A 57671-nucleotide genomic window follows, 5' to 3' on the forward strand; every position below is an offset into this window, starting at 1 on the left:
CTCCAAAATCGGTTACCAGCGAGGTTTTACCGGCAATGCTCTCCAGCACCTTCCAGTTTACCACCGCTCCTTTTTTGGCGCCATCCAGGTCTACCAAATGAAGGCGGCGCACGCCTATCGCTTCAAACTCTTTGGCCACTTCCAGCGGATGCTCGTTATACACTTTCTGCTGGCTGTAATCGCCCTGGGTAAGCCTTACACATTTACCACCGATGATATCAATGGCAGGTATGATCTCAAATTTCTTAGTTGTCATATTTTGCTGATCCAAAGACAGTTCCATTCTAACAAAGGTGATCCCTCCTTTTACAAAGTAATCGCCTTTTCTTGTATAGCCCAGTCTGTCATAAAAAGTTACCGCGGTGTCCCGTGCATTACACCAGAGCAGTTTTATTTTTTCTTTTTTGCAGATGTCTGCCAGGTGTGCGAGTATCGCCCTGCCAAAGCCTTTTCCCTGCGCAGCCGGTGCAGTAGCCAGTTTACGGAACTGCGCGCTTTCACCGCCGGGAAAAAGAGAGACCACTGTTACCAGCTGCCCCTGGTCAAAAACGCCAAAATGAAGCCCGTCCTCATCATGGTCTACCTTTACAGCATCCAGCGTTTCGTTGGGATACAGTACATCCCTGCGGAGCTGCAAAGTATCATCTGCGCTGATCTTCCGGATATTCATCTTAAAGGTTCAAAAAGTTTTCAATGATACGCGCGCCGGCCACTGCGGATTTCTCCGGGTGGAACTGCACCGCGTAAAAATTATCCTTCTGCAGGGCTGCGCTGTAGTTGATCACGTAATTGGTAATAGCTACTGTATCTGCACCAAGCGCTGCATAATAGCTGTGCACAAAATACATGTAGGCATTTTCCGGCACATGCTCAAACACTACGCTGTGCAAACCGGTAATATTATTCCAGCCGATCTGCGGTATTTTCAGGAGGTTTTCTACGGGCGACTGAAACCGTTTCACATCCACATCAAATATGCCGATACATTTGGTATCGTTTTCTTCCGAATGTTTGCACAACAATTGCATTCCCAGGCAAATACCCAGTACAGGCTGCTTCAGGCCGGCAATCACCTCATCCAGTTTTCTTTCCTTCAGGTACTGCATCGCCGTACTGGCTTCTCCCACACCGGGAAAAATCACCTTGTCGGCAGCCATGATCTCTTCATGATCATCCGTAACAGTACCGTTTACGCCTAAACGCTCCAATGCAAACTGCACAGAGCGGATATTACCGGCGTTATATTTTATGATAACCGTTTTCATGTTATTACTGAATTATTCCCGAAATAAACGTTTTCACCGTTTCGTCAATATTAGTACTGTGCTCAATAGCTTTTATAAACGCAGTACCTATAATGGCGCCATTGGCATGCGCAGATGCCGCCTCAAAAGTAGCTTTATCTTTTATACCAAACCCAATTAAAACCGGGTTCTTCAGCTGCAGCTGTTTCAGTCGCTCGAAATAAGCCTGCTGGTCCTTCATATCCTTGTCTTTTCCTGTAGTGGAAGATGAGGATACCGCGTAAATAAAGCCTTTGCTCAGGCTGTCTATTTTACGGATACGTGTTTCGCTGGTTTCGGGTGTTACCAGGAAGATCAGGTGCAGGTTATATTTTTCAAAAACAGGTCTGTATTCATTCTCATATTCAGCCATCGGCAGGTCCGGTACAATAATACCATCCACACCTACTTCCGCGCATTTGGCACAAAACGCTTCCACACCATACGTTAGTACGGGATTGAAGTATCCCATGAGGATCACCGGTACCCGGATACTGCTTCTGAAACCGGCAAGCTGCTCAAACAGCTTCTGCAGGCTCATCCCGTTCTGAAGCGCTTTGGTGCTGCTGTCCTGGATCACAGGGCCATCCGCCAGCGGATCGGAGAACGGCATTCCCAGCTCAATAAGGTCCGCGCCATGTTGTTGCAGGGCGGTCATCACCGGTAAAGTGTCGTTCAACTGCGGGAAACCAGCCGTGCAATATATATTTAAAACGCCGTGTTGCTTCTTGGCAAACAGTTGATCTATACGATTCTGCATAATCCATTTTATTTATTCATGTGACGGATATAGGTATCCAGGTCTTTATCGCCGCGGCCTGAAAGGCATACCACCACTACATCATCCGTGTTCAATGGCAGGTCTTTCAGTTTAGCCAGGGCATGTGCCGATTCCATAGCGGGAATAATTCCCTCCAGCAGGCTCAGTTCATAAGCCGCTGCCAATGCTTCCTCATCGGTGGCTGAGAGGAACTGTGCACGGCCCGATTCGTACAAATGCGCATGCATAGGTCCTATACCCGGGTAATCCAATCCTGCGGAAATTGAATGTGGCTCCACGATCTGTCCATCTCCTGTTTGCATCAGCAGCGTTTTGCTGGCATGGATGATCCCAATGGTGCCCAGTTGGGTGGTAGCAGCGGAAAAACCGCTGTGCACCCCTTTCCCGCCGGCTTCTACGGCTACCAGTTTTACATTTTCCCGGTCGAGGTAATGGAAGTAAGCGCCGGCAGCATTACTGCCTCCGCCAATGCAGGCCACTACATAATCAGGATCCTCGCTGCCGGTCTTCTCCAGCAGTTGCTTCTTTATTTCTTCACTGATCACGGATTGAAAACGCGCCACCATATCAGGATACGGATGCGGCCCTGCAGCGGTGCCCAGGATATAATGCGTATCCACGGGATTGTTGATCCAGTCGCGGATAGCCTCGTTGGTAGCATCTTTCAGCGTTTTGCTACCACTGGTGGCCGGTACTACAGTAGCTCCCAGCATTTTCATACGGGCTACATTGGGCGCCTGTCTTTCTATATCAATACTACCCATGTACACCACGCACTCCATGCCCATCAGAGCACATACCGTTGCAGTAGCCACGCCATGTTGCCCGGCCCCTGTTTCCGCAATGATGCGTCGTTTGCCCAGTCGTTGCGCCAGCAGGATCTGCCCGATGGTATTGTTCACCTTGTGGGCACCTGTATGATTCAGGTCTTCTCTTTTAAGATAGATTTTTGCTTTATATTTTTCAGACAAACGTTTGGCGAAATACAAAGGGGAAGGCCTTCCTACATAATCCCGTAGAAGGGCTTCAAAGTCCTGCTGGAAAGAAGGATCACTGAGAATACCAAGGTATTGTGACTGCAATTCTTCTACATTGGGATACAGCATTTCAGGAATGTAGGCTCCGCCAAATCTGCCATAATAACCATTCTTATCCACCTGATACCTGGAGTTGCCGGTATTGATCGCAATATCCATGACCGTTTATTTTATAATTGATGAATGAATTTGTTTCACGAATTGTTTTACCAGCGCCAGGTTCTTTACACCCGGACTGTCTTCAAACCTGCTGTTCACATCTGCGGCAAACAACGCAGGGATCTGCATTTCACCGATCTCTGTCCCCTGCTCGGGCGTAATGCCCCCGCTTAAAAAGAAGGGCTGATCAAACGGGTAGGTTTGCAGCAGCTCCCAGTTGAATTTCTCGCCGGTGCCGCCATAACCTTTTACAGAAGCGGTATCGAACAGGAAATAATCCGTTACCGGTATGAAAGGCGCCACTTCCGTTTGCCAGTTAACGTTATCACCTATACGAAAAGCTTTTATTACCGGGATAAACGCGCGTACAGCTGCGCAAAACTCCGGCGTTTCATCGCCGTGCAGCTGCACCAGGTCAAGGCCATAATCATTAACAGTACGCTGTATCTGTTCCAGTGGCGCATTTACAAAAACGCCCACTTTGCCGATGCCGGTGGTTTCCCTTACAGATCTTGCATCTATTTTATTACCGGCAAAACGCGGGGATCTTTCATAAAAAATAAATCCTGCATAATCCACCTCGTTATCTAACAGTCCCTGCAGATCGTTTATCCTGGTAATACCGCAAACTTTAATACGCATATGGCTATGATTTATGCTGCAGGTCGTTGAGTGTTTGAACAAAGTTTTCAAAAGCGCGGGCCGGATCTTCCTGCTTCATGAAATGCTCTCCTATAAGGAAGCCCTGGAATCCCGCGGCTTTCAAGGTTACAATCGCAGCGGGATCATTGATGCCGCTTTCTGCCACTTTCACCTTATCTGCCGGGATCTTTGGCGCCAGCTCGCACGACCGGTTAAAGTCGACCTGGAAAGTGATGAGGTCACGGTTGTTCACCCCTACCAAATGCGTATGCGCGGTTACTTTTTCCAGCTGTGCTTCGCTGTGCACTTCCAGCAGCACTTCCAGCCCGAGATTATGTGCAAAGGCGGCCAACTGCGCCACCTGTGCGGCATCCAGGCATTCCGCAATAAGGAGTATTACATCGGCGCCAATGGCTTTGGCTTCCAGGATCTGGTATTCATCTATCACAAAATCTTTCCTCAGGATGGGGATCTGGTTAAAGCTGCGCGCCTGTTGCAGGTCGTCGGAAGACCCTCCGAAATATTTTTCATCTGTGAGTACGGACAGGCCGGAGGCTCCATAACGGGTATAAGCAGTGGTTACCTGCTGCACTGTTACGTCTCCGTTTATCAGTCCTTTTGAAGGGGAACGGCGCTTGAATTCCGCGATGATGCCTGTTTTACCGGGCTGCTGCAGGAAATGGCGCAGCGATAATGTTTCCCGCTGGAATGCAGGCGATTGCTGCAGATCCTGCGCGCTGCGCTGCAGCTTGCGGGCTGCTACCTCGATGTGTTTATGAGCAACTATTTCTGCTAAAATATTCTTCATGATAAATTATCTGGTACTACGACTGCAAAGCAATCAGTTTTTTAAACGCATTATGTGCATTGCCCGATTCCAGGGATTCTACCGCGGCGGCGAAACAATCGTCATAAGAATTGTATTTCCCGAGGCTGTACAGGCCCATTGCTGCGTTGGCGAAAACAACGGAATTCTGTGCCCAGGTACCTTCTCCTTTCAGTATCTTCATAAAGATCTTCGCAGCTTCCTCGGTGGAATTACCACCGTAAATGTCTTCCTGGTGAACTTTACGTTTGCCCAGCTGCTCCGGTGTCCAGTCCTGTTCTCCTTTATTGGTGATCACTTTCGTATCCGCGGTGAGGGATATTTCGTCGTACCCATCCAGACTGTGAACAATTACAAACTGCTTATCCGTTTGCTGGAACAGGTAGTTGTATACCCTTGCCATTTCCAGGCTGTATACGCCTATCAGCTGGTGTTTTGCCAGCGCCGGGTTTACAAGGGGGCCAAGCATATTAAAGAACGTGCGGATGCCCAGCTGCCGGCGGATACCTGCCACATGTTTCAGTGCCGGGTGGAACAGTGGTGCATGAAGAAAACAGATCCCTGAATCTTCCAGTTCTGTTCTCAGTTTGCTGTCGTCGTTCTTGAATTTATACCCTACCAGCTCCATCACATTGGAAGCGCCGCTTACAGAAGATACGCCATAGTTGCCGTGTTTGGCTACTTTAGCGCCGGCGCCTGCCACCACAAAGCACGACAAGGTAGAAATATTAAAAGTATTTTTTGCATCCCCGCCGGTACCAACTATATCCAGTACATCGTAACCGTTGAGATTTACGGGGATACAAAGTTCCAGCAAGGCATCACGGAAGCCCAGCAGTTCGTTGATGGTTATGCTGCGCATCAGATATACCGTCATGAAAGCGGCCAGTTCGCTTTCGTTAAACATGCCTTTGGAAATGCTGATGAGGATATCTTTGGCAGCTTCGCGGCTGAATGTTTTATGTTCGAAAAGGTAGTTAAGAATCTTTTTCATTTTTAAGATTTTTGCTGATTGGGTGTTCGATAATGTTAAAACGGGTGTCGTACTGTTATTACAGGCTTAACCAGTTTCTTAAAATCTTTTCGCCCTGCGGGGTAAGCACACTTTCCGGGTGGAACTGTACGCCGCTTACATCATACTTGTTATGCTGTACAGCCATAATAAACCCATCCTCATCTTTAGCGGTGATAGTGAGCTCGGCAGGCATGGTGGATTCATCGATCACCCAGGAATGGTAACGGCCGGCCTGGATCTGCCGGGGCAGATCATTAAACAGCCGTCCATCTTCCTTAATAATATTTACGTTGGTAGCCACGCCATGGTATACTTCTTTCAGGTTGGTAAGAGAAGCGCCAAAAGCCTGTCCTATGGCCTGTTGCCCCAGGCACACCCCGAAGATGGATTTAGTGGGGGCATATTCTTTAATAAGCGGAAGCAGCAATCCTGCTTCTTCCGGGATACCGGGGCCTGGTGATAAAATGATCTTATCAAAACCGTTCACTTTTTCCAATGGAATTTCATCATTGCGCACCACGGTTACTTTACCGTTGATGATCTTTTCCACGAGATGAACGAGGTTGTATGTAAATGAGTCGTAGTTATCGAAAACGAGGATGTTCATACTAAATTTTTTGTGCCAGCAGAATGGCTTGTTTTAACGCATTGAGTTTGTTGTTCACTTCCTCCAGCTCTGAAGAAGCTACAGATTTGGCCACCACACCAGCGCCGGCCTGGTAGTACAGGGTATTCATTTTACTGAGTATGGAGCGGATCATGATGGCGTGGTTAAAGTTGCCGTTGAAACCGACAGCACCTATGCAGCCGCCGTAAAATCCACGTGCCGTGGGCTCATACTGGTCAATGATTTCCATAGCCCGGTATTTGGGAGCGCCTGAAAGCGTGCCTGCCGGGAAAGAGGAAGCCAGGAGGGTAAAGGGGTTCAGCTTCGGATCTACCTTGCCGGTCACTTCGCTAACCAGGTGAATAACGTGTGAGTAGAAATGTACCTGCCGGTACGAAGCCACTTCCACATTGGTGGCATTCCTGCTAAGGTCATTTCTCGCCAGGTCTACCAGCATTACATGCTCGGCGTTCTCTTTCGGATCTTCCAGCAGTTTATTGGCCAGGAGCTTGTCCTGTTCATCATCGCCGGTGCGGCGGAAAGTGCCTGCAATGGGGTGAATGGTGGCTTTACCATCAGTAATCACGATCTGTGCTTCCGGTGAGGAGCCCATTAATTTATAATCGCCGTAATCGAAGAAGAAGAGATAAGGAGAGGGGTTGATGGAGCGGAGGGCGCGGTACACATTGAATTCGTCGCCGGTGAAGGATTGCTGGAAAGCCCTGGAAAGCACTACCTGGAAAACGTCTCCGCGGAAGCAGTGTTGTTTGCCCTGTTCTACCATCTGCATATATTCCGCGTCCGTCATATTGCTTTTCTCTTCCCCGGCAGTGGCAAACGGATAGCCTGGGGAATCCTTGTGCCGGATGAGCGATTCCAGTAGTTCAAACTCGCTGTCTATACCCTCTACCTGGTTTTCGCACAGGTAAAGCTCATCTTTAAAATGATTGATGGCTATTACATATTGATAGTAGCGGTAACGCATCAGCGGGATGGTGTTACCGGCCAGTTGTTTCTGCTTGTTGAATTCAATGGTTTCAAAGAACTGAACGGCATCAAAGGTAGTGTAGCCGAAAAGGCTTTGTGCCATTGGTACCGGGTGTTTCCCGGTGAAGGAATAGTTGCCGAGGAATTGTTCCATTTCATCCAGTACCTGTTGTTTATTCTTCAGCTCTTTCTTTTCTACAGGCAGGTTGGGATATTTGAATTCGAAGTGCGTGGTGGAAGTAACTTCGATCCCTGCAATCGGCTTCACGCAAATAAAGGAGTAACTGTTATCGCTGGCCCTGTAGTCGGTGCTTTCGAGGAGGATAGAACCCGGGAACTTATCGCGCAGCCGCAGATATATTCCCACTGGCGTGAAAATGTCTGCCAGCATCTGTTTGGATCTCGTTTTTACTTGGATGGTACGCATGAGTTATTGGCTGAAGTGTTTGTTTTATTTTAAAATGGGAAGGGCTGAAAAAAGCGGAAGGCCCGCTGTGTAACAGCGGGCCTTCCAAATATATTTCTATACGAAACATGGCACTGTAACACAGATCAGGATTTGATTCCGTGCCACCACCAATGTTTATTTGTAATGATATTTTGCATAGCGAGAACAAAAATGAAACATTTTTTCAGAAAATGCAAATTTTTTTTGGAGGGCGGCGCCTCCGGCGCCTTTTGTCTTTTTCAGGATTTTGATGATTACGCTGATTACACTGATTTTCCCGCCTTTTGTTTGAATTATTTTGTGAAGATAAAAGTGAATCTCCTTTTATATTTTATCAAATTAATAAATAAATCCACTCAGTTCTATCTCCAAAAAATCCATCCAACAAAACATGAGAAAATCAGCGTAATCAGTTTAATCCTGCAGAAAGACAAAAGGCGCCTTCGGCGCCGCCCATCCGCTACAGCACTCCCTTAGTGGAAGGCAGCTGCATATTGGCAGGGTTCCGCTTTACCGCCATTTTTATGGACTTGGCAAAGGTTTTAAAGATGGCTTCTATCTTATGGTGCTCATTTTCACCTTCCGCCTTGATGTTCAGGTTCGCTTTCGCGCCATCCGAGAAGGATTTGAAGAAATGAAAGAACATCTCGGTAGGCATCTCCCCTATTCTTTCCCTTTTAAATTCCGCGTCCCATACCAGCCAGTTACGGCCGCCAAAGTCAATGCCCACCTGGGCCAGGCAATCATCCATCGGCAGGCAGAAGCCGTATCTTTCAATACCGCGTTTATCTCCCAGGCCTTTGGCAATGGCTTCCCCCAGCGCGATGCCGGTATCTTCTATGGTGTGGTGCTCATCGATATGCAGGTCGCCTTTGGCGTGAATTTTCAGGTCTATAGCGCCATGGCGGGCAATCTGGTCTAGCATATGATCAAAGAAACCCAAACCGGTTTGTATATCGGCTTTGCCGGTACCATCCAGGTTCAGTTCAATACTGATATCGGTTTCATTGGTTTTACGTACATGCGTCACCGTTCTTAATCCCAGCTTCAGGAATTCATAGATGCGGTTCCAGTCGGTGGTTTCCAATGCAATAACGGATTGTAGCGCAGCGGCACTATCGCTGATCTCTGCACTGCCAAGGCCTGAGCCTTCATTGATCCAGATGGCTTTTGCACCCAGGTTCTTTGCCAGCTCCACATCGGTGATGCGATCGCCTATCACAAAAGAATTGGCCAGGTCGTAATTACCATCCAGGTATTTGGTGAGCATGCCGGTGCGGGGCTTGCGGGTGGGCGCGTTATCGGCGGGGAAAGAGCGGTCAATGAACACCTCATCAAACTTAATTCCTTCGTTCTCAAATGCCTTCATGATCATGTTTTGGGCGGGCCAGAAAGTATCTTCCGGGAAAGCCGCGGTTCCCAAACCATCCTGGTTGGTTACCATGGCCAGCTCATAATCCAGTTCAGCGGCGATCCTCGCCATATTCACAAACACTTTGGGATAAAATTCCACTTTGTCCAGGCTATCTATCTGGTAGGTGGGCGGCACTTCTTTGATCAGGGTGCCGTCGCGGTCTATAAAGAGCACTCGTTTCATGCAGATGCAGTTGTGGCTGTTTTCAGGTTAAAAGATTTCAATACTTCCAGCAGGCGCAGGTTTTCAGCGGGCGTGCCAATGGTGATGCGCAGGCATCCCATACACAGTTCTACCTTGGAGCGGTCGCGCACTACAATGCCCTGTTCAATAAGATAGTTGTAGATCCCTTTTGCATCCGTGGTTTTCACCAGTATAAAGCTGGCATCGCTGGGGTAAATGTGCAGTACTTCCGGCAGCTGGATCAGCGCAGCTGAGAGCAGGTCGCGCTCTATCACTATTTCCCGGATCCATTCATTCACCTGGCTTACATTTTCCAGTGCCTGGAGCGCCAGTTCATTGGTTGCCTGGCTGATGTTATAAGGGGGCTTCACCTTGTTCAAGGTATTCACAATTTCCTCGCTGGCAAAAGCCATCCCGATGCGGAGACCGGCCAGTCCCCATGCCTTTGATAATGTTTGCATCACCACAAGGTTAGGGTATTCTGTGAGCTCCTGTATAAAGGTTTTCTGACGGGAGAAATTGATGTATGCTTCATCTATCACCACAATACCATCAAAATTATTCAGCAGCAGCTCTATATCTGCGCGATTGATGGAATTCCCTGTAGGATTATTGGGAGAACAGATAAAGATGAGTTTTGTGTTGTTATCTATGGCTTGTTGCAGTGCAGGGATATCCAGCTGGAAATCCTCTGTGAGCGTTACTTTACGGATCACCGCATCATTGATGTGCGCACTTACCTCATACATGCCATAGGTAGGCGGACAAAGGATCACGTTGTCTACGCCGGGATTCACAAAGGAGCGGTAAAGCACATCTATTGCTTCATCGCTACCGTGACCAACAAAAATATTCTGCGGGGGCACTCCTTTGATATCAGCAATTTTGTATTTGAGCTGCCATTGCATCGGATCGGGATAACGGTTGTAATTCACCGGTAACGGGGAACCGAAGTTATTTTCATTAGCGTCCAGGAAAATGGAAGCTTCTCCTTTAAATTCATCTCTGGCAGTAGAATACGGTACCAGTCTTTTTATGTTTTCCCTTACCAGGGTATCGAGATTAAACATATTGCATTAATTATTCTGTTATAACTGAGCCGGTATATCCAGCGCTTTTAATCGTACGGTAACGGCGTTTTTATGCGCATCCAGTCCTTCGGCGGCGGCCATGGCTTCTATAGTAGAGCCAATGTGTTGCAGCCCTTCGGGAGATATCTGCTGAAAAGTAATCTTTTTTACAAAGCTATCCAGCGATACGCCGCTATAGGCCCTGGCATAGCCATTTGTAGGCAGCGTGTGATTGGTACCGGAAGCATAATCGCCGGCACTTTCCGGTGTGTAATTCCCCATGAAAACGGAGCCTGCGTCTGTTACTTTATCCGCGAGATTCTCTGCTCCTTCACAGGCCAGGATCAGGTGCTCCGGTGCATACGCATTGAGCATGTCGATGGCTGTATCCATATCCTGTACCAGGATCATTTTACTGTTTTCCAGGGCTGCTGTAGCAATTCCTTTACGGGGCAGTTCGTTCAGCTGTTTATTTAGCGCATCTGTTACATTGGTAAGCACTTTTTCACTGGTGGTTACCAACACCACCTGACTGTCGGGCCCATGCTCTGCCTGCGACAACAAATCGGCGGCCACAAAGGCCGGCACACAGCTATCGTCTGCCAATACGGCTACTTCAGAAGGGCCCGCAGGCATGTCGATAGCCACGCCGCTTTTATTCACCAGCTGTTTTGCACAGGTAACATACTGGTTACCCGGACCAAAGATCTTATATACCTGTGGCACACTTTCCGTACCATAAGCCATAGCGCCAATGGCCTGTACGCCGCCAATAGTAAATACTTTTTCAATCCCGGTCAGCTGCGCCGTGTACAGGATGGCCGGATGTAAAGAAGGGGTGCAAAGCACTATCTCCTTACAACCCGCTATCATGGCGGGTATTCCCAGCATCAGGATAGTAGAGAACAGTGGGGCTGAGCCACCTGGTATGTATAAGCCTACCTTTTGAATGGCCACTGATTTACGCCAGCATTGCACGCCGGGCATGGTTTCTATTACCTGCGACTTTTCCTGTTGCGCGCGGTGAAAAGCGGTAATATTTTTTGCTGCCTGCTGTATAGCTGCTTTCAACGCGGGTTCCAGGGCAGCTTCCGCGGCAGCAAAAGCGCTGGCAGGTACCTGCAGATCATCCAGTGTAACTTTATCAAATTCCGCTGCAAATTTTCTGACAGCGGCATCACCACCGGTACGTACTTCCTGCAGGATATCGCTCACTTTTTTTTCGAGTGTGGAAGTATCCATCACAGGCCTTTGCAGCAGTGTATTCCAGGAACTTTTATCGGGAAATCTGGTCGTTTGCATCGTTTACTCAGTTTATCAGATCACCATTTTTTCAATAGGCACTACCAGGATACCTTGTGCACCGGCCTCTTTCAGGCTTTCGATGATATCCCAGAAATCGTTTTCATTCAGCACGGAATGCACAGAGCTCCAGCCCGCTTCTGCCAAAGGCAGTACTGTAGGGCTTTTCATACCCGGCAGCAAACCAATGATCTCATTCAGTTTATCGTTAGGCGCGTTGAGCAGGATGTATTTATTATTCTTTGCTTTTCTTACCGCCTGTATACGGAATAACAATTTATCGAGCAGCAGCTGTTGTTCCGGCTTGAGGCTGTGGCAGGCAGCCAGCACGGCTTCCGATTTCAGTACCGTTTCCACTTCCTTCAAACCATTCATAAACAGGGTGGAACCGCTGCTTACCAGGTCGCAGATAGCATCCGCCAACCCTATGCCAGGCGCTATTTCCACGGAACCACTGATTTCGTGGATCTCCGCAGTGATACCATTCTGCTGCAGGAAATCTTCCACTATCACGGGGTAGCTGGTAGCAATCCTTTTGTTCTGCAGGTCTTTTACAGAAGTATAATCCATTGATTTCTCCACCGCCATGGATAAACGGCATTTGCCAAAGCCCAGCTTCTGAACAATATTTACCTGCTTTTGTTTTTCGAGCACTACGTTTTCACCTACTATTCCTATATCTGCAACGCCATCTTCTATGTATTGCGGAATATCATCATCCCGCAGGAAAAACACTTCCAGCGGGAAGTTAGTAGCTTCTGTTTTCAGCTTATTAACACCATTATTGATGTCGATGCCGCATTCCTTCAGCAGTTTAATGGAATCGTCGTGCAGGCGGCCGGATTTCTGGATTGCAATTTTCAGTTTCATCCCTGATAAAATAAAAAAGGGGCCTACCTTTCCGGTAAGCCCCTGTTGATGATGTAATATGGTGATATACACAAATCATCCCCTGCCTACCCTTGTGGTAAGATATGATGGTGGTGATGTGTATGTTTGTTTGTAATCATAATTTCAGGTGCAAAAATAGCAAGTAAAACGATATAACAAAGGTTTTTTTTGGAATTGACCGGAAATTTAAATATAAGCGCTTATATATAATCGCTTTTACAATAAGATGATCGAATGCCTGTTATTTCGCCAGCCTGCTTTGCAGTTCGGGCACTACATTTTCAAATGTGCGCAGGAGCCGGTCCCAGTTGCGGAATGATTCATCGGAACTGGCCGATACTCCCGGAGGAGCTATTTCACTCACCAGTTTTGCCTTGTAGGTAAGGGGATCTGTATTACCTGTTTTAATAATAAGACGGGTACGGATAGTAGCCGCTTTAAATGATTTTACCACCCAGGCGGTGCACATATAACCGGTGGCTTTGTCGGTAACGGCAATCACATCAAAATAACCGGTAATGATACGGTTGATCAGTTTCCAGGATTCTTCTTCGTTGTGGTTGGTCCGTACATCTATATCCTGGTTGGCCAGGTTGGTGACCATGGAATTCTCGTACGCATCATCTTTTTCCAGTTTGATATAATCCGTTGAGGGCAGCGTGTGTTTTCCATCATTAATGTAATTCCTTTCCTGGGTGATGAAGCCTACTTTTTCCACACGGATATTTACCTGTGCATATGCCCCTACTTTAATTTCCGTAGAGGTATTATTGACCAGTTTTCCATCCACATAGATCCGTGCATCATTCTCTGTATTGATGACGATCTTTTTAGATTTAACTTTTGCGGCCACTTCCCGGGGAATAAAAAATACGAATGCTGCCAGACAGTAGAACAGAAGTGCTTTGATTTGAATGCTCATAAGAAATAAGGATTGTGAGAGGTTTACAAATGAGGTTTACAATGCTATCGCTGTATGATTAAGCGGTGCCCTAAGTTATTCAAGGGATGGGAAGAAAGTGTAGAAAAAAAATGCGGATATCCTGAATAACAAGTGATTAACAAACGCGGGTTTTGTCTGACTCAGGATTAAACTGATTAGAATGATTACCAGGATTTGATTATTTAAGATTAAAAGATTTTGGATGATATCATTGGGTATATAATCGCTTATATCTTCCCGAATCCTTTAAAATCAAAAAAAAATCAGATCCTGGTAATCATTCTAATCAGTTTAATCCTGAGTCAGACAAAATCCCCGTACTGCGCCCGTTTTAGCACTCAAAATCCATAGCTCACTGATCTCCTGCCGTTTATCCTTTTTCAATCCTGCCGCGGATCTCCACCTTTTGCAAACAATGTGTTAATGGATTTTAAAAACTAATAATTTTAGCTTTATTTTGCTAATAATATTAGTATTTAATTATTAAACGATAGCTATATGAAAGTATTGAACATAACCCTGCCATTCTTTAATACAAGCATTCCCGCAGGATTCCCCGCCCCTGCCCTCGATTCGGGGGAAGAACAAATTGACCTCTCCCGGATACTACAGCCAAACCCCGCCTCCTCCTTCATTATCAGGGTTAAAGGCGATAGCATGACAGACGCCAGTATCCCGGATGGCTGTATGGCCATTGTAGACCGCTCCATCCGGCCATCAACAGGAGATATTGTGGTTGCAGCGCTCAATGGAGAATATACTGTAAAACGGCTGGTAAAAGCCGGCCGCAGCTGGGTATTACATCCTGAGAACACATTTTATAAGCCAATAGTGATAACAGAAGACACCGACTTCCAGGTATGGGGCGTGGTAACCGCCGTGATCGTGGATATGCGTAAATAACCGAAGCACTGCAGCTGTATAACAGCAGTTGCTATTGAGATGAAAATAAAAGTATCTTTATCAGATTTAGATCCATATGTGTTACGATATCGCTTTTACATCCAGTATAGAGAGCATTTACAAATACCTGCCGCGGCTGAAGCGCAACGGCAACCTGGATATCCACTTCGACCCTACCTGGCATAAGATCGGCATGAGTTACCCGCAATGGCCGGTAATCACCAACAACAACGGCTTCAGGCTGGAGAAATATACATGGGGACCAGTCCCTAAAATGCTGGATACCCCGGAAAAAGTAAAACGCCAGCGGCAACTTTTCCTGAATGCCCGCAGTGAAAAAGTACTGGAGAATGGTACTATGTGGAATGCCATACGGCACCAGCGCTGCCTGGTACCCGCTACCGGCTTCTTTGAATACCGGCAGATACCAGGTTGGAAAAATAAAGTAGCCTATTATATTAAACCAAAAGAACAGGAACTCTTTTTTATTGCAGGGCTATGGGCCATGTCCAACTCCTGGGATGTGGATAAGCCCGCACGCATCCCCACATTTACCTTACTGACACGCGCCGCCAATCCATTGATGGCGCAAATCCATAACGGAGGCGATAACGCCGGAAGAATGCCCATGATGCTTACTACGGATCTGGCTGAACAATGGCTGCAACCGGAGCTAACGGATACGGATATACGTGATATCATACAGTATGAACTGCCACATACACAGCTGGAATACTGGCCAGTGAATTCCGTAAGGAAAGTGCAGCCCGATGATGCTGCCATTATAGCCCCGGCAGCTTATGAAAATTTACCTGCCCTTCAGGTGTAGATAATTGAGGCAGATGAAGGACCAGCCCGTTACCTGCCTGTAATTCACATAAAAGCGGGCGCCTTGAGAGAGACGCCCGCTTACTATTGTTACGTTACCAGTTGCTTATTTCGCTATTACCCCTGCAGGTACTTTACCATCTGTATTATCCAGCTGCAATCCCAGCAGCTGCGCTACCAGCGGCGCCACATCCGTTACATTCATTTCTTTTACATGACCGCCTGGCGCTATCCCTGCCCCGGAAGCCACGAAGCCGGTTTGTATCTGCTTAAAATCCGGGAAATAACCATGCGTTCCTCCTTCGGCAGCCCTTACCAGTTCACCGGTGGTGCCACCGCCAATGGTTACACCATCCACCGCGGAAATTGCCATGGCTGCATGGGGATCTGCACCTACCTCATTCAGCTGCTTACGGCTGATTATGCGGAACATCCGCTGCTCCGCAGCCGGCAATGCCTTCAGCAACGCTATCACTTTCTGCTGTGTGGCCATATCCTTCGGATCTTTCAGGTGCAGGAAAGCCGAACCGCCGGAGGAAAGGAACTGTGCTTTCCAATCACCTGTCTTTACATTATTCAGCAAACCATTCTGCGCCAGTAATACATTGGGAGAAAAGCTCCGGGCGATATTTACAAAACCATGATCCCCGGTAACAATAATGGTTGTGCTTTCGTATATACCTGCCCGTTTCAATGCTTCTATGATAGTGCCCAGCGCCCTGTCGGCACCTGCTACGGCCTTTCTTACCAACAGCCCGTCGCGTCCCTGTTCATGCTCATAATGATCCGTACAGGGCAGGTGCAACGTGGTAAAGGCCGGCTTATAAGTAGTGATCAGGTAAGCGCTCATGCGCGCTACATTTTCATCCAGGATCATTTCTTCATCTTCCATGGTGAAATCCTTTGCGCCCAGCTTACCGGTAGCATGTTCCTGTACTTCCTGCCACAGGGACACAGGGTTGGTAACCGTAGCCATCAACTCCCGCCTGTCTTTTTTACCGATAGGCCATACATCAGGTATATTATAATCGATAGGCGCCCCTACGGATACGGGCCATATCACGTTGGCTGATTTCTTACCGGCCTTGTGCACCGCATCAAACAAAGTGGGAACTTTGATGCTGTCGTAATAAAAATACCAGACGCCGGTTGCGCCGTTGGGCTCAAACGGCGTGTTATAATAAACACCATGTTTAGCCGGTGTTACCCCTGTGATCAGCGAGGTGTGATTGGGATAAGTAACTGTAGGAAATACACTGTTCACCCCATCTGCATAAGCGCCGCTGTCTTTCATGGCCCGCAGGTTTACCATACCCCAGGAAGCATCTGTATAAAAATCCGGGCGGAAACCATCAATGGTGATCAGCACCACATGGGCGGCCTTCTGTGCATAGGAAGCGCAGCCCATTATCAGCAACAAGGCTATACCGGTAATCTTCTTCATACTATTTATATTTTACTTTATTTCCAATCCGGGTTTTGCACAAGTTTAGGGTTTAATACCAGCTCATTATACGGTATCGGGTATACGTACTTGTAATCTTCCCACTGACGCTCAATATTGCTCAGCCAGATCAGGTTACCACTGGTGCCGGCAGATAATTTGGTCTGATCATCATCGATCAGGAAGTAATACACTCCCGGTACTTTTGTAGCAGGTGTTTTCTTTACAAAGGATACATCGGGTTTTCCATCTTCATTCAAATCCATCAGGGCGTCCATAGCTGGCACATACAAACCAATATAAGGCTTCAGAAGTAAAGGTCCAAGTCCCCAGCGTACCAGGTCATAAAAACGGAACCCCTCCAGGATCAGCTCTATCCCTCTTTCGCGGCGTACTTCCAGTAACGCGGCATCTGTTACGCTTGCGTTAACATTCGGGTGCGCTGCTTTATCCCTGAAATAATCAACGAGGTAAGGGTCCGCTGTTAATGGCATATCAGTATTTTTCAAACCTGCACGTGCTCTTAACAGTTTTATGGTGGTATTCCAATCGTCTGCGCTCAGCACGCCCAGTTCTGCCCTGGCTTCTGCTTTATTCAGCAATACTTCTGCATAACGGATAATGGGCACAGAGTTATTGTTCTCTGCTACTCCATCTGTGGCCTTTGAGTCCATGGTGAATTTGAGCGGCTGGTAACCAGTGTAGGTATAAGTAAAATCAGGCGGTGCAATTTGCCCGTCGCGGCTGTACTTCCCCATGCGGATGGTTTGCTGCAAACGCAGGTCCCTGTTCTTTACTTCTTCATTGAAAGGCAGGTTATCATAACCGGGCGTATCGGTAAAACGGCTGCCATCAATATTCAGATAGGTATCGGTAAATGTTTTCACCAGGCTGATCCTGTTGCCATAGGTGGCACTGGTAAAATACCAGTTGGCATCATTGAATACGCGTAAGCTCTTATTGCATACATAAGCCAGGATCACTTCATTTGCATTGGGTGTTTCGTTGATGAACAGGTTGCGGTAATTCATGGTGGGGTCGCCACCAGTGTTCAGGGTATACAGGCCGCTCCTGATCACTTCATCTGCAGCGCTCACTGCGGCATTCAGCCAGGTATCCGCACCGGGCACACGGGTACCGGGGCGGTGCTTGCGGTAAGTACCTTCAAATAAACATACGCGGGATTTATACGCCAACGCTACCCAACGGGTGATCTGTGAACAGCTGTTGTCTTTCTTGTTACGTATATTGGCACAGGCAAAATCAAGATCCGCCAGGATGCTGTCCATTACTGCAGCGCGGGGATCGCGGCCTTTATACAGGTCAGGATCATCAATGGTCATGGTTTTGCCGTACCAGGGCACATCGCCAAAACGCTTTACTTTTTCAAAGTAAAACATAGCACGGAAAAAACGGGCAACACCTGCATAATGGTTTTTGGCTTCGTCGGCAATCTTCGCCTGACTGTAATGCTCCAGGAAATAATTAATGTTGCGCAGGTCGCCCCAGCTCCAGCCGGTGGATTGTGTAGCGGAATATGCATCACGCTGGATAAAGGTATTTACATCTTTTCCGGCCATATAATCGCTCATCACATCTCCCCTGATAATGGCATTGCCATCAGGTAGTATCTTATAGAAAGAAGTAGCATACAGCTGCAGATCCTGTTCTGTATTAAACGCATTGCCGGGATCCAGCTTATCAAACGGCTTCAGGTTAAGGTCTGTCTTACAAGACATCATCGCCAGGATCAATAAAAGATAAATACTATTTTTCATCTTCATAAAAATTAGTCATTAAAAAGTTACGCTTACGCCAACGGTGTATGTTTTCAGCATCGGGTATGCCATTCCGTTACCTGCACCAATGCCTGCGGCATTGTTATTCAGCTCGGGATCGGAGCCCTCAATCACTTCAGGATCCAGCGTTTTCATGATACGGTACAAAGGCGACCAGGTCCACAGGTTCTGACCTGTAAAGAACACCCTGGCATTTTTCATTTTGATCCTTGAAATCCATTCCTGTGGCAGGTTATAACCAACAGTGAGGTTCTTTAAACGGATATAGGCTACGTTCTGCACGTACTTTGATTGCTGTACGGTAAGCTCTGCATTGGAATTGAGCGCCGTGTAACCCCGGAAGCGGGGGAAGTAAGCATCGGGATTGGTTTCCGACCAGCGGTTATCCATGATCTCCTGCGGCATCCAGCTATAGGGACGGTTGTATTGCCCCCAGAAAAGAGAAGCATCTGTACCCGGCCACCAGTCGCGCTTACCAATACCCTGGAAGAAAAAGCTCAGGAAGAAATTATTCCAGTTGGCGCTACCGGTAATACCAAAGGCATAACGCGGCTCTGTATTGCCAATCACCTGCTGATCGCCCGGTTTATCCACGGTACCATCGCCCTGGTCTATTTTTTTGTTGCCGTCCAGGTCTTTGAAACGGATATCACCAGGTAACAGTTTGTTGGCGTTGGATACGCGGATAAAAGACTGGTCTATACCGTACTTATCAATTTCATCCTGGCTCTGGAAATAACCATCATTTACAAAGCCCCACATATCTCCCACACGCATGCCTTCGTAATAAGTATTGATCAGCTTATTGGGGTTATTGAAACGGGTAATGTACGACTGGTAATCAGACAGCACCACACCCAGTGAATAAGCGAAAGGTTTGCTGCCGGCCTTAAACTGGTCGGACCAGTTCACCGATAATTCCCAGCCCTTTGTTTTCAGATCGGCATAGTTGCCTTTTGGCACACTGGCTCCAAACACAGCAGGAACAGGCAGTCCCACGGTAAACATGTTAGTGGTGTTGCGGGTATATTTATCAAAGGAAACTTTTAACCGGCTGTTCAGCAGCGCTATATCTATACCGCCATTCAGCGTAGTGGATTTTTCCCAGGTAAGGCCATTGGGAATTACGTTGGGCTGTTGTGTATAATCAGGGATCACACCATTGATGGCCATCTGCAGTCTGCTTACGGTCATGGTTTGCAGGAACTGATAAGGATTTACGTTACCATTGCCCAGCGCACCATAGGAAGCTCTCAGCTTCAGATCGCTCACTGCTTTGGGCGATACGTTCCAGAACTTTTCCTTCGATACGCGCCACCCGGCAGAAGCAGAAGGAAAAAAGCCAAACTGCTGCGACTCGGGAAATTTGGAAGACCCATCGTAACGGCCATTCACTTCCAGCAGGTAGCGTTCATCATAGTTATAGTTCAGGCGGAAGAAACCACCCAGCGTACGCCACTCATAACCACCGCCTGTAAGCACATAGTTAAGACCATTCATCAGCGAAAAATCGGGCATACCCGGATTGATCAAGCCATCATGCTGGTAATACCTTGATTTGAACAAGGTGTTTTCATAATTGTATCCTACCAGTAATTTGAAAGTATTTTTTGCAACGCGCTGTTCATAATCCGCATACAGGTTCATACCGGTGTAGGTGGTGCGGTCGTTTTCTTCATTCATTTTGCTTTCTCCGCGGGTGAGCGTTTGGCCCGGCGCTTTGCTGTACGGCACCGGGGTATACAAACGGGTTTCCACGCTGGAAGTATAGGCGTAAGTGAAGTCGCCGTTTACATGCAGTTTATCATGCAGGAAAGAAGTGGTAAAACGGGAAGTGTTTCTCAGCATCAGCTGTGTCTGGTCAGAGTAATTATTTCCCGTTAAAAAGCTGCCGAATACGATAGCTGCGTTCTCTGTAAGCGAGCCATCAGGGTTCTTCAGCATCGCAATAGGGAATGCTTCATCCGAAATCCTTCTCCATACCGGCGTATTGCTGGGATGGTTGAGGATAGGGAAAAAATAAGTGCGTTGGGAAAAGTCGAAGTTGTTTTCCAGCTTCAGCCAGTCGAACGGCCTTACCGCTCCTTTTGCCCTTACGTTATACATCTTGAATTTATCGGGATTGTAACGGAAAATCCCGTGCTGCGACATATACCTGCCGGAGAGATAATATTCCGATTTGGCATTGCCGCCGGAGGCGGACAGGGTTTGTTCTGTACCAGGGTTCTGGTCTGCATACAGCTCTTTGAACCAATCGGTATTACCATAATAAACATAGTTGCCTGTAGCCGGGTCGATGTCTGTTTTTGGCAGGGAAGGATCGTCGTTCCTGCGTTTCAGCTCATCGAGGTAGTCCAGTGAAAAAGGGAATACGCTGTTGGCTTTAGCGGGGTGCGACTTATAATCATTCCATGCGTAATAGGCCTCATCAAAATTTTTGGCCCACTCGTAACCGTTGGTAACAAAGTTGGGTTTCACCGTACGGTCGTTCAGCGAATAGTTACTGGAATAAGTAAGCTGTGTGTTATTCTTCGCGGGATTTTTTGTGGTGATGAGCACTACGCCAAAGCTGCCGCGGGCGCCGTAAATAGCAGCGGAAGCCGCATCTTTCAATACAGTCACGCTTTCAATATCGTTGGGGTTTAATAAATTCGGATCTCCGGGTACACCGTCGATGAGCACCAATGCGCTACCGCCGGCGCCGATGGAGGTGGTACCTCTCACGTTGTAGGTGGCTCCGCGGATGGGCTTACCATCCGTGATACGTATATTCAGATTGGGGAGTACTCCCTGCAAGCCTTTAGTAGCGCTGGTCATGGGCCTGTTCTCAAATACTTCCTTTCCAACCTGGTCTACCGCACCGGTGAGATTGATCTTCTTTTGGATACCATAACCTACCACTACTATTTCACTGAGTGCAGCAGAAGATTCTTTCAAAACCACGTAAAGCGATTGTTCCTTTTGCGGGTCCAGGCTGTTTTTGGTGATCACCTGCGTTACGTAACCCACATAAGCGATGGTAAACACAAATGGTCCCTGTATGTGGGAATCGTCAAAAGTGAATACCCCTTTTTCGTTGGTAACAGCAAAACTTTTCAGGCTATCGGGTCCGCTTTTCAGCTGTACAGATGCGCCTGGTATAGCCTGTCCTTTTTCATCTTCAATTAAACCTTTGATCCATGTTTTCTTTTGCGCCTGTGCCGGCAGCAGGTTGATAAAAGCCATCAGGAACAGCAGGCTGATAAATTTACAGCCCTGCAGAAGCCTGTTGGAGTGGTTCAGGGGCAAAGCTCCGCCCTTCACTAGCAGGTAGCGATGTGTCATAAAGCGCAAATATTTAGTTAGTGATTTTTTTCTATACGGTAACCTGTATTTGTTGATGTAATTTTCAAATCGTGCAGCATCGCAATGCGGTGCAGCACCTGTGCAAGTGAATCTGTATCCCGGATTACACCGGAGAAGGCGATATCGTTAAAGGTGTTTGTTTTCAGTTGTATGTTCACATGATATCCCCTGGAAATAGTATCAAATACGCCGGATAAAGGCACCTGGTCAAATGTAGCGGCAAAGCCACGTAAAGCGCCATAGGCAATGGCGGGCGAAACAACCGTTTTTCCCGGTGTGGATTGTAAACGGGCCATCCCGGTAGCCATATTGCAAACAAGTGCCTGGCCTGGTATGAGGTAGCGTACCTGCTCATTGGTTTTCACCATTACCTTACCGGTATGCAGTATTACTTTCACTTCTGTTTGTTTGCTTGTAATGGTAAAGCTGGTACCTAATGCGGTGGTGGATACCCCTTCGCTCCATACCGTAAAAGGCATGGGTGCATTGGGCGCAACATTGAAATAACCCTTACCCTTCAGCTGAACTATCCTGTTCTTTGCGCCAAACGGATTGGCAAAACGGATTTCTGCATCCCTATATAATATTACTTCTGAGCCATCCAGTAAATGAAGCATCCGCCGGGAGCTGGTAGTATTGGCGATCACGGTGCTGTCGGGCTGCGCCAATTGCTGCCTCACTGTTACTTTTCGCACCGGCAGTGATGTGGTGCGGAATATCCACAATGCGCCCGCGCCTATAATCACGGCAGCAGCAACAGCCGCGGCCCGGCGCAGGTAAACTATACGGTTTTTGCGTTTTATACGGGAAGCTATTACGGCATACATCTCACTTCTTTCCTCAGCAGTAAAAGCGTTTGCTTCCGGTGCTTGCTGTTGCTCATACCAATGATCGTACTCTGCCTGCTCCGCTTCCGTAGCAGTTCCGTTCAGGTATCGGTCCAGTAAATATTGCAGGCGCGATGGCGTCATCAGTATGGGTGTTTGCTATACTTATCACATAAACCGGCATTTACCCCCACTCCGTTTTCTCAAAAAAGATGGAATTCATATTTAGTTAACATTGGAGCAGTTGTTTACTATAAGTTAACATAGAAACTTTTGTCCAGTAGATATCTTTGCCACCAAAACTGAACGCTTATCTGCTCTACTGGTCAACATACATGCGATACGCTATGGCAGCAAGCCAGGAGCGGCGATACCAAAGCCTTTGAGAGGTTATACCAGGCAACGGTTATTGCGCTCAGCAACCAGGCATTCCGTATCCTGAAAGACCGTGAACAGGTGAAGGATATTATACAGGATGTTTTTACCAGTTTATATCTCAGGAGAGATGAACTGCCCGGAGATGTTAACATCAGCGGGTATCTCAACAATGCCGTTAAATACAAGGTATCCAACCAGCTTCGCAATAAATTACTGAAAGAAAACCACCACCAGGTGCTGATCAGGCAGGCACACCAGCAGGAGGTGGCACAGCCTGTTCAACTGGAACAGCATGAGCTGAAAACCCGCATTGCCTGCAGTATTAATACATTGCCGCAAAAATGCCGAGAGGTGTTTATGCTCAGCTACTACGATAACCTGGGCTACAAGGCGATTGCACAGGAAATGGGCATTTCTGTAAAAACTGTGGAAAAACATATGAGCAAAGCCTTGCAGGTATTGCGCAGGGAGCTGAAAGAAGAACATTACCTTGGTATGCTGCTGGTAGCCATGAGCGTTTGCAGCGGCTTATAATTTCCGCAATACGTGGGGAAAAAGACCCTACTGTAATGGAGCTGATTCTCCTTCCAGGTCTGCGGACCGATCCCCTGAAACTATCTCCACATAAGCCGATCCACCCTTTTCAACATTCCCGGCACGTATTGGTATAATGATTGCCTGAAAACATATGAACCGTTTTGGATGAACCCATCCGCAATATTATCCAACTAAATGCACTACTATGGCACACCTGGAAGTTCAACCCAAAAAGAGGAACCTGGCCTGGCTATGGCTCATCCTGGGACTCGTTGTTATCCTGGCTATCATGTTCCTGCTGATGCGCAGTGGCAACAATACCCGCCATGACACGATTATTGCTACCGACAGTATGTCAAACACCGTTGCACCCGCAACAGACACCGCGGCTAAGCAACCATAACCCGGTGTTTCACCCGATTCTTCATCTCAAAAAAATATTACCATGTCTATTACTGAAGCTAATCGTCTTGAAGAATTAAGCGGCAGCCGGTTCGAGGTTGCCGATGGTCAGCCTGATGTCAGGCATTGGGAAGTGGAAGACCTGCACGGCAATAAACTGGGGAAGGTAGATGACCTGTTATTTAACCCCGCTTCCCGCAGGGTGCGCTACCTGGTAGTGAACCTTAAAGGTAACCGGCTGGGACTTTCAGAGCGGAAGGTATTATTGCCCATTGGTGTAGCCATCCTGCACGGAAAAGATGATACCATTTTATTACCTGAAGTTTCCCATATGCAGATCAATATACTCCCGTTTTATGAAAAAGGAGTGACTGTTACACCCGATATTGAACAGGATATACGCAACGTATTTGTAACGCCGGGAGCATATAATGATAACAATAGCGACTTTTACAACCACGAACAGTTCAACCAGGAAAAATTCTACGGGTTGCGCTATCCGGGAGATAACCGCGTATAGTACTTGCCTTATATAGTCCGTTATGCGTTAGCCCGCAAAAAAGATAAAGCTTCCGGCCGGAGGCTTTATCTTTTTAATTGCAAATATGTTTTATTTGTATATAAATTAGTCAGATGAAATATGTTTTGCTGTGTGCTTTTGTGTTACTTTCTTTTATTGCCCGGAGCCAGCAACTGGTCAGTTACCGCGATACGGCCAATCATTTCTCTGTAGGAATTCCTGCGGGATGGCAGGTGACCAGAAACAAACAGATCCCTGCGCTGAAATTGATGGCAAGGCGGCTTTCGGCCGACAGCGCCCGCTTTGAACCGGAAAATTTCAATATTAATGTGATTGACGAGCCCCGTTCCAACGTGGATGCCGTTACCAAAAAACTGCTGTATTATATCAGCCGCAACCCTTACTTCAAACTGGTAGATTCCGGTAGTATTGTCCGCAATGGTAAAAGAATGATCTGGCTGGATGAAATACATGTGGAAGAAAACAGGCCAGATACATTTTTCGCCAGCGTTTTTATTGATTACTCTGATAATAAAACCTACCTGTTAACAGCTACCACGCTTTTGCCATTTTCCGCCGCCTATACGCCCCTATTTCACCAGGTGGGTAATTCCTTCCTTACAGGCAGGGCAGCGCGGAAAGAACGTCTTAAAATAACATTGCCGGCCGGTATAAAATGGATCATGATCACAGATACCGAAGTAGACAATCTCGCTACCCGGCAATTCCTTCCTGCGGACGAAACGCCACAGCAATGGACCCTGCTCCTCAATAATATGACCATGGAAAATGCACGGATCGATAACATCGATCTTGCAGTAAAAAACTTTTCTGACGCCGCAGCAAAAAACGCCTCACAGGCCAAAACCACCCTGCTGGGAAAAGAAAACAATCCACAGCGGCGCTGGGCTCTGTTCAAGGTGGAAACACCCGGTGCGGGCAACCCCGAGTCGCAACTGTATTACGTAGTGCAGGGGCCTAAATCTTTTCATGCGGTGTTCATTGCGCAGAAAACAGAAACCCTTCCGGCTGCATTTATCAGCAAATGGAGCGCTGTTTTTAAAAGCAGTAAGGTGGTATATGAATAATTATTACACATTTACTGTGTATTTATTTACGCAGCCATTTCCCACTTCTCTTGTAAATCAAGCCTTTTTTTAGTGGTGCGATGTTTGGGACCTTATCCTTAAAACATTACTTATGACCACAATTCCCAAAACGCCAGGGCCGCTCCGCGAAGATGAAATTCAACCGGATGATATAATTAATCAACGGCAACAGCCGGTGCCCTCAAAGGGCAACCAGGATGAACAATCAAGACGGGGAGAAGACAACTCCGATGATTTACTGGAGGAAGAAGAGGATGATGTACAGGTAGATGAACTATTGGAAGAAAGAGATATTACAGACGAGGATATAAACCAGAACGCACTGGAAGAAGATGATTCACCAAAGAGACCGCTGGAGTGAAAATAACAAACGGATACGGGTACTACGCCCCGTATCCGTTCGTTATTTTAATATTTACTTGTAAATTTCAATTTGAATTTTACCGTCTTTCGTAACGGCGCCACGATACATACCTTCAGTATTGAAAGACATGGTCATGTTCCCTTTTTTATCCAGGGCAATAAGACCACCGTCGCCGCCCATATCTCCTACTTTCTTTATCACTGCGTTACCTGCCTGCTGCACAGAAAGCCCTTTATATTCCATTAAAGCAGACAGATCATAAGCTACCACGTTCCTGATGTAAAACTCTCCCCAGCCGGTGCAGGAGATGGCTGCTGTTTCATTGTTTGCATAGGTGCCGGCCCCGATGATCGGCGAATCGCCGATGCGGCCGTACTTCTTGTTGGTCATACCTCCGGTAGAAGTAGCTGCCGCCAGGTTGCCCTGCTGATCCAGCGCCACAGCTCCAACGGTACCAAATTTATAATCCCTGTTCTTAATACCGAGCTTCCCGGGATTCGTATAGGCGTTGGATTTAGCCGAAGCCAGCGAATCTTCCCGGATGGCCCGTTGCAGGTCCTGCCAGCGTGTTTCTGTTCTGAAATAAGAAGGATCTACAATTTCCAGCCCAGCTTCCCTGGCAAATTTTTCTGCACCCGGTCCTACCATCATTACATGTTCCGATTTTTCCATCACGGCCCTTGCCGCGCTCACAGGGTTACGCACGGTGGTAACACCCGCCACCGCACCTGCCGCTTTCGTTTTACCATTCATGATGGCTGCATCCAGCTCATTGCGCCCTTCGTGGGTAAATACAGCGCCCTTGCCTGCATTAAACAGGGAATCGTCTTCCAGCACCCTTACGGTAGCCTCTACCGCATCCAGGCTGCTGCCGCCTGATTGCAGGATCCTGTACCCTGTTTCCAGCGCTTTCTTCAACGATGATTTATAAGCCGCTTCCTTTTCGGGGGTCATATTCTTTTTAAGGATAGTGCCCGCTCCGCCATGGATCACCAATACATAGGAAGATGTTTTCTGTTGTGCAATTACGGGTAAAACAAAAAACGCCGCCAGGAAAAATAAAATACCAAACCTGCCTTTCATATCAAACTTTATTAAGAGAATAATCAAATTGCTTTCTTCTTCAACTGCCCTTTTTCCACCCACCACCAATACCAGGTACCGCCATTGGCTTTGGCCGGGTCAAAGTCTGCTACCTGGAAACTGCCGTTACCGGTATCGCTGGCCTGGATCTCATATACTTTCAGCGCTTCCCCGTTGTGATTCCATTCCAGCGATTGCCCCGGTTCACAAAGTTCAGGTTTTTTCAAGCTATCCGACAAAATGAAATAAGCCTTACTCACTCCAAACACTTTCGCCATACCTGTTTCATCAATACATACCGCTGTTTTCTCATCCGGTGCAATGCCTCTCGGGAAAATTCCATGGTCTTTCACAATACGGCTCATAAAGGTAACATGCCTGCCAGCACGGCCACGTTTTACATAATGCTGGTCGCTGATCACCTGGCTCAGGAAAGGCGCATGCAGAAAATCATTATTATACAGGGTTACCAGCGGATCATACGGGTTGGCCAGTACGGAATCCGATACGGCGCTGCCGCCTTCTCCACTGTAGTAAAGCCCGCTTAATATGGCGCAGCCTGCACTGGTGCCGCCCACAGGCGCTTTCTTTTCCTGCAGCAGGTAATTAATGGCTGCATTCACTTTGGTGCCTCTCCATTGGTTCATGTAGCGCGACTGATCCCCTCCGGCAATAAACAACATTTCCGCATTACGGATAATATTGGCCACCGTGTCATTATTGGCCAGTTCACGGGTAGTGATATTCAATGTTTCCACGGAGTTCACTTTCCCCAGTGAGTCGATATCATGGTTATAACCGCCGTTGCCGGAAGCCGTGAGCACCACTACGTCTCCACCGCCGCTGCGGTCAATCATCCATTGAAAGGCCCCGTTTACATTACCCCCGCCGCCAATGAGCGCTACGCCGCCTTTTACCGGCGTGGTTACATCTGCCGTATCGCCGATATAGCCAATGGAGGCCGGGCGACCAGGAACAGTGGGCAGTTGGGGATCGCGCATTGTACATGCAGTGGAACATATAGCCGTTGCTGTTAGTATTGCTGTTAGTATTTTCATCAGTATCCCGGGTTTTGTTTCATATTTTTGTTGGCTTTGGTTTCCGCATCAGGAATGGGGAATACATATCCTTTCTGGCCTGGTTTCAGTAACACTGCGCCCAGTGCGTTGATGGCGTCTTCAGGGTTACGGGTAACAGACAGCCCTCTTCTTCTCAGGTCAAAAAGACGCTGTCCTTCAAAAGCCAGCTCCTTAAAACGTTCTGTATACAAAGCAGTGATCAGTGCATCTTTGCCGGCAAAGATTTGTGGTGTATAACCTGGGATACGGGCAGCACGCAGTGCATTCAGGTCATCGGCGCCAGCGCCTGTCTGGTTCTTCTCTGCCAGCGCTTCCGCCCTGATCAGGTACATTTCACCGGTCCTGAATAACTTGATATCGGCCAGGCCGAGGCTACCGGATGTACCGGCGTATTTATTCACCAGGTATTCGGAGTTGCCTGCACCACGGGTATCATCAAACCGTATGTAGGCAGGATAACGTACATCATGGGTTTTATCGAACAGGTTGATCAGCTCAAAGGAAGGAACATATAAAGCTACATTCCGGTTAAAGTAAACGCTGCCGATCAAACCATCGTTGCTGCCGGCAACCTGTTTCAGTTTCCAGATCACTTCACTTTCCTTTGTATCTTTCCAGATACCCGGGAAATCGGCAGCAGATGCCAGGGGCATAGCATCAATGGCTTCGGTGGCATAAGTTACCGCATCGTCCCATTTTTTTTCATACAGGGCCACTCTTGCCTGGATAGCTGAAATAGCCGGTAGCGTGATCCTTGTGTTATCATCAAAATCAGCAGGCACCAGTGTTTTGGCCAATTGCAGATCCCTTTCAATAGCGGCAGCCACTTCTCCGAAAGTATTACGGGAAGGAAAGCTGTTAACGGCAGTATCCATATAAGGCACACCCATGGCAGCAGGCTCATATGCTTCCGCATAGCTCTGCAATAACTGGAAATGGCAATAGGCGCGCAGCGCCAGCGCTTCTCCACGGTATTGGTTCTTCAGGGTAGTTTCCTCATCGCCTTTGGCGGTAACGGCGCCCATAGCGCCCAAAACGCGGTTGGCACGGTCGATGGCCACATAATATTCCCCGAAGGAAGCGGTGATAGTAGTATTGCTGGGATCTATCCGCCAGCGGTAAGTAGCTACGCCGCCGCCTGTACCGTTTTCACTGGGCAGGGTGCATTCATCTGTGATCAGCGATATGCCGTAAATGGTATTGTAAGTGAGCCCGGAATAGGCGCCGAGCAAACCTCCGTTCAGGTCGTTCACTGTACGGAAGGTTCTTCCCGGGTCAATGATACTGTCGGTGGGCGACAGGTCCAGTTGTTTGTTACAGGCGAGCGTGCTTACCAGCAACGCGAGTGCCAGGTATCTGAAAGTATATTTGAAAAAACGGATTGTCATGAGCTCAATAATTTAAAAATTAACATTCAGGCCAAAAGTGTAGGTTCTTGCGTTGGGGTAATCAAACCTGCCTTCGCCATTGTTATTTTCCGGGTCAAAACTTTTCCATTTTGTCCAGGTGTACAGGTTCTGTGCCTGCGCAAATACCTGGATGCCCTGCACAAATCTGATATGGGTCATTATTTCTTTCGGGAAATTATAACCGATGTTCACATTCCTCAAACGCAGGTAAGAGGCGTCCTGGATATCTTTGGAAGAGAATCCCCTGCTGGCGTCAAACTTAGGCAGGATGGCGTTATCGCCTGGTTTCTTCCAGCGGTCGTACAACATGCGCACTGATTGGTTACTGCTGGCAAAGCTGGGGTTTTCGTTGTAGTAATCTTCATTGAGATAGCGCATGGTTTTATCCGCAAACGTAAACAGCGCATTCAGGTAAACACCTTTCCAGGTAAGACCGGTATTAAATCCGCCGGTAAAAGGAGGAATATAGGTACCAAACTCAGCTACGCTTAAAGCTGTTTCATTGTAATCGCTGGTTTTCTTACCGGATCTGTCGTAGTACAAAGGATCGCCTGTTTGCGGATCCACGCCGGCCCATTTAGGCGCATAGTGGGAGCCGTAGGGAAGGCCTACCCTTACGATCTGCGTGGTGCCCTGCGTAAATTCGCCGGAAGCGCCCAGGTCGGTGATCACATTTTTGTTATACGCAAAGTTCACCCCTACCGACCAGGTGAAATCTTTTCCCTTCACAATATCTCCCTGCAGATCCACTTCTATACCCCTGTTGCGCATAGCTCCTGAGTTGAGGAACATGGTGGAAAACCCGGAAGTAATAGATAAAGGTTGTTCTATGAAGAGGTTATTCGTTACTTTATTATATACATCCGTTACCAGGCGGATGCGGTTATTCATTACGCCCAGGTCGAAGCCCATGTTAAATTCCTTCGCATATTCCCAATCGTAGTTGGGATTGCCTGGCTGGTTAGGCACAATGGCCGGGATACCGCCATACTGGTCGGTTCCGTAAGTACGGAAGTAAGCAAAAGGCCCCAGGTTGGAGAATGGATTGGCAGAAGTACCATAGCTGGCCCGGAAGCGAAGGTTATCCACAAAGCTCACATCTTTCAAAAAATTCTCTCTCTTTACCTCCCATCCAATACCAAAGGAATAGAAGCCATGCCAGCGGTTATCCGGTGGTACAGTAGAAGCGCCGTCGTACCTGTAACTGGCATTCAGTGTATATTTTTCATTAAAGGTATACCGGCCTACGCCAATGTAAGAGGCCAGTGCGCTTTTAGTGCGGCCACCACCCAGCAAAGGGCTGTACGGCGAGCCGGGTGTAATGGCCGCAGGTGTGGCGGGCAGCCTGTCGTCCAGGTCATAACCGGTATAATTAAATGCACGGTAGTTATTTTTGGTAAACTCAAAATAACCTGATACTTCAAAATCGTGTTTACCTGTTACTTTTGAATACGTTAACCCGGAAGTGCTTACCAATGTAACGTTCCTTGTTACGCCTTCTCCAAAACTACCCCTTCCGCCATTATCCACTTTATAACCGGAATAGGAATCCGGGTTCACATAGCGCTCTGTGGTAGTTTCTCTGAAGTCGATGCCCAGCCTGGTTTTCGCTACCAGTCCTTTTGCCAGTATATAATTCAGTGAAGTACCTATAATGCTTTTCAGCTGGTTGTCTTTACTGCTGGTATTCAACAATGCTTCCAGGGCATTACTGCCTTCGCGGAGATCATACACAGGGTACACATCATCATTATAGTTGGTTACCAGTGTACCATCCGCCGCATATGGGTATTCATAAGGCAGGGCGTAGTATACGGCTGCCAGCGGGTTGCTGCCGCTGCTGGATGCTTCCCTTTCTATAAAGGAAGATTCAGAATAGGCAAGACCCACGTTGATATTGGCGGTTAATTTACCGGCATTAAAATCGAGGTTATTCTTAAAGCTGTAACGTTTCAGTTCAGAGCGCCTGGCAATACCTTGCTGGTCGTAGTAATTTACGGAACTGTAAAACCTCACATTGTCGTTGCCACCGCTCACGCTCAGTTGTTGTTCCTGGAATTTGCCTGTTTGCAGGAAAATCTTCCGCCAGTCGGTGTTCGTATTCCTTAAGCTGTCGAGTATATGATCTGCTTCCCGTTGTTCGGCCGGGGTTTTATTCGCGTAGTCAGGGTTTTTACTGGAGAACTCCCAACCGGGCCCCAGGTTGGCGCCGGTTTCCAGGCCTATTTCCTCTTCAAACTGCAGATGCTCTTTGGAATTCATCATCTGGAATTTGGGAGTGGTCATATTGGAAAAACCATATTGCGATTTATAGGATACTGCTATTTTGCCGGATTGTCCTTTTTTGGTGGTGATCACGATCACCCCATTGGAGCCACGGGATCCGTACAATGCTTTCGCGGAAGCGTCTTTCAATACGGTAACGGAAGCAATATCTGAAGGATTGATCCCCTGGAACTGGCCGGCTTCAATGGGAATACCATCCATTACATATAAAACGGAGGAACTGCCATTGATAGTACCTACACCACGAACGGTAATAGTGGCGCTGGTGCCGGGCTGACCGGAACCGGCAGATACTACCATTCCTGGTACACGGCCCTGTAGTATCTGGTCGAACGTGGCCATGGGCACCTGTGTGATCTTATCGGCACCTACAACGCCGGCAGCGGCGGTGGATTTATCCCTCGCATAATTCGTATACCCGGTAACCGTTACCGCATTCAGTGTTTTCACATCCTCTGTTAATACTACATTGATCTCACGCCTGTTGCCGATGGTTACCTGCTGGCTAACATAGCCCACCAGTGAAAACTGTAGCGTGGTAGCGTTATCCGGGGCAACGAGTGTGTAAGCGCCGTCTGAATTGGTTAGCGTTCCGGCGGTGGTACCGGTAGCACGGACGGTTACACCCGGTAAGGGCAGGTTATCCAGGCCCCTTACTGTTCCTTTGATAGTTATATTCACGGCAGCAGCTGTACTTTCTGTGCTGGCATATACTACCACCAGCCCGTCTTCTTTCAGGGTATATGCCAGGTTGGTACCTGCAAATGCCTGTGAAAGCACTGCATCCAGCGTGGCTTCTTTTGCCGCAACGGTCACCTTCCTGTTCTCAGGCAGTGTTTTATCGTGGAATACAAAACGGTAAGCCGTTTGATGTTCCAGTGTTTTCAGCAATTGTTTGATACTTGTTTCTTTTACCTGCAGGGTGATCGTTTCCTGCGCGAAACAAATAGCCTGCACCTGAAGGCAGGTCAAAAAAAGAAGAACAGTCAATTTCATAGTAAGCAGCAATTTGCCGGCGGGAACAGGTTTCCCTTTCCATTCCAGGAATACAAGTTTTAACATACCTTTGATGTTGGTTTAGTTAATGATCATTCAGGACATTTTCTGGACTAATTCCGGGGGAAGTGTGCCAGCACTTCCCCTTTCTTATTTGGTTGATATATAAATTGTTTATTTACTGATAATGATTTCCCCGTTCACCATTTTAAAGTTGAACGGATAAGATAACTGCAATGCATCCAGTGCTTTCAGGATCGTTTCACTTTCAAAGGTGCCGGAATACCGGTATTGCTTCACGGCTTCATCTGCAAAGGTGACTTTAATGCCATACCATTTCTCCAGCTTGCCGGCTATTACTTCCAGCGGCTCATTTTCAATTTCCAGGCGGTTCCTTACCCAGGCTATTTCCCTGGCTTTATGGTTCACCGGGTCCGCATCGAGCGGCACTATTTTAAATGGGGCAGCTGGTGTGGGCAATGTAACTGCATTCGTTGTCAGTTTCTGATTTGGTTGTAATACGATCTTTTCTTCCGGTTTGCCGGCCAGTGTAACTTCCACCTTGCCTTTAAACAAGGCGGTTTCCGCCTCATGGCTGCCGGCATAGGCGCTTACATTAAAAACGGTGCCCAGTACCTTAATATCAAAAGCGGCGGTATGCACTATGAAAGGGTACTGCGCATGTTGTGTTACATCAAAAAAAGCCTCGCCCGTAAGGGTAAGCTTCCTGTTGGCTTCATTAAACCCGGCGGCCAGTTCCACAGAACTGTTCTTCCGCAGAATAATGGAGGAGCCATCAGGCAGCACTACTGTTTTACGGGGATCGTTGCCGGCATTGATCACAATGCTTGTGTTGGGAGATGTGATATCTGCCGGGATCTTATACCGGTTGAACAGGTAAATAGCGCCAGCCAGCATTACCATCCCTGCCAATACAGCGGCATATTTAAATAACGAACTGGTTCTCCTGGCGGAAGGAGAGGCATTTCGTTCAGGTGTTTCTTCCAGGGCCATATGGAGCAAATCATACCGGGCAATGCCATCTTTGAGATGTTTGAGCTGTTCCAGGCGGCTGCCCTGGCGGGCAGACAATACCCCGATCATATACCGGGCTTCCTGTACAGCAGCCTCCTTTTCAGGATGACGGGCTATCCAGCTCTCCCAAAATAATACATCGGTGTCATTCTCCTCCAGGCAATAGCGCTGGAAAGATTCATCACATGCAAAATCGGCGGCTTCGAAATCCAGGAAATTCATGTAGGTAATGCCTTTGATTATACAGACGGCAAAACCGGCCGGTTTTCCTAAGGTTTTCTTAATTTTTTTTTAGGGAGATGGAAAACGCCTGTTGCTGAAGTGTTTTCCTTCATGATTTAATGACATCATAGTTTGCTAAAGGAGATGGGGGCACACTTGTTACTTCAGCATTTTCCTCAGGGATTTAATGGCATCATAAATGGTATTGTAGGCCGTTTTCACTGTTTGGGAAGTTTGTGCAGCGATCTGTTCATACGACATTCCCTCAAAAAATTTCAGCCGTATCAGCTCTATCTGCCGGGGAGTAAGCGCCTTCAGGGCCTGTTGCAGCCGCTGTTTTAATTCTTCATCCTGTTGTACCTGGATGATAATTTCTTCATAAGATAATTCGCTTTCCGCTTCTTTATCGGTCATACGATGAATAGCAGCATGGATCTTCGACTGGTAGGCCAGCTGATCCAGTAACTGTCTTTTCAATGCGGTAAATAAATAGGCAGGTACATTGGTCACTTCGGGCAGTCCCTGGTGCCGGGACCACAGCTGCAGGAACAACTGTGTAATACAATCTTTTACCAGCTCATCGCTGCCGCATACTTTTAATCCAAACCTCAGCAGGTGTGAATAGGTATTATTATACAGTGCAAACAACGCCTGTTTATCGCCGTTTCTCAGGCGCTCCCATTGAATATTATTGTCTTCTTCATAAGACATAAAAATACAGGTCGTTATAATGTTGATGGTGCAATTTCCTTCATCAGCTGGCGGATGGCTGCTTCCAGCTGCTGATCCTTTCCCCTGGTGATATCCCCCGGCAGATTATTCACCCGTATATCCGGTTCCGTCTGATGATTTTCCAGGTAATACCCTTCCCTGCTTTTCACCCCCAGTGAAGGTACGCTCCAATGGAGATTACCGTCGGGCAGTGTTTCTCCTGTCATGAAGGTACAGCTTCCCGGCACCGGCATTCCTACCAGCTTGCCTATATGAAGATACTGGTAATCGAACGCGAAACAGCTGCCATCGCTGTAGTTGGCTTCATTGGCAATCACTGCTGAGGGCTTTGTCCACCGGAAGCCCGGCTCAATGCTTTCCACCTGTGAGTCCGTAGTATTTTTTCTTACCTCCGTGCCGGTCAGCATCATGTTCAGATCTGAGGCCAGATCACCTCCGCGGTTAAAACGGGTATCTACTATAATACCTTTACAACCTGCATACCGGCCCATTATTTCGCTGTAGGCATTGCGATAGGCAGCGTCATTCATCCGGTATAAATGCACGTATCCCAGTTGCCCGTTACTGCTGCGCGTTACTTCTTCGCTGTTGCGTTTTACCCATCTTTTATACAGCAGCTCGCTTTCCGCATCCCGTGAAACCGGCGTTACGGCTATATCACGCAGCTGATGGCCATCATTGATAGTAAGCCGCATATTTTTGCCTGCCTTTTGGTTGAGATATTGGGAAAGATCTTTGTCTGCCGCAATTTCCTCCCCGTTTATAGCCATGATAAGCATTCCCGGTTGCAGGCCAAATGCTTCCTGGTCCAGCGGCCCGGTGGGGAGTATTCCGGTTATTTTCACACCGGCACCACTGTAAGATACATCGTAACAAATACCCAGTGAAGCCGTTTCTTCTTTCTCTTCAGGAATATTGCTGCCTGTTGCGCCGCTATGGCTCACGTTCAGCTCTCCCAGCATTTCGCTGATCATTTCCGCCAGTTCAAAGTTATTGGCAATATGTGGCAGGAACTGTTCATAATTCCGGCCATATGCTTCCCAATCGGCCCCATGATAACCGGCGGTATAAAATGCTTCTTTTGTTCTTCTCCATATATGTGAAAACATCGCCTGCCGTTCCGCGGCCAGGTCTGCTTTCATGCTGTCATTAATGGTAATGCTATGTTGCGTCTGACCCGTGGTATCCAGTTGCAGAAGGCGGGCATCTGCCACCAGGAAAAGCTGCTGTTGTGCAGTATCCCATTGCAGGGAGGCATCTTCCGCCTTTACCGACAAAGGCATGGCGGATGTTTTGGCTGGTATATCCGTTATCCATAACTGGTAAGTAGCGCCGGCTTTTACGAGATAATATAATTTATTGCCGTTTTTACTGAGCAATACATCCCCCAGCATTGCTGAGGAAGGCGTAAGTTTTGTGATCCGTTCAGCTTCTTTAAAATCAGTGCCGGTAAACGGTAACGCATATACGTCCTGTTGCCGGCCGCTGCCGGAAGAAAACCCCCGCAGTCCGTTCCGGTCGCTTTTCCAGATCATTATTTTCCCGTTCATTGCCCATTGTGCACCTTCATCGTTAAAACCGCTTTGCGTAATATTTTGCAGGCTGCCCTGGCCATCGGCTGGTACCAGTCCTATTTCCTGGTTACCGGCGCCAGGCTGGTTATATTGCACCAGCAAATATTTGCCATCGGGGCTCCAGCGGAAGTACTGGTCATGATCTTTACGGCTGAACAACGATGCTATGCGACGGCTCTTCCCCGAAGCGATGTTATATATCTTTAACGTAACCCTGTTCTCGATATAAGCCACTTCTTTTCCGTCCGGGGAATACAAGGGCTGGTAATTTTCCTGTCCATTGGCCAGCAACACCGTTTCTTTTCCATGCTGCAGATCCGCTGTGCAAAGCTGCCAGCCATGGCTGGTTTCACTGGCGTACAGTACTTTTGTGCCATCCGGTGAAAAGCTCAGGTCTGCCTCTTCTCCGGGTGTATGCGTCAGTTGCCTGATAGCGCCATGAGCCATGGCGGCGGCAAATACATCTCCCCTGAAAATAAAACCAAACTCCTTACCGGACGGCGACACTACGCCGTATTTAATATGATCCGCTACCGGTACCACCTTTATATTTTCTGTGGCCTGGTTGTTAATTTGAATATATACTTTTTCAGGGGCGGCGCCCGGCGTTTGCAAATAAATATCCCCGTTGAAACCGAAGCACAGCAAGCCATTGCCGGTTGCGCTCAAAAACCTCACGGGGTAATCCTTAAATATGGTCAGTTGTTCGGGCTTCGCAGGACGATCCAGCCACAAACGGTATACATTAAAACTGCCGCCTGCTTCACTCAGGTAACAGATAGCCTTTCCCTTATTTGTAAACACGGGGGATCTGTCTTCCCCGGGAAAATCCGTTAGCTGCCTGTATACGCCGCTTTGCCTGTTATACAGCCATATATCTCTTGCCGCAGCGGATACCTGGTGTTTACGCCACTGGTTCTCCCGGTTTTTCTTATCATGATAAACAATGTATTGCGGGCTGATCTTTGCATCTTCTGCAGGAACAGCCAGCAGTTGTAATACCCGGCTACCGTTCACGGGTACACGATACAGCTCAGGCTGTGCCTCTGAGGGGAACTGCCGGCTATCCGTTGCATCCATTCTTGCTCCTCCGAAAATAACCTGCTGATCATCTTCACTAAAATCATACGGATACTCGTCAGCGGAATGAAAGGTGAGTTGTTTCTCATTCCCGCCGCTGGCATCTACCAGGAAAATATCTGCGTTACCATAGCGATCCGACGCAAAAGCAATATTGCGGCCATTATGGCTCCATACAGGCATCCATTCTTCCCCATTGCCACTGGTTAACTGCACAGCAGTACCACCGGTAGCAGCTACCTTATATAAATCGCCTTTATAGGTAAATGCAATTGTTTTTCCGTCAGGAGAAAGAGAAGGATAACGCAACCAGCGGGGAGGATTCTGGGCAAATAAATATTTCCCAAAACACAAGATAAGCAAAGAAGTTATCAGTCTTTTCATTCGCGATGCATGAATGCAGTTTGTAACAGGCCGGTTAAAGATACAAATATATAATTCATATTTCCGGCTGAAACATGCCTGCTATATGCCCAGCATCAGGGGCTCTTCTTCCGTTTCCATTTCTTCGCGGGATGTTAACGGCGCATCGGTTATTTCTGTAAGCAGCAGGGTATAACCCAGCAATAATACAATCAGCAGCACCTGGTATCTTAGTACAATAGGTGCAGCAAAAACGCTGAATGCAAAATTCAGTGCAATGAAAACCCAGCATAACAACAGCGCTACATTAAATTTGCGACTGGTTTTCCGGATCCCTTTTTTAACAAGATAACGGATGGTTTCTTCCAGGAACAACAAATGACAAATAACGATCAACGAAGGGAACAGCGACATGAGTGTGCTTTGCAGATCGTTGTATTTACCTTCCGGCTTAGGTTTATCTCCATTTTTGAAAAAAGCAGCTACATCTTTATTCACCAGGTTAATTACCGGCCGGTTATAGCCGCCCAATACTTCCAGCTCCGGCAATAGATAAAGCTTCGCATTGCCGAGCAGGTAGTAACGGGTAAAATCCCAGGGATACTTCCTGATCATATAATTGCCGTATTCACTACACAGGGGTGCTACTGCGCTCCAGCCGGCGTATACGTCTTTGTCTTTATGCGCCAGTACATAATCCCTCAACATTCCCTTCTGAGGCCCGTTCATATCCCACATAAAATACGACCCGTCAGACACAGCGATCTTTCTTGGCAACTTCTTCACCGCCGTAATATAATGATACACGGCTTTATGCGTTCCTGCAAGCTGCGCCGGTACTCCCCCTGAATCCAGCGGTATATACTGCAACATGTACATGGCATTATTCATGATCTGCCAGCCACTGAAAGCAGAGAAAATTTTCACCCCGGAATGTTCTGCAGTTTTCTGACGGGTGAATATCACAAATGAAACAATCAGTACCACGGGCAGTAAAATAGCTGCTATTTTCTGCCAGGGCCGGTAGGCCGACAGCAGGATCGGTATCAGTGCTACCAGCGGGTAAAACATGGCATTGTACCGTACCGTAAATGCATACCCTAATAATACTCCATGAAATACCAGCAGCAATGTGGTAGGCTTATGCAGGACCCATAGCAGCAGGGTAATCCATGTAAGGCCCAGCGAAAGGAACAAGGCATCAGAAATAAAATAATTGCTCAGGAAAGGGAATAAGGGATTAATCAGCAGGAACACATAAAACCCATACCGGAAGTAACTCTGCGGGTTAAAAATGTAACACACGCTAAAGTAAAAGAAAAATGCACTGGCTTCCAGCATCGCAAACTGCACTGCCGCCAGCATGGTTTCCGAACGTGAAAACTGGTGAAACAACCACAGGAATTTGGAATAACCCACCGGCCAGAGGTTATAGTTCCTGTTCTGTAAAGCCGTTTCCATATAGGATCCTGTATCAGAGGTAAAATCCATATAAGGGAAGAAATGCTTAAATATGATCATCTTCATTACCGCAATAACAACAGCCGCTGCCAGAAGCAGGCTATTACGCCGGTTGCTGAATATAAACGCGCCGAAACCAGGGGATGGGGTGGATAGTAATAACATAGCCAGTTTTGAGGGATTTACAGATGGTTACAAGTATAAAGGAAGCCACTGAATTGGGGAGTCAGTGCATGATTTCCAATGTTTTAAAGAACTTTTTCCCAGAAAAAGGGATTAAAAATTTGGTAATTATCGGAAATGTTATAATTTCGCGGTCCTGAATTGCTATTGCCTGATAGTATAACGGTAGTACGACAGACTCTGACTCTGTTTGTCTTGGTTCGAATCCAGGTCAGGCAACCAAAAAAAGCTCGCTGAACGGCGGGCTTTTTTTATTGGGAAAAAGATGGATGATAGTATCACGTGATACTATCATCCATCTGGGAAAAACAACATTCCTGATCACTATTTTGCTACACTAAAACGTAACTCGTACTCCTTCCTCCTGCATCTTCCTTCTTCAATACGCCTTTTTGTACCAAGTCGTTTATATCCCGTACAGCGGTATCAGAAGAACATTTGGTAATCTTTGCCCACTTTGAAGACGTAAGTTTTCCAGTAAATCCATCGAGTAGTTTAATAAGAATATTCCTTTGCCGCTCATTAAATGAAGTGTCTTTATGTTTCTCCCAAAACCTGGCTTTCTTTAAAACATTAACAAGAATATCATCAGTGTTCATCATCGCACGATAGAGGCATGCGAGGAACCATTCAATCCACCCGGTTATATCCAGATTGCCCTTTTGCGTTTTCTCCAGTATAGCATAATATGCATTCCTATCCTTCCTGATTTGGGCGGACATACTGTAAAAGCGCTGGTTGTTATTATCCGAACGCGCAAGTTGCATATCCGCAATAGCCCGGGCTATGCGACCGTTGCCATCATCAAATGGATGTATTGTAACAAACCATAAATGAGCAATGGCAGCCTTAATGATCGGATCATAATCCACATTATGGTTAAACCATTCAAGAAAAATGTTCATCTCACCGGATAGTTTGCCCGCTGCCGGCGCTTCATAGTGAACTTTTTCTTTGCCATAAGGACCTGAAACCACCTGCATAGGAGCTGTATCAGGATTGTTCCTCCATGCCCCCGTTATAATTTTTCTCATTCCGCTTCTCCCTGTAGGAAAGAGTGCAGCGTGCCAGCTGAACAGCCTCTCATCATTGAGTGTACTTTCATATCGCTGGGTGGCATCCATCATCATTTCTACAATACCTTCCACTTCCCGGTCCGCATATACAGGGCTGGCAATATCAATTCCAAGCCTTCTTGCGATAGATGATCTCACCTGATCGGTATCAAGAATTTCTCCCTCTATTTCACTGGATTTCAAAACGTCTAACGTAAGCGTTTGCAAAGAGGCCTCTGTTTGCAGATCAAAGCCAAGACTTTCCATATAGCCTAATATTTTTCCCTGGCGAAAGCGTACCTCCGCCAACTGATCTGACAATTTCCCCGCATCCCATATAAACTCAGGCCATCCAGGCTGTTGATGAATATACATTTAATCACCGCATTTTATGCGGCGAATATACGTATTAATCGCCGCAATTTTGCCATAATCACCGCATAAAACGCGGCGATTAAAAAGTGAATTTTGTAAATTATTGCAAATAAACATATTACATAGATAATATTAATTCAACTCAAATAAGTTAATACGATACTTTTGGTCATATTTGCAATTGGTTTATCTGGCTTTCCGGCACGACACAGCAACCGGGCATCACCACGCCTCTTTCACATGGGTGGATTGTTCACCTATCTTCCCTAACAAGTACCGCACTTTTATACGCCCTTATTTTGTAATGAAATTTAAAGGATATAAAGAAAGATGGTAACGGCTTACGTGATACCAGCTCCCTTCCCGTTGCCATTAAGATGATCTCCTACCCCGCTTCAGCGCTGATTGAAAACCGTGATGATGCGCCCGCGCCATGTATGGACAGCCACATCTGAGGAATACGGATACATCAATCCACTGACCCATTTCATGCAATTAGAAGCATATATCATTTGGATTCCTCACTATAAAAATTTCGTATATTCGGTATAACTAAATTATCGATATGGCAAAACAAAATGGGTTATTCCAATTCACTGGTAAATTGGGTAATGTAATCGGCTACCGGCGAAATGGAAACTATTTTGTTCGTTCCATGCCGGCAACGGTCAAACAAACATCCGCCACCCGGCAGGCATCCGCAACTTCGGGATCGCCAGCAGGAAGGCCAAACTAATCCGGCAGGCAATAATGCCGCAGCTGGATATTAATTACGATGGCTCCCTTGTGAACCGCCTGAACAAAACGCTGATCCAGGCCAAAAGCCTGGAAGGATTCCGGCTGAATAAGCATACCGGCACAGAAAAGTTTTCCTCCGTACAACCGGTTATACAAAACGGCCACCTGATCATTCCTGCGCAAACATTACCAGCGCAGGGCGCCGCCACACATCTGGAGCTTACCGTAGCGGCTACACGCATCAGCTTCGTGGAACAGCGTATCACACAGCATCACAAAGCAAGCATCACTATCAACATTAACGCCCCTTTCAGCGGCGCTGAACTGGAAGCCGCATTCCCCGGGAAAGGAACACTTTTTATTGTATTGCAGGTGAAAATGCTGAATGGAAAAGAAACAAGTGCAGACTGCCGCCTTATGGCCGCCAACATCATGGCTATAACCATAACAGAAAACAGGAAACGAAAACAACAGATACCCAGTATAAGGAAAGTTTTACCTTATATACCAGCATCCGGTAAGGAAAAACTACCGGTGCTGCCAAAGCCGTTCCCAGGCATCAACCCAATATCCCCCAAACAATAATCATCTCTGGAAAAAATAAAATCAAACTAATCATCCTAATCAATATCCCAAGACAAAATCCGCAAACTTTTACGTAATTTAACGGATGCGTTATATTACCTTCTATATACTCATGCTCCTCTCGCCCGTTTCCGTAATGGCGCAAACAGTTACCCCTGTGGAACTCGGCGCCCTGTCTACCGATAAGATCAAAGAAGCTTCCGGCATCGCCTCCAGCTCCACCCTGAAAGGCTGCTTCTGGACGCATAACGACAGCGGCAATAAACCCGAAGTATACCTGCTCAACAACAAAGCAGAACTGATCAGCACCGTGAAACTCGCTGATGCAGGGAACCGCGACTGGGAAGACATTGCGGAAGGAATAGGCCCGGTAAAAGGCAAACACTATGTGTATGTAGGCGATATAGGCGATAACTCCGGTATAAGAAACCATATCCGCATTTACCGCTTCCAGGAACCGGATAAACTGCCGGCCGCTCACCTGGAAATCAGACCGGATGTGCTTACACTGCACTATCCCAACAGCCCCCGCGATGCAGAATCGCTCATGATAGATCCCATCAGCAAACAGATCTATATCCTCAGCAAAAGAGAAAAAGAAATAAGCCTGTATAAAACCAGCCAGCTGCTCTTCAAAGACGGCGACAAAGCCACCCTGGAAAAACTGATAAAACTCCCCTACACCTGGGTTACCTCCGGTGATATTTCGAAAGATGGGCGCCACATCGTTATTAAAACCCTCACTACCGTTTATTACTGGCATCGCAACACCGGCGAAAGCGTGGAACAAGCCATGTCAAAACCCGCAAAAGAGCTCCCTTACGTGATCGAAAAACAAGGAGAAGGTATCGCCATACTCCCCGATAACAGCGGCTATGTAACCATCAGCGAAGGAAAACATGCGCCTGTAAATTTTTATAAATGGAAATTCTAAACCGCTAACATTTACTGCTGACGTCGCATTTCAGTAACATCGCCTATACTTGTATAGTGCGTGCAGCCTTCACTATCTGCTGCTAACCCGTATTTCATATACCCTCAAAAACAGGTGATTCCCCCGCCGGGAAACACCTGGAGCAAAACCATTTTTTACTATGCCACTGACAAACAGCTTCCACCATTTTTTTGCCCGGGGAATGCCATCCCGGTAAACCGTTACAAACAGGAATTACATACAGCTCTCCTCAGAACCATTAATTCAATAACCTCATTCGCTCATGCAAAAGAAAGCTATCATCATTGGCGCCGGCCCCGCAGGTCTCACCGCTGCCTATGAACTACTACAGCGCACCGGTATCACCCCTATTGTACTGGAGAAAAGCACAGACATCGGCGGTATTTCCAAAACTGTTAACTACAAAGGTAACCGCATCGATATCGGCGGCCACCGCTTCTTCTCCAAATCAGACCGCGTAATGGACTGGTGGATGAACATGATGCCGCTGGATAAGGAAGCCGCTGAAATATTCTCCATCAGCTACCAGCAAAAAACAAAAGAAGTAAAGGTGAACCGCAACAACAACAATAATACCGATACCCTGGTAGCCCCCGATCCGGATCTCATCATGCTGGTGAGAAAACGCCTGTCGCGCATCTATTTTCTCCATAAGTTCTTTACCTATCCCATCCAGTTATCGGTGGATACACTGCGTAAACTCGGCTTTACCACCACCATCAGCATCATGATGTCGTACCTGTGGGCACAGATCTTTCCACGGAAAAATGAAAAATCGCTGGAAGATTTCATGGTAAACCGTTTTGGCCTTACCCTTTATCATCTCTTCTTTAAAGACTATACAGAAAAAGTGTGGGGCGTATCCTGCAAAGCCATTTCTGCAGAATGGGGCGCGCAAAGGATCAAAGGCATCTCCATAGGAAAAGCTATTGCCCATGCGGTGAAATCTGCGGTGGAAGCAGGCAAACCGAAAGACCTTAAACAAAAAAATGTAGAAACAAGCCTGATCGAACAATTCCTGTATCCTAAACATGGCCCCGGCCAGCTCTGGGAAGAAGTAGCTCACCAGGTGATCAACAAAGGCGGTACTGTGCTGATGCAACACGATGTAAAAAAGATCCATACCTCCGGCAACCAGATCACTGCTATAGAAGCGCTGGATCGCAGCACCGGGGAAACTGTGGTGCTGGAAGGCGACTACTTCTTCTCTACCATGCCCATCAAGGAACTGGTGGCCGACCTGGAAGCAAGTGTACCGGGAAATGTTCGTGAAATAGCTGCAGGACTGCATTACCGCGACTTTATCACCATCGGCATCTTACTAAAAAACCTCAGCTTCGAAGATAAAAAAACCGGTGAGCACAAGCCGCTGGAACTGAAAGATACCTGGATCTATATCCAGGAAAAAGATGTAAAGGTAGGCAGGCTGCAATTGTTCAATAACTGGAGCCCCTACATGGTGAAAGACCCGGATACTACCTGGGTGGGAATGGAATATTTTTGTAATAAGGGAGATGATTTCTGGGACCTGAGCGATGAAGAGATCCGCGAAACAGCCATCCGCGAACTCTGTAAAATAGGATTGGCACAACAGGCCGATGTACTGGATGCTACCGTGCTCAGGATGGAAAAAACATACCCCGCCTATTGGGGTACCTATGCCCGCTTCGAAGAACTGAAAAGTTATATAGATACCTTCGAGAACCTGTTCCTGGTGGGCCGCAACGGCATGCACAAATACAACAATTCCGACCACTCCATGCTCACCGCTATGGTGGCGGTAGATAATATTGCCAACGGCATTGTCACCAAATCAAATATCTGGTCTATAAATACGGAACAGGAATACCATGAAGAAAAAAAATAAAAAATCCGCAGCCTTTGTCCGGGAGGAATATGCTCCCTGGCAAAGGCTGCGGACAAATACACCGGTTACCGTTTCTCGTTATACACGCCAAACTCTGCAATCGCAGGCGTTTCGGAATAACCGTCTATCAGTATCCTTACTTTATTACCCCATACACGCTGAAAACGATGAATGCTCACACGACCCGCATGTTCCCCTTCTGATGGCAATGGCTTCCACTCCCCGTTCTCATTGTATTCCAGCCGGTATTGCTTAATACGCGCTTTATCTTCGGTGATCACTATCATGTTAAAGCCCTGCTGCCGGTCAAATTCCACTTCAAACCAGGGTTGCTTCACCGCGCGGTTCGATTGCCAAGTGCTTCTGAAACTATCATCGTTCGCAAAATCCATGATGTTCATATCACTGCTCCAGCTGGAATTAGCCGGTTGGTGTTTGGCAATGTTAGGTGAAATAATGGGAGATGCATACGCCGGTAATGCCGCTACTGGTCCGTCATTTTTCCATTGCTTCCCGATCTGCTTTAATGTTTCCAGGGCATTGTTGTCAATCAGCCCATCGCGGTTAGGCGCCACATTCAAAATAAAATTGCACCAGGCTTTGTTAAACGGAACAATGTTTTCGTTCACCAGTCTGTCAACACTCTTCACCGGCGTAGTGGGGAAATCCGCTTTCCAGAACCATGCCGTGTTGATAGGCAAACACGATAATGCCGGCAAGTGGTTATTCTCCGTAGAAATGTGCTGCCCTGCACCTTGTTCATACGATTTTATATCTGTATAGAACAAGGCTTCTGCAGGGTATTTCGCTGCGTTCAGATCCATCACCAGGCAGTTGGGTTGCAGCCTTTTAATCAGCCCATAAATTTCCTCAAAAGGTACATCATCATATGAGATCCTTGACCAGGGCGCATCCCACCCATCAATGATCAGCGCAGTGATTTCCCCATAGTTGGTAAGCAACTCGGTGAGCTGCGCCTTGATCATCTTAATGTCTTCCTTTGTGATCTGTCCCGGTCTTATCTTATGATGCGTGTCCAGGATAGAGTAATACAACATCACCTTCAGTCCTTTCGCTCGAAAGGCATTGGCATATTCTTTTACCACATCCCTTTTCAACGGGCTGTTCATCACATTATAAGGCGTGGTTTTAGTATCCCAGATAGCAAAGCCGCTATGATGTTTTGTAGTTAAACAACCATAAGACATATTCGCCGATCTGGCCGCTGCCGCCCATTGATTACAATCCAGTTTCTTCGGGTTGAAGATAGCCGGCGACGCGTCCGGATCGGCCCAGTCGTCGTCCATAAAAGTGGGGATATTGAAATGGATGAACATACCGAAACGCAGATCCACAAATTGTTGCTGCAATGTATGCAGCGACGGCGTTTGCTGCGCAGCGGCATTTCCTGTTACAAATAACAGTACTGCTGCCAGAATGCTGATAACCTGATTCTTTTTCACAAGCTGATGAGTTAAAATATAAAGAATAAAATTTACTACTTCCATTCAGGCTGCTGCACCAATTTGCGGCCCTGGTCCAGTATGCCTTGTGGTATAGGCCATACATAGAATTTATCTGTATTAAAGTGACGGTCTTCCAGCTTTGTTTTTGGATACTTGTTGGTTTTGCCACCGGTAGCAGGAATGTCTGTTAACCCGGCAGAGGCATCCATGGTATAAACAGGCCCGTTCAGCACCTGTTGCCCGATCCTCCAGCGCAGGATATCGAAATAACGGTGTCCTTCACCTGCCAGCTCTACCCGGCGCTCATGACGGATAAAAGTACGCAGCGTTTCTTTGTTCATACTCCAGCCATTGAGGGCGAAAGTAGCTGCCACATTGGGCATGCCTGCACGTGTCCTTATTTCGTTCAGTGCATTGGTAATTTCTGCAGATGGACCGGTGGCCTCGTTGGCTGCTTCTGCATAGGTAAGCAATACTTCCGCATAACGGAGGATCTTCCAGTCGTTGCCGCCATTATCGCGGGCTTCCAGCTCTGTTTTATCAAAGATCTTTTTAAAAGCATAACCGGTATATGTGGCTTTATCGCCGCCAATTTTATCCAGCGTGCTGTTAATCGGATCATACATCTTATCATTGGCCAGCGTGCTGCCGGGATAATAAATAGTAGCATTTAAACGCGGATCGCGGTTTTTCCATGGTGCATGCACATCATACGCGGGGTCTTTGGTATAAGGGTAATAACCGCTGGCACTCTCATAATCATCTACCAGTGAAGGCAATGGATTCAGGTACAGGGTCCCCCCGGAAACAGAGTTCACACCGGCAATGTCACGAAGCCCGTTGGCCCGGAGTTCCTTTACATGAATATAGCTGATGATGCTTTCGGAAGAATAATCTCCCTCCTGCTGGAACAGGTTATAGTAATCCGGGTAAAGGGAATATACTTTGCTGTCCATCACTTTCTTTGCTTCCGCAGCGGCGCCTGCATAATCGCCGGTGTATAGCATCACCCTTGCTTTCAGTCCGCGGGCGGCGCCCTGGGTGAAGCGTCCCTTATCATCGCCGGTGTAGGATGGCGGCAGATCGGGGGCGGCTTCATCCAGCCATTTGATCACCTGGGATATGACTACCGCTTTCTTATCCTGCGGCACATCTGATTCTGCCGGGGTAGCAAATACTTTCATCACCAAAGGCACATCCCTGAAAAGCGTAGCCATTATGAAGTAGCGGTAAGCCAGCATCACTTTTACTTCTGCTTTTAATCTTTTCTTTAACCCTTCGTTCATATCCGGCACTTTATCCACATGATCAAGAAATTCGAGGCAATGCCTTACCTGGCCGTATTGCCATTCATCGCCCAAATAACCGGTAGTGGCCACAAAGGTGCTGTTGCCTATCAGCTGTGCATTGCGGAGGGTATTGCCCCAGGAGGCTGTTTTGGAAAAAGCATTATCGCTCATGCCTTCATAGCAAACAAAAAAATCGGCGGAAGGAAGGAACTCATAGATCCTGGAAGCAAACTTTACTGCGTCGGATTCCGTGGTCCAATAGGTAGCATCAGAGTATTGATCCAGCGGCGCGCGGTCCAGGAAGTTTTTTGAGCAGGCAGCTAAAACACTGCAGGCGCATAATATAGCGATGAGATGTAGTCGTTTCATGTTGTTGTTGTTTTGCAGTGAGGGCGTCATCAGAATTTCAGGTTCAGGCCAAAGGTGTAAGTCTTCATCTGGGGGAAGTTCACACCCGATTGCCAGTTGTCGATTTCCGGATCAAAGTTTTTCGGGAAACGTTTTGATTTCAGTGTCAGGACATTTTCCATCATGAAATAAAAACGGATCTGGCCAATCTTCGCGCGTTGCAAAATATTATTGGGCACACTGTATCCCAGCTGCAGGTTCTTCAGGCGCACATATTTTGAATCATACAACCACCAGTCGGAAAAATCGTAGTTCACGCTCAGGTCCTGCCGCATCAGGGGATAGCGGGCGCCTTTGTTTTCCGGCGTCCAGGAGTCCATCAGGTCGGTGGTAAAGGAACCGCCGTAATTGAACGGGCTTACGGCATAACCGGTGAGATATGTTTTATTTTTCAGCACACCCTGGAATAACATACTTAAATCAAACTGCTTCCAGGAGAAGTTAGCGTTTACGCCAAACATCAGATGTGGATCCGCATCACCCAGTATTACCCGGTCTTCCGGGGTAATCTGGCCATCACCGTTGGTGTCCTGGTACTTGATGTCGCCAGCTTTATTCTGTGGTTTATAAGTGGGCGATGCTTTTACTTCTTCATCAGACTGGTACAGGCCAAGTGCTTTGTAGCCATACCAGGTCCAGCGTGACTGTCCAACCATCACCGGGTTTTCCTGCAATACATCCGGTGTGCCGCCCAGGTCGAGGATCTTGTTACGTGAATCGAAGATATTTACCATTACACCGTACTTCAGTTTATTATCGCGGTTCTGGTAGCCGGCAGATACTTCCCATCCCCAGTTGCTCATACGGCCCAGGTTCATTACCGGTGCATCACGGCCAAAGGTGGAAGGTACGCTGGGAGTGAGCAAAATACCGGTGGTTTTCTCTTTAAACACATCTGCGGTGAGCGTTAATTTCTCCTGGAAAAACCCGGCATCCACGCCAATATTCCCGGTTACTTTTTCTTCCCAGGTCAGATCCGGGTTAGCGGTATTGTTGTAGTAAGTAGTAGTTTGCGCTTTATCATTGAAGTAAGAAGCGCCGGTGCCTATCAAACTGGCCCATGAATAAATACCGCGTGTATCCGTTCCCGTTGCATTCTGGTTACCCACTTTTCCGTAGGAAGCACGCAGCTTCAGGTTGCTGATGGTGGCCGATCCTTTCAGGAAGTCTTCCTCCGAAATCCGCCATCCGGCAGAAACAGAAGGGAAGAATCCCCAGCGGTTATTTTTGAAGCGGGAAGATCCGTCGTACCGCCCGTTCACTTCCAGCAGGTAGCGGTCTTTAAAGCTATAGGATAATCTCCCGAACATCGACTGGATAGCCCATTCATAAGCGCTACCACCGGTGCTCCACTGGTCTTTTTTCACACTGCCCCCGTTGATCACATGGATATCATTATTCAGGAAATCCTGACGGCCCAGGGAATAGGCATCATATTTCATACTTTCCTGGCTGTATCCCAGCAATGCTTTAAAATCGTGCTGCTTTAACTGTAAGCCATAATTCACCGTACCGATGAATGTTTGGTTAATAGCAGTATTATATTCATCTCTCAGCGAGTTGGGCGATTGCTGCGTGGTAACAAGGTTCTCGTCATCATCATACAATTTATAGGTGGCCCAGAAAGTTTTGTGTTTAATATCACGGCTGTTATAAGAGTACTGTCCTTTTACCGACAGGTTTTTAGTGATCCCGTAATCCAATGTGAGGTTGGTGTTAAGGTAATTATCCTTGTAATTTTCAAACCCTCCGTGATTGATAATAGCTACCGGCTGGGAGCCGCCGCGGTAGCTCCTGTCGCGCCCCTGTGGGGTATAAGCCCACTCAGTAGGGTTCAGGATATATGCCCAGTGCATAGCGGTGGTATAAATGCCGGCTCCGGCAAAACTCTTAGGCGCATTCATGTACACGGTATTGATCCCAAACTTCAGGTTGTCCAGGATCTGTGTATTCACATTCACCCGGGAAGTAAAGCGCTCATTCATTACCCCTTGTACCAGTCCTTCCTGTTTCAGGTAGCCAAGCGATACAAAGTAATCTGTATTTTTTGTTCCGCCGGAGATGCCCACGTTATGTTGCATCTGGAGGGCATTCTTCTTGAAGATGGCGCTGATCCAGTCGGTGCTGGGCAGTTCCCCGCTGGCGTATTTCTGGATATCAGCGTCGGAAAAACGGACAGTGGCATCGGGATTATCGTTCAGCTGGGACTCGTTCCATTTGCGCATAAAGGATACTGCGTCTACCAGTTTGGGGAGATAGGTAGGCTGTTGTGTGCCTGCGTACGCATCATACGCCAGCGAAGGCTTGCTGTTCAGTTTACCTTTACGGGTAGTTACGAGTATTACCCCGCCGGAGGCGCGGGCTCCATAAATAGCGGTAGCGGAAGCATCTTTCAGGATACTGATGTTGTCGATGTCCTGCGGGTTCACTGTTTCCAGCTGCCCGGCCACCCCATCTATCAGCACCAGCACCGGGTTGCTCGACAGGGTACTGATACCGCGGATATTCAGTTTGTTGTTATTGGTTCCCGGCATACCGTCTGTTTGCTGTACAAACAGCCCGGGAACCTGGCCCTGCAGGGCATTCACCACGTTGGGCACTGGCCTTTCCGCTACGGCGGCTCCTTTTACGGAGGCTACGGCGCTGGTAAGACTGGCCTTTTTCTGGGAGCCATACCCTACCACTATAATTTCACCGAGCTTTTTTGTGTCTTCCGTGAGTATGATACGCAGCTGTGTGTCACTACCGCTGGCTATCTCCCGCGTATTATAGCCCATAAAGGATACAATGAGCACCGCATTTTCAGGAATGCCTTTCAACAGGTATTCCCCTTTCTCATCGGTAACAGTAGCCATAGAGGCGTCTTTCACCCGTACAGACACGCCGGGTAAAGGTTCATCTTTTTCATTCACCACTTTCCCGCGGATATCCTTGTACAGGAGGCCGGCATCCGCATCCAGCGGCATATTTGCCAGCATTTCATTGCTTCGGCGGATGATCACCTTATCATCTGCTATAAAATATTCCAGGGAAAAAGGGGCCAGCAACTCTTTCAGTACATTACCTACTTTCTGGTGCTTTGCCCGGATCGTGACAATGCTGTTAAAGATTTCCCGGTTAACGGCATAGCTGAAAGAAAGATTGGCGCTGGCGCCTATCTCATCCAGCGCATCATGCAATGCGCCGCCTTCCACTTTCAGCGTGATCCTTTTTTCAAGCAGCTGGGCTTCGGTGTGCTTGGCCAGCAATGTTAGTGTGGTACTACATACAACGACTACAATACACAATGACATTTTCATTAGCATGCCTATTACAGGTACACATTTTTTCATACTTTTACGTAGATTAAGGTTGAGTAAAAACTAGCTGCCATCGGTTACCAGGCCAGTGTGGCAAACTAGCGTTAAGACTTAACTTTCAGCCTCCCGCAAGGGAGGTTCTTTTTATGTAGGTGCCGCTTCCTTATGCATAGGCGGGTGATTTATTTCATAACGTTTAACATTCCTTATCCATCCTGATGATGTACGTGCTGCCATTGTTTTCCAAAGTGGCGTTGAGCGACAAGCACAACTGCCGCAATGCTTTCTCTAAAGTGCCGTTGGTATTGAATTCCCCGAAATAAAAACAGTTGGAGATCTTTCCTTTGATCTCAATTTTTACATTGTAATAATATCCCAGTTCAGCCGCCACTTCAGGTAAACCGGCCCTGTCGTACTTCAGGATGCCCTCACGCCTGCTGAGCAGGCCAGCAGCAGCCACCCCGTCTTCCTTCCTGATAGTGCCCGTTGCCTTGCTGAATACAGCCCGCTCACTGGGAGATACATGCACCGCGCTATCAGCATTGCCCACCGCCACTTTACCGGTCAGCACCGTTACAGCTACATCCGGCTGTGCATCAAACGCCTGGATATTAAAGGAGGTTCCCAGTACACGTGTGGTTACACGTCCGCTGTGAATAATGAAAGGCTTCACCGCATTGGTGCTTACATCAAAAAAGGCTTCGCCACTCAGCGTGAGCTCGCGGTTCTCTTTCCCGAAAGCATCTGTATATGCCAGTGTGGAAGCAGGACTAAGCCAAACGGTAGTGCTATCAGGCAACTGTATCTTTTTATGTTCTCCCGCTTTAGTGGCCACCAGCTGTTGCAGGGAATGAACAGGTGCTGGCGCCACTGGGCGCTGGAAATACCACCAGCCGCCTGCCGACAATACAAACAATACTGCTGCGGCGGCAGCTATTTTTGGCCACCAGGTACGTTTAAACGGCGCTGCTTCCGGTATGGCAACACGGATACGGGACAACAACTGTTGCTCCATTTCCTCTTCCAGCAAGGATTTGGTGCCCAGCTCCGCTTCATTCCACTCCTGCGTGGTTTTAAAGCTGTGATAATAGTTCATGAGCTGCTCCACCTCTTCTTCACTCGCCGATCCGTCCATCCATTTATCTATCAATGAATAAAACTCCTGTCTGTTCATACCGGGTATTTTATCATTAGTGACAAAAAAGAAGGGCTACCCCCAAAGCAGGAGCAAAAAAAATTTTACTTATTGATCAGCAGGAGCAGCAGCAAGGCATAGCCGAGGGCGGAGCGCAGCTTACGGAGGGCAATATTGATCTGGTTCTCAACGGTTTTTACCGAAAGGTTCAATTGCTGTGCAATTTCTTTATAGGAAAGGTGTTGGTCACGGCTCATCCGGAATATTACCCGGCATTTTTCGGGGAGACTGTCTATCAGGGTGTTCAGGAGAGATTGCAGCTCTTTTACGGCCAGCTCACTTTCCGGGGAAGCGGTTTCCATCCGTTCCAGCAGGTGGTCAAACAGTTCCTCCCGCACGGGGTTTTGCCTGATATACCGAAACACTTTGTAGCGGATGCTGGCAGAGAGATATGCTTTCAGGGGGCCATTCAGCCGGATACGATGGGATCTTTGCCACAGCTCTGTGAACAGTTCCTGCACCAGGTCTTTGCAGGCTTCCTTGTCTTTCAGCACCTGGTAGGCCAACAGGAACAGGGGCTCCCAATGCCGCTTGTACAACAGGCTAAGCGCCTGTTCATCACCCGACTGTAACAACAACAACAAAGCTTCATCTGTTTGCCCCTCAATGGCCGGCATGGTTGATTATAATTTTTTATAGTGAGATGGAATACCGGGGATAAATATAGGGGTTAAATTATTATGGTTGAGGCAAAAAAGATGAGCGGTCATCTTCCATAAAAGTCATATTGCATTTCCGGGTTTAAGCTTCCTAAAACAGCAAGGCCGGCCTAACGGCCAGCCCTGCTGCATAAATGGGGTTTCAATATTAATTTTATACCTGCTTTTCGAGCAACAACCTGATCATATCCTCCAGCATCAGCTCTGCATCATGGTTCTGGATCATAAAATTTTTGAAGATGATCTTTCCATCCTGGTCAATCAGGTAATTGGTAGGCGCACCTCTCGCCGGCAGATTTTTCCGATTTGCTTCCACGTCTTTCAGCGGTATAAAACTGTATTTACTGGACTTTACAAACGGTACTACGTATTCATCCTGATCGCGTACCACGTTAATGCCTAAATAGGAAACAGGCTGACCTTTGAAATTCTTCAGCACTTTTTCAAAGTGAGGGAACTCTCCCCTGCAGGGGCCACAACCGGGAAACCAGAAAGTGAGCAGCACTACTTTCCCTTTGTAGTCCTGCATGGTGGTTTTACCGCTTGCCAGGTACTGCTCCAGCGAAAAAGATGCTTCTTTGGCATCAGCATTTAACCGTTGTTTCAGATCACTGTAAACAGCGCTTTCCGTTTTGCCGGCTTCCTTGCCATATGCCAGCAGCGGCGCTTTCAGCGACCTGGCGGGTGTGGCGGCATAGTATTTCATCAGGGTATCATACGCCTGTTGCGGATGTCCTCCGGAAGCGGCTACTTTAGCCTTGAGCAGCGCCAGTGTTTGCGGCATGCTGCCCCATCTCTTGGCTTTTATTTCATTCAGCATTGTGGCTGCCTCACCGGCTTTGTTCTCTGCCAGTAATTTTTCAGCGGCTACAAACTGCCTCGCGAGCTTTGCATCTTTTTCAAAGGCGTCTTTGCTTTCTGCTTCCAAACCGGGTGTAGCAGCCAGTTCTGAGGCCAGTTTCAAGGCTTCCGAAGGGCTTTCGGATAACAGCAAATCAAAATATTCGTCCATACCGGAATTGGACCAGCTGAATTTTGTTACCGGGAAATCACGGCGCATCTGTTCATACAACGCTTTCTTTTTCTGCAGATCCGGTTCACGGAAGGCTATCCAGTACAGCGCCTGTGCGCCCCGCTGGCTCTCCGGAAATTTTTTGATCAGCTCATTACACATCTCGCGGTATTTCTGCGGGTTATCTTTCTCAAAGGCATTGGCATAGTAGAAAAAATAATCCGGGTTGTTTGGGTCTGCTGCAGATGCTTTGCCCATAAATTCCCTCGCTTTGTCAAATTCTCCCCAGCGTTCTGCATCAACAGATAATTCCTGCCATGCATCCGCCAGTTTGGGATCCATTTCTACTGCTTTTAGTAGAAATGGCCGTGCTGCGGGGCTTTCCATGCCTGTATAAAATCTGCCCAAACCGTATTGTACAGCTGCCACCTTGGGAAATTGCTTTATCCATCGCTGGTACTGTTTTACAACGCCAGCGCTGTCTTTCCTCATTGCCATTAAATAAGCTTCGTGGGCAGCAATATTCTCAGGATGCTTATTGATAACGCCAACCAGGCTGTCGCCTTTTTGTTTCGATTGGGCGCCTGCCATTGAGGGCAGGCACAGCAACGCTGCTGCTGCAATGGTATATGCGCTTAAATGCTTGAAAGTGATTTTCATAATGCTGGTGTTTGACTGTGTATAATTTTATGTAGATAATTACCAACCAGGGTTTTGTTCTGGAACTTTCCCCGCAGGGTATTTCTGTAGCTGATCCTGTGGTATGGGGAAATAATACATCTTGTCTTCGAAGAAGCGCTGTTCCAGTGGTACGGCGGTATATGTTCTGGCACCGTTTACAATGCCTATCTGCATGGATTTGATGGCAGCCCCTATCATCGTTTTACCGGTGCCCCATCTCCGTATATCATTGAATCGCTGGCCTTCAAATGCCAGTTCCACGGTGCGCTCGCGTACATAATCATCCCAGGTGAGCTGGGTTGTTATTTCCGGCATATTCGCCCGTTTACGGAGAAGGTTTACATAAGTGCGCGCTTCACCCGGATTATTCAGTTTCAGCTGGCATTCTGCATAGTTGAGATACACTTCACCCAGCCGCATCATGATGCAGTTCTGATAATTGGTATTATTACCCCCGAAAATATAGTTGGGGTTCATAAACTTACGCAGCAGGTAACCGGTGATAGCTGTGCTGGAAGTTCCGGGATTCATAGCAGAGCCCAGTTTCAGGTCCATTACGGTGTTCATCCAGGTGGTACCATCGTAAATAACGCTGGCATGCAGACGCGGATCGCGGTTGGCGTATGGATGCGCGGGATCATATAATGTCGATTGATTCCAGGGTTTACCATCCGTCATCAGGTATTGGTCTACTATATTCTGCGTAGGGCAATCTCTCACACTGCCAAAACCGGTAAAATAGGTGGAATTATTGTAATCGTCGAGTCCATGTACCTGCCCGCTCAGATCCCCTGCGTATTCTTTATTAAAGATCACTTCACGGTTATCATCATTCTCCGGGAAAAACATAGCTCCATAATCCGGGAACAGGGAAAACCCGCCTTTGTCTATCACTTCTTTGGCGGCGGCAGCAGCGCCGTTATAGTCCTTATAATTCAGCAACAGCCTTGCTTTCATGGCCAATGCGGCAAAACGGGTAGCACGGCCTGTAGAAGCCGCCGGATAGCTTCCAGGCAAAACAGCGGCTGCATCATCCAGGTCTTTCACCATAAAATTTACACAGGCTTCATCGGTACCGCGACCAATCGACAGCTCATCATCCAGCGATAATACTTTATCCACAATCGGGAAACGCCCGAAGGTAAAATAGAGATCCATGTAATGCAACGCCCGGAGAAACAGCATCTCACCTTTGATCTGTTGTTTTCCGGCTGCGCTGAGCGGCATATCATCCATATGCGATAACACGTTATTGCAGTTACGCACTGCAATGTAAGTGTCGTTCCAGATGCTGGTGTTGATATTGGAAGATGGTGAATACTGCCCGGAGTTCACCAGGTTGGCTTCCAGGAACGACTTCGCGCATTTGGCTTCATCAGTGATATCACAGATCATCCAGTTGCCGGCATCGTCATAAATGGAATGTATCTTACTGTATGATTCCAGTACTACCCGGCCAATGAGGGCGCTGTCTTTCCATACGTTGCTGTCGCTGTAGAGGTTCAAAGGGCCTTTATTCAATGCCTCTTTATTACAGGCAACTGTTCCCATTGTTACAGCAAGGGCTATATAGCTGATTAATCTTTTCATTTGAGAGCATTAGATGTTCAATAAATTCATTTTCACAGATCAGAACTGCAGCGTGGCGCCGGCTGCGAACGATTTCATCAGCGGGTCGCGTACCTGTCCTGCACTTTCGGGATCAAATGATTTAAAATGAGTGAAAGTGAAGAGATTATTTGCACTAACACTGATACGCAAGCTCTTTGCACCAATACGCTGCAGCACAGTGCCTGGCAGGCTATAAGCCAGTTCCATGTTCTTAACACGCAGGTAGGCCGTATTACGGGCCCAGTAATCAGAGCGTTCTTCATTATTCTGGTTATTATACCATAAACGTGGATAGGAAGCATTGGTATGATCAGGCGTCCAGCGATCCAGTTTATCCGTTGTAGCCGGGAGATTGTTATACGCATAACCCTGTACATTGCCCGCGCCCTGCATCAGCACATTCAGCTCCAGGCTGCTGTACTTAACGCCCCAACTGATACCATACTGGATCTTGGGGAAAAATGCAGCGCCAAAAGCTACCTGGTCCCTGGCTGTAATAGCGCCGTCGCCATCCACATCCTTATACCGAATATCACCGGGAGCTGTGCCAGGATAAAGTGGTTTGGGGCCTTTGGCAATTTCATCTTCACTTTGGTATAAGCCCTCAGAAATATATCCTGTTGCCTGGGTGCCTACCCTGTTATAAAAATAACCGATAGATTTCCCGCTGATCTTCTGCCACTCAGGGATACTTTGTGATTCCGGGTAGTAAACGATCTTGTTTTTGCTAAAGGTAAAATTGGGGGAGATGAAATAAGAGAACTTCCCGAAATGCTGCGTATGACTTAAAGTAATTTCCAGTCCTTTGGTATCTACAATACCGCTGTTGATATCCGGTAATCCAATGCCAATTATAGCAGGTACCTGCTGTGCCGGCGGCGCCAGGATATCTTTTGTTCTTTTCTGGAAATAATCTGCTTCCAGTCTGA

The 57671-nt window shown here is 47.5% G+C and carries 45 protein-coding genes and 1 tRNA gene (2 of these 46 running past the window's edge); 11 read left to right on the forward strand and 35 right to left on the reverse strand.

Annotation, left to right across the window (positions count from 1 at the left end; genetic code table 11):
* The 14 genes from hisA to ABIE50_RS30220 form a co-directional block, all read right to left on the reverse strand.
* Nucleotides 1-670: the 5' portion of a 1-(5-phosphoribosyl)-5-[(5-phosphoribosylamino)methylideneamino]imidazole-4-carboxamide isomerase gene (gene hisA, locus ABIE50_RS30155; RefSeq protein WP_209862593.1), read on the reverse strand. Its footprint begins 476 nt before the window's first position; the window shows 670 of its 1146 coding nt (coding positions 1-670); the start codon lies at nt 668-670; its stop codon lies off the left edge, out of view.
* Between the two features lies 1 nt (nt 671).
* Nucleotides 672-1265 (reverse strand): imidazole glycerol phosphate synthase subunit HisH, encoded by a 594-nt coding sequence (gene hisH / locus ABIE50_RS30160; RefSeq protein ID WP_142686158.1) that lies wholly within the window; start codon nt 1263-1265, stop codon nt 672-674.
* A gap of 4 nt (nt 1266-1269) precedes the next feature.
* On the reverse strand, nt 1270-2043 hold the full coding sequence (trpA, locus tag ABIE50_RS30165) for a tryptophan synthase subunit alpha (RefSeq protein ID WP_209862596.1): 774 nt from the start codon (nt 2041-2043) through the stop codon (nt 1270-1272).
* Nucleotides 2044-2051: 8 nt separating this feature from the next.
* Nucleotides 2052-3260 carry a tryptophan synthase subunit beta gene (gene trpB / locus ABIE50_RS30170; RefSeq protein WP_209862599.1) on the reverse strand — a complete coding sequence of 403 codons (1209 nt, stop codon included), beginning with the start codon at nt 3258-3260 and terminating at the stop codon, nt 2052-2054.
* 6 nt (nt 3261-3266) lie between these two features.
* Complete coding sequence (locus ABIE50_RS30175; protein WP_209862602.1) at nt 3267-3902, reverse strand: phosphoribosylanthranilate isomerase; 636 nt, start codon at nt 3900-3902, stop codon at nt 3267-3269.
* Between the two features lie 4 nt (nt 3903-3906).
* Nucleotides 3907-4710 (reverse strand): indole-3-glycerol phosphate synthase TrpC, encoded by an 804-nt coding sequence (trpC, locus tag ABIE50_RS30180; RefSeq protein ID WP_142686154.1) that lies wholly within the window; start codon nt 4708-4710, stop codon nt 3907-3909.
* A 16-nt stretch (nt 4711-4726) separates the two neighbouring features.
* Nucleotides 4727-5722, reverse strand: coding sequence for an anthranilate phosphoribosyltransferase (trpD, locus tag ABIE50_RS30185; protein WP_209862605.1), 996 nt, complete (start codon nt 5720-5722; stop codon nt 4727-4729).
* A 58-nt stretch (nt 5723-5780) separates the two neighbouring features.
* Nucleotides 5781-6350 (reverse strand): anthranilate synthase component II, encoded by a 570-nt coding sequence (locus ABIE50_RS30190; protein ID WP_209862609.1) that lies wholly within the window; start codon nt 6348-6350, stop codon nt 5781-5783.
* A gap of 1 nt (nt 6351) precedes the next feature.
* The gene (locus tag ABIE50_RS30195) at nt 6352-7764 is read right to left on the reverse strand and encodes an anthranilate synthase component I family protein (protein WP_209862612.1); all 1413 of its coding nucleotides are present in this window, start codon (nt 7762-7764) and stop codon (nt 6352-6354) included.
* 481 nt (nt 7765-8245) lie between these two features.
* Complete coding sequence (hisB, locus tag ABIE50_RS30200; RefSeq protein ID WP_209862614.1) at nt 8246-9382, reverse strand: bifunctional histidinol-phosphatase/imidazoleglycerol-phosphate dehydratase HisB; 1137 nt, start codon at nt 9380-9382, stop codon at nt 8246-8248.
* Entirely contained in the window at nt 9379-10452 is a 1074-nt protein-coding gene (hisC, locus tag ABIE50_RS30205; RefSeq protein WP_142686149.1) for a histidinol-phosphate transaminase, read from the reverse strand. The genes hisB and hisC overlap by 4 nt, the downstream gene beginning before the upstream one ends.
* 18 nt (nt 10453-10470) lie before the next feature.
* Nucleotides 10471-11754 (reverse strand): histidinol dehydrogenase, encoded by a 1284-nt coding sequence (hisD, locus tag ABIE50_RS30210; protein ID WP_209862617.1) that lies wholly within the window; start codon nt 11752-11754, stop codon nt 10471-10473.
* Nucleotides 11755-11769: 15 nt separating this feature from the next.
* Complete coding sequence (gene hisG / locus ABIE50_RS30215; RefSeq protein WP_209862620.1) at nt 11770-12624, reverse strand: ATP phosphoribosyltransferase; 855 nt, start codon at nt 12622-12624, stop codon at nt 11770-11772.
* Nucleotides 12625-12886: 262 nt separating this feature from the next.
* Nucleotides 12887-13567 (reverse strand): hypothetical protein, encoded by a 681-nt coding sequence (locus ABIE50_RS30220; protein WP_142686147.1) that lies wholly within the window; start codon nt 13565-13567, stop codon nt 12887-12889.
* Nucleotides 13568-14086: 519 nt separating this feature from the next.
* Here ABIE50_RS30220 and ABIE50_RS30225 point away from each other — a divergent pair.
* The gene (locus tag ABIE50_RS30225; RefSeq protein ID WP_142686146.1) at nt 14087-14491 is read left to right on the forward strand and encodes a LexA family protein; all 405 of its coding nucleotides are present in this window, start codon (nt 14087-14089) and stop codon (nt 14489-14491) included.
* Between the two features lie 76 nt (nt 14492-14567).
* Complete coding sequence (locus ABIE50_RS30230; RefSeq protein ID WP_209862623.1) at nt 14568-15320, forward strand: SOS response-associated peptidase; 753 nt, start codon at nt 14568-14570, stop codon at nt 15318-15320.
* A gap of 105 nt (nt 15321-15425) precedes the next feature.
* Here ABIE50_RS30230 and ABIE50_RS30235 read toward each other — a convergent pair whose 3' ends face one another.
* Genes ABIE50_RS30235 through ABIE50_RS30250 form a run of 4 tightly spaced genes read right to left on the reverse strand, consistent with a single transcriptional unit; the run spans nt 15426 to nt 22878 of the window.
* Entirely contained in the window at nt 15426-16763 is a 1338-nt protein-coding gene (locus ABIE50_RS30235) for an alkaline phosphatase family protein (RefSeq protein ID WP_209862627.1), read from the reverse strand.
* Between the two features lie 17 nt (nt 16764-16780).
* Nucleotides 16781-18541, reverse strand: coding sequence for a RagB/SusD family nutrient uptake outer membrane protein (locus tag ABIE50_RS30240; RefSeq protein WP_354028244.1), 1761 nt, complete (start codon nt 18539-18541; stop codon nt 16781-16783).
* An 18-nt stretch (nt 18542-18559) separates the two neighbouring features.
* On the reverse strand, nt 18560-21886 hold the full coding sequence (locus ABIE50_RS30245) for a SusC/RagA family TonB-linked outer membrane protein (RefSeq protein ID WP_209862634.1): 3327 nt from the start codon (nt 21884-21886) through the stop codon (nt 18560-18562).
* A gap of 17 nt (nt 21887-21903) precedes the next feature.
* Entirely contained in the window at nt 21904-22878 is a 975-nt protein-coding gene (locus ABIE50_RS30250; RefSeq protein WP_209862637.1) for a FecR family protein, read from the reverse strand.
* Nucleotides 22879-23046: 168 nt separating this feature from the next.
* Between ABIE50_RS30250 and ABIE50_RS30255 the strand changes: the two genes are divergently transcribed.
* The 5 genes from ABIE50_RS30255 to ABIE50_RS30275 all read left to right on the forward strand — a co-directional run bounded on the left by ABIE50_RS30255 (nt 23047) and on the right by ABIE50_RS30275 (nt 26041).
* Nucleotides 23047-23646 (forward strand): RNA polymerase sigma-70 factor, encoded by a 600-nt coding sequence (locus tag ABIE50_RS30255; RefSeq protein WP_142686140.1) that lies wholly within the window; start codon nt 23047-23049, stop codon nt 23644-23646.
* A gap of 208 nt (nt 23647-23854) precedes the next feature.
* Entirely contained in the window at nt 23855-24052 is a 198-nt protein-coding gene (locus tag ABIE50_RS30260) for a hypothetical protein (RefSeq protein ID WP_142686139.1), read from the forward strand.
* Between the two features lie 42 nt (nt 24053-24094).
* Nucleotides 24095-24571, forward strand: a complete 477-nt coding sequence (locus ABIE50_RS30265; RefSeq protein ID WP_209862640.1) for a PRC-barrel domain-containing protein — start codon at nt 24095-24097, stop codon at nt 24569-24571.
* A gap of 113 nt (nt 24572-24684) precedes the next feature.
* Entirely contained in the window at nt 24685-25659 is a 975-nt protein-coding gene (locus ABIE50_RS30270) for a hypothetical protein (protein ID WP_209862643.1), read from the forward strand.
* 112 nt (nt 25660-25771) lie between these two features.
* On the forward strand, nt 25772-26041 hold the full coding sequence (locus tag ABIE50_RS30275) for a hypothetical protein (protein WP_209862646.1): 270 nt from the start codon (nt 25772-25774) through the stop codon (nt 26039-26041).
* A 54-nt stretch (nt 26042-26095) separates the two neighbouring features.
* Here the strand turns inward: ABIE50_RS30275 and ABIE50_RS30280 are convergent, their stop codons facing one another.
* The 8 genes from ABIE50_RS30280 to ABIE50_RS30315 form a co-directional block, all read right to left on the reverse strand.
* Entirely contained in the window at nt 26096-27127 is a 1032-nt protein-coding gene (locus ABIE50_RS30280) for an isoaspartyl peptidase/L-asparaginase family protein (RefSeq protein ID WP_142686135.1), read from the reverse strand.
* 23 nt (nt 27128-27150) lie between these two features.
* The gene (locus tag ABIE50_RS30285) at nt 27151-28185 is read right to left on the reverse strand and encodes a cyanophycinase (RefSeq protein WP_209862649.1); all 1035 of its coding nucleotides are present in this window, start codon (nt 28183-28185) and stop codon (nt 27151-27153) included.
* Nucleotides 28185-29594, reverse strand: coding sequence for a RagB/SusD family nutrient uptake outer membrane protein (locus tag ABIE50_RS30290; RefSeq protein ID WP_209862652.1), 1410 nt, complete (start codon nt 29592-29594; stop codon nt 28185-28187). Before ABIE50_RS30290 ends, ABIE50_RS30285 begins: the two co-directional genes overlap by 1 nt.
* 12 nt (nt 29595-29606) lie before the next feature.
* Nucleotides 29607-32963 (reverse strand): TonB-dependent receptor, encoded by a 3357-nt coding sequence (locus tag ABIE50_RS30295; RefSeq protein WP_209862655.1) that lies wholly within the window; start codon nt 32961-32963, stop codon nt 29607-29609.
* A 108-nt stretch (nt 32964-33071) separates the two neighbouring features.
* Entirely contained in the window at nt 33072-34154 is a 1083-nt protein-coding gene (locus tag ABIE50_RS30300) for a FecR family protein (protein WP_209862660.1), read from the reverse strand.
* A gap of 159 nt (nt 34155-34313) precedes the next feature.
* Complete coding sequence (locus ABIE50_RS30305) at nt 34314-34865, reverse strand: RNA polymerase sigma factor (RefSeq protein WP_209862663.1); 552 nt, start codon at nt 34863-34865, stop codon at nt 34314-34316.
* A 14-nt stretch (nt 34866-34879) separates the two neighbouring features.
* Nucleotides 34880-37924 (reverse strand): S41 family peptidase, encoded by a 3045-nt coding sequence (locus ABIE50_RS30310; RefSeq protein ID WP_209862666.1) that lies wholly within the window; start codon nt 37922-37924, stop codon nt 34880-34882.
* A gap of 81 nt (nt 37925-38005) precedes the next feature.
* Nucleotides 38006-39529, reverse strand: coding sequence for a glycosyltransferase family protein (locus ABIE50_RS30315; RefSeq protein WP_209862670.1), 1524 nt, complete (start codon nt 39527-39529; stop codon nt 38006-38008).
* A gap of 166 nt (nt 39530-39695) precedes the next feature.
* Between ABIE50_RS30315 and ABIE50_RS30320 the strand changes: the two genes are divergently transcribed.
* Nucleotides 39696-39769 (forward strand) — tRNA-Gln (locus tag ABIE50_RS30320).
* 110 nt (nt 39770-39879) lie between these two features.
* On the opposite strand, the gene ABIE50_RS30325 is transcribed toward ABIE50_RS30320, so the two are convergent.
* The gene (locus tag ABIE50_RS30325) at nt 39880-40977 is read right to left on the reverse strand and encodes a Fic family protein (protein ID WP_209862673.1); all 1098 of its coding nucleotides are present in this window, start codon (nt 40975-40977) and stop codon (nt 39880-39882) included.
* Between the two features lie 750 nt (nt 40978-41727).
* Here ABIE50_RS30325 and ABIE50_RS30330 point away from each other — a divergent pair.
* From ABIE50_RS30330 to ABIE50_RS30340, 3 genes are all read left to right on the forward strand, one after another.
* A complete protein-coding gene (locus ABIE50_RS30330; protein WP_209862676.1) occupies nt 41728-42300 on the forward strand; it encodes a hypothetical protein in 573 nt (190 codons plus the stop codon).
* A gap of 85 nt (nt 42301-42385) precedes the next feature.
* Nucleotides 42386-43234 (forward strand): hypothetical protein, encoded by an 849-nt coding sequence (locus tag ABIE50_RS30335; RefSeq protein WP_209862678.1) that lies wholly within the window; start codon nt 42386-42388, stop codon nt 43232-43234.
* A gap of 283 nt (nt 43235-43517) precedes the next feature.
* Nucleotides 43518-45122, forward strand: a complete 1605-nt coding sequence (locus ABIE50_RS30340; RefSeq protein ID WP_209862680.1) for an NAD(P)/FAD-dependent oxidoreductase — start codon at nt 43518-43520, stop codon at nt 45120-45122.
* Nucleotides 45123-45187: 65 nt separating this feature from the next.
* Here ABIE50_RS30340 and ABIE50_RS30345 read toward each other — a convergent pair whose 3' ends face one another.
* The 8 genes from ABIE50_RS30345 to ABIE50_RS30380 form a co-directional block, all read right to left on the reverse strand.
* The gene (locus tag ABIE50_RS30345; protein ID WP_354028245.1) at nt 45188-46585 is read right to left on the reverse strand and encodes an alpha-L-fucosidase; all 1398 of its coding nucleotides are present in this window, start codon (nt 46583-46585) and stop codon (nt 45188-45190) included.
* Between the two features lie 35 nt (nt 46586-46620).
* The gene (locus ABIE50_RS30350; protein ID WP_209862685.1) at nt 46621-48246 is read right to left on the reverse strand and encodes a RagB/SusD family nutrient uptake outer membrane protein; all 1626 of its coding nucleotides are present in this window, start codon (nt 48244-48246) and stop codon (nt 46621-46623) included.
* Nucleotides 48247-48275: 29 nt separating this feature from the next.
* A complete protein-coding gene (locus ABIE50_RS30355; protein ID WP_209862687.1) occupies nt 48276-51617 on the reverse strand; it encodes a SusC/RagA family TonB-linked outer membrane protein in 3342 nt (1113 codons plus the stop codon).
* Nucleotides 51618-51780: 163 nt separating this feature from the next.
* The gene (locus tag ABIE50_RS30360; RefSeq protein ID WP_209862689.1) at nt 51781-52758 is read right to left on the reverse strand and encodes a FecR family protein; all 978 of its coding nucleotides are present in this window, start codon (nt 52756-52758) and stop codon (nt 51781-51783) included.
* 65 nt (nt 52759-52823) lie between these two features.
* Entirely contained in the window at nt 52824-53396 is a 573-nt protein-coding gene (locus ABIE50_RS30365) for an RNA polymerase sigma-70 factor (RefSeq protein WP_142686119.1), read from the reverse strand.
* 196 nt (nt 53397-53592) lie between these two features.
* The gene (locus ABIE50_RS30370; protein ID WP_209862692.1) at nt 53593-55110 is read right to left on the reverse strand and encodes a redoxin domain-containing protein; all 1518 of its coding nucleotides are present in this window, start codon (nt 55108-55110) and stop codon (nt 53593-53595) included.
* 39 nt (nt 55111-55149) lie between these two features.
* Nucleotides 55150-56721 (reverse strand): RagB/SusD family nutrient uptake outer membrane protein, encoded by a 1572-nt coding sequence (locus tag ABIE50_RS30375; protein ID WP_209862695.1) that lies wholly within the window; start codon nt 56719-56721, stop codon nt 55150-55152.
* A 39-nt stretch (nt 56722-56760) separates the two neighbouring features.
* Nucleotides 56761-57671: the end of a TonB-dependent receptor gene (locus ABIE50_RS30380; RefSeq protein WP_209862697.1), read on the reverse strand. The gene runs 2419 nt beyond the window's last position; the window shows 911 of its 3330 coding nt (coding positions 2420-3330); its start codon lies off the right edge, out of view; the stop codon is at nt 56761-56763.

It is taken from the genome of Chitinophaga sp. OAE865, assembly GCF_040546735.1.
Lineage (GTDB): Bacteria > Bacteroidota > Bacteroidia > Chitinophagales > Chitinophagaceae > Chitinophaga > Chitinophaga polysaccharea_A.

Bases quoted from the DNA above. Each gene is read 5' to 3' on its own strand.
- ABIE50_RS30220 (WP_142686147.1), bottom strand. From the start codon at position 13,567: ATGAGCATTCAAATCAAAGCACTTCTGTTCTACTGTCTGGCAGCATTC.
- ABIE50_RS30265 (WP_209862640.1), top strand. From the start codon at position 24,095: ATGTCTATTACTGAAGCTAATCGTCTTGAAGAATTAAGCGGCAGCCGG.
- trpD (WP_209862605.1), bottom strand. From the start codon at position 5,722: ATGAAAAAGATTCTTAACTACCTTTTCGAACATAAAACATTCAGCCGC.
- ABIE50_RS30235 (WP_209862627.1), bottom strand. From the start codon at position 16,763: ATGAAGAAGATTACCGGTATAGCCTTGTTGCTGATAATGGGCTGCGCT.
- ABIE50_RS30195 (WP_209862612.1), bottom strand. From the start codon at position 7,764: ATGCGTACCATCCAAGTAAAAACGAGATCCAAACAGATGCTGGCAGAC.
- ABIE50_RS30225 (WP_142686146.1), top strand. From the start codon at position 14,087: ATGAAAGTATTGAACATAACCCTGCCATTCTTTAATACAAGCATTCCC.
- ABIE50_RS30275 (WP_209862646.1), top strand. From the start codon at position 25,772: ATGACCACAATTCCCAAAACGCCAGGGCCGCTCCGCGAAGATGAAATT.
- ABIE50_RS30240 (WP_354028244.1), bottom strand. From the start codon at position 18,541: ATGAAAAATAGTATTTATCTTTTATTGATCCTGGCGATGATGTCTTGT.
- ABIE50_RS30305 (WP_209862663.1), bottom strand. From the start codon at position 34,865: ATGTCTTATGAAGAAGACAATAATATTCAATGGGAGCGCCTGAGAAAC.
- ABIE50_RS30250 (WP_209862637.1), bottom strand. From the start codon at position 22,878: ATGACGCCATCGCGCCTGCAATATTTACTGGACCGATACCTGAACGGA.
- trpC (WP_142686154.1), bottom strand. From the start codon at position 4,710: ATGAAGAATATTTTAGCAGAAATAGTTGCTCATAAACACATCGAGGTA.
- ABIE50_RS30175 (WP_209862602.1), bottom strand. From the start codon at position 3,902: ATGCGTATTAAAGTTTGCGGTATTACCAGGATAAACGATCTGCAGGGA.
- ABIE50_RS30310 (WP_209862666.1), bottom strand. From the start codon at position 37,924: ATGAAAAGACTGATAACTTCTTTGCTTATCTTGTGTTTTGGGAAATAT.
- ABIE50_RS30340 (WP_209862680.1), top strand. From the start codon at position 43,518: ATGCAAAAGAAAGCTATCATCATTGGCGCCGGCCCCGCAGGTCTCACC.
- ABIE50_RS30335 (WP_209862678.1), top strand. From the start codon at position 42,386: ATGCGTTATATTACCTTCTATATACTCATGCTCCTCTCGCCCGTTTCC.
- trpB (WP_209862599.1), bottom strand. From the start codon at position 3,260: ATGGATATTGCGATCAATACCGGCAACTCCAGGTATCAGGTGGATAAG.
- ABIE50_RS30245 (WP_209862634.1), bottom strand. From the start codon at position 21,886: ATGACACATCGCTACCTGCTAGTGAAGGGCGGAGCTTTGCCCCTGAAC.
- ABIE50_RS30280 (WP_142686135.1), bottom strand. From the start codon at position 27,127: ATGAAAGGCAGGTTTGGTATTTTATTTTTCCTGGCGGCGTTTTTTGTT.
- ABIE50_RS30360 (WP_209862689.1), bottom strand. From the start codon at position 52,758: ATGAACAGACAGGAGTTTTATTCATTGATAGATAAATGGATGGACGGA.
- hisC (WP_142686149.1), bottom strand. From the start codon at position 10,452: ATGTTTAATCTCGATACCCTGGTAAGGGAAAACATAAAAAGACTGGTA.
- hisH (WP_142686158.1), bottom strand. From the start codon at position 1,265: ATGAAAACGGTTATCATAAAATATAACGCCGGTAATATCCGCTCTGTG.
- ABIE50_RS30270 (WP_209862643.1), top strand. From the start codon at position 24,685: ATGAAATATGTTTTGCTGTGTGCTTTTGTGTTACTTTCTTTTATTGCC.
- hisD (WP_209862617.1), bottom strand. From the start codon at position 11,754: ATGCAAACGACCAGATTTCCCGATAAAAGTTCCTGGAATACACTGCTG.
- ABIE50_RS30285 (WP_209862649.1), bottom strand. From the start codon at position 28,185: ATGAAAATACTAACAGCAATACTAACAGCAACGGCTATATGTTCCACT.
- hisG (WP_209862620.1), bottom strand. From the start codon at position 12,624: ATGAAACTGAAAATTGCAATCCAGAAATCCGGCCGCCTGCACGACGAT.
- trpA (WP_209862596.1), bottom strand. From the start codon at position 2,043: ATGCAGAATCGTATAGATCAACTGTTTGCCAAGAAGCAACACGGCGTT.
- ABIE50_RS30230 (WP_209862623.1), top strand. From the start codon at position 14,568: ATGTGTTACGATATCGCTTTTACATCCAGTATAGAGAGCATTTACAAA.
- ABIE50_RS30290 (WP_209862652.1), bottom strand. From the start codon at position 29,594: ATGACAATCCGTTTTTTCAAATATACTTTCAGATACCTGGCACTCGCG.
- ABIE50_RS30190 (WP_209862609.1), bottom strand. From the start codon at position 6,350: ATGAACATCCTCGTTTTCGATAACTACGACTCATTTACATACAACCTC.
- ABIE50_RS30315 (WP_209862670.1), bottom strand. From the start codon at position 39,529: ATGTTATTACTATCCACCCCATCCCCTGGTTTCGGCGCGTTTATATTC.
- ABIE50_RS30260 (WP_142686139.1), top strand. From the start codon at position 23,855: ATGGCACACCTGGAAGTTCAACCCAAAAAGAGGAACCTGGCCTGGCTA.
- ABIE50_RS30370 (WP_209862692.1), bottom strand. From the start codon at position 55,110: ATGAAAATCACTTTCAAGCATTTAAGCGCATATACCATTGCAGCAGCA.
- ABIE50_RS30295 (WP_209862655.1), bottom strand. From the start codon at position 32,963: ATGTTAAAACTTGTATTCCTGGAATGGAAAGGGAAACCTGTTCCCGCC.
- ABIE50_RS30355 (WP_209862687.1), bottom strand. From the start codon at position 51,617: ATGAAAAAATGTGTACCTGTAATAGGCATGCTAATGAAAATGTCATTG.
- ABIE50_RS30300 (WP_209862660.1), bottom strand. From the start codon at position 34,154: ATGAATTTCCTGGATTTCGAAGCCGCCGATTTTGCATGTGATGAATCT.
- hisB (WP_209862614.1), bottom strand. From the start codon at position 9,382: ATGAAACGAGTGCTCTTTATAGACCGCGACGGCACCCTGATCAAAGAA.
- ABIE50_RS30330 (WP_209862676.1), top strand. From the start codon at position 41,728: ATGCCGCAGCTGGATATTAATTACGATGGCTCCCTTGTGAACCGCCTG.
- ABIE50_RS30375 (WP_209862695.1), bottom strand. From the start codon at position 56,721: ATGAAAAGATTAATCAGCTATATAGCCCTTGCTGTAACAATGGGAACA.
- ABIE50_RS30350 (WP_209862685.1), bottom strand. From the start codon at position 48,246: ATGAAACGACTACATCTCATCGCTATATTATGCGCCTGCAGTGTTTTA.
- ABIE50_RS30365 (WP_142686119.1), bottom strand. From the start codon at position 53,396: ATGCCGGCCATTGAGGGGCAAACAGATGAAGCTTTGTTGTTGTTGTTA.
- ABIE50_RS30325 (WP_209862673.1), bottom strand. From the start codon at position 40,977: ATGTATATTCATCAACAGCCTGGATGGCCTGAGTTTATATGGGATGCG.